The sequence below is a fragment of the Streptococcus mitis genome (genome assembly GCF_047459985.1).
Classification (GTDB): domain Bacteria; phylum Bacillota; class Bacilli; order Lactobacillales; family Streptococcaceae; genus Streptococcus; species Streptococcus mitis_DZ.
In genome coordinates this window covers 1-56,565 of record NZ_JASHHD010000005.1, presented here as the reverse complement: position 1 = coordinate 56,565, position 56,565 = coordinate 1, and the positions used below count along the sequence as shown (strand labels likewise).

Below are 56,565 nucleotides of genomic sequence, written 5' to 3'. Positions count from 1 at the left end.
ATGAAACCAAGCGTGCAGTCCTTGATGCTATCGAAGTCGGTTATCGTGCCTTTGATACCGCTCAAGCTTATGGCAATGAAGCAGGTGTGGGGGAAGCTATCAAGGAATCTGGCCTTCCGCGGGAAGAATTTTTTATCACCACCAAGATTTGGATTAGCAATGCCGGTTATGAGAAGGCTAAGGCATCCATTGAAGAATCCTTGCAAAAATTGCAAACAGATTATATCGATCTTTTGCTGATTCACCAACCTTTCGGTGATTACTATGGAACTTACAGAGCTATGGAGGAAGCCTACAGGGCTGGTAAGCTCCGTGCTATTGGGGTTTCAAACTTCTCACCAGATCGTTTTATTGATTTGCAGCATTTTGTAGAAATCAAGCCAGCTGTGAATCAGATTGAAACGCATATCTTCCAGCAACAAAAAGTAGCCAAGACTTATTTAGATAAATACAACTGCCAAATCGAATCTTGGGGACCTTTTGCAGAAGGGCGCAATGATTTCTTCAATACGCCAACTCTTAAAGAAATTGGGGAAAAATATGGGAAATCCGTTGCTCAGGTAGCATTGCGATTCCTCCTCCAAAGCGACGTTGTGGTGATTCCTAAGTCTGTTCGCAAAGAACGCATGCAGGAAAACTTCAATATCTTTGACTTTGAATTGACGGCAGAAGAGATGGCAACCATTCAAGATTTAGACCAGGGGAAATCCCTCTTCTTTGATCACCAAGCTCCAGAAATAGCAGAATTTTTCATGACATTGGTAAAAAAGTAGAACTGAATTTTAGGGAAGTTAAAATCTAAGCAACGGAGGAAAAATTATGTCAAAAATCAAACAAACAGCAGGGAGAGATGCCCTAGGTGATTTTGCACCAGAATTTGCCCATTTTAATGATGATATTCTCTTTGGAGAAAATTGGAATAACCAAGATATTGACCTGAAAACAAGATGTATTATCACGGTTGTAGCACTGATGTCGTCTGGTATCACAGATCAATCCTTGTCTTACCATCTTGCAAATGCCAAGAAGCATGGAGTGAGCAAAAAAGAAATTGCTGCCATCATTACTCATGTGGCTTTTTATGCAGGCTGGCCAAAAGCATGGGCCGTTTTCAATCTAGCTAAAACAATCTGGACGGAGGATGTCCCGTCAGACGCTAGTGCAAAAGAAGCTTATCAAGCTTCAATATTTTTTCCAATTGGACAAGACAATAGTGCTTATGAACAATACTTTGTGGGTCAATCCTATCTAGCTCCAATCTCGGATGGAGCTTTCCCAATCTTTAATGTTACTTTCGAACCAGGCTGTCGCAATCATTGGCATAACCATAGAGCTACTAAAGGTGGGGGACAAGTCCTCATCTGTGTGGGTGGTCAAGGATATTACCAAGAATGGGGAAAAGATGCTGTGAAACTCCAACCTGGCGACACCGTTACCATCCCAGCTAATACAAAGCACTGGCATGGTGCTAGCAAGGATTCTTGGTTCTCTCATTTAGCTTTTGAAATTCCTGGTGAAAATACTAGTACGGAATGGAACGAACCTGTGTCTGAAGAAGACTATTTGAAAGCACAAGAGTAATACGTTTTATAGCCTCACTCATCCTGACTTCAAACAAAAATCTAGAAAAAGTGTATAATAAAAGTGATAAACCAATATAAAGGAGAGGTCCTATGAAGAAAACAGTTTAAATTAAACTCAGTAAGGAGCCCTCTTTTGCAGAAAAGCAGGGTTCTTTTTGCTGTCTATTCCATCCTTGAAAGCGTAAATCAAACTAGTCAGGCGGGGGACTTTATGGTATAATATAGAAGACTCAAAAAGAAACAGGAGAAATATTATGGATCTTATTTTGGCAATTGTCTTGATTGTTTTAGCTTTTCTAGGGGGAGCTCTTGGAGGTATGTACTTGGTGCGTAAGCAAATCGAAAAAGAATTTGCGGACAACCCACGTTTGAATGCAGAAGCAGTTCGTACCCTTTTGAGTGCAAATGGTCAAAAACCAAGCGAAGCTAAGGTACAACAAGTTTACCACCAAATCATTCGCCAACAAAAAGCAGCCCTTGCTAACAATAAAAAGAAAAAATAAATAAGGAAAAGTCTGGGATGAAAGTTCCAGACTTCTCACTATGTTGGCTATGGTTTAGGGATAAGACTTTTTCCTTGCATTCTATTGATATTTGATTATGATTAAGAGAGATAGTTGTTGATTAGGCTGACATTCAGTTCATAAATACAAGTAATCATAATGAACTATCAATCAGAAAAAAGACTAGAAAGAAGACTGTATGGATAATCGACCAATTGGTTTTTTGGATTCGGGTGTCGGGGGCTTGACCGTTGTGCGCGAGCTCATGCGCCAGCTTCCCCATGAAGAAATCGTCTATATTGGAGATTCGGCACGGGCGCCTTACGGTCCTCGTCCTGCTGAGCAAATTCGTGAATATACTTGGCAGTTGGTCAACTTTCTCTTGACCAAGGATGTCAAAATGATTGTTATTGCTTGTAATACTGCGACTGCGGTCGTCTGGGAAGAAATCAAGTCTCAACTAGACATTCCTGTCTTGGGTGTGATTTTGCCAGGAGCTTCGGCAGCCATCAAGTCCAGTCAAGGTGGGAAAATCGGAGTCATTGGAACGCCCATGACGGTACAATCAGATATCTACCGTCAGAAAATCCATGATCTGGATCCGGACTTACAGGTAGAGAGTTTGGCCTGTCCCAAGTTTGCCCCCTTGGTGGAGTCTGGGGCCCTGTCAACCAGTGTCACCAAGAAAGTGGTCTATGAAACCCTGCGTCCCCTGGTTGGAAAGGTGGATAGTCTGATTTTGGGCTGTACCCATTATCCGCTTCTCAGCCCTATTATTCAAAATGTTATGGGGCCCAAGGTTCAGCTTATCGATAGTGGGGCAGAGTGTGTACGGGACATCTCAGTCTTACTCAATTATTTTGAAATCAATCGTGGTCGCGATGCTGGACCACTTCATCACCGTTTTTACACAACAGCCAGCAGCCAAAGTTTTGCACAAATTGGTGAAGAATGGCTGGAAAAAGAGATTCATGTGGAGCATGTAGAATTATGACAAATAAAATTTATGAATATAAGGATGACCAGGACTGGTATGTCGGGTCCTATGGTATTTTTGGTGGCGTCCGGACCTTGACGGATGATGACTTGGATTTTCCTCTATTAGAGTTTGCCCAAAGATTTCGAGATGAGGATCGAGGTTTTCCTGTTTCGGTTACTGTTTTACGCTATGGTTCTCTATACCGTTTATTGTCCTTTGTGGTAGATATCCTTAACCAAGAAATGGGACGAGATGTGGAAGTCATCCAACGTCAGGGGGCTCTGCTCTTGGTTGAAAATGGGCAACTCCTGCATGTAGAATTGCCTAAAGAAGGTGTTGATGTAGAAGCTTTCTTTGAGACAAATAAGGTCAGAGAAACCTTATTGATTGCGACTCGTAACGAGGGCAAGACTAAGGAATTTCGAGCTATCTTTGACAAACTAGGCTACGATGTGGAAAATCTCAATGACTACCCTGACCTACCTGAAGTAGCAGAAACAGGCATGACCTTTGAAGAAAATGCCCGTCTCAAGGCAGAAACTATTTCTCAATTAACGGGCAAGATGGTTTTGGCAGATGATTCTGGACTTAAAGTTGATGTTTTGGGCGGTTTGCCGGGTGTCTGGTCAGCTCGTTTCGCAGGAGTGGGAGCAACTGACCGGGAAAACAATGCCAAGCTCTTGCACGAATTGGCCATGGTCTTTGAGCTCAAGGACCGTTCGGCTCAATTCCATACAACCCTAGTCGTAGCCAGTCCAAACAAGGAAAGTTTGGTTGTTGAAGCAGACTGGCCAGGCTACATTAACTTTGAACCTAAGGGGGAAAATGGCTTTGGCTATGATCCTCTCTTCCTTGTAGGGGAGACAGGCAAGTCATCAGCTGAATTAACCCTTGAAGAAAAAAATAGTCAATCTCACCGTGCCTTAGCCGTTAAGAAACTTTTGGAGGTATTTCCATCATGGCAAAGCAAACCATCATTGTAATGAGCGATTCTCATGGCGATAGCTTGATTGTGGAAGAAATCCGTGATCGCTATGTGGGCAAAGTTGACGCCGTTTTTCATAACGGCGATTCTGAACTGCGTCCGGATTCTCCACTTTGGGAGGGCATCCGTGTCGTCAAAGGGAACATGGACTTTTACGCCGGCTACCCAGAACGTTTGGTGACTGAGCTTGGTTCGACCAAGATTATCCAAACCCATGGTCACTTGTTTGACATCAATTTCAACTTTCAAAAGTTGGACTACTGGGCTCAGGAAGAAGAGGCCGATATCTGTCTCTATGGACACTTGCATGTGCCAAATGCTTGGATGGAAGGCAAGACCCTCTTTCTAAATCCAGGTTCCATCAGTCAACCACGTGGGACCATCAGAGAATGTCTCTATGCTCGAGTGGAAATTGATGATAGTTATTTCAAAGTGGACTTTTTGACACGAGACCACGAGGTGTATCCAGGCTTGTCCAAGGAGTTTAGCCGATGATTGCCAAGGAGTTTGAGACTTTCTTGTTAGGCCAAGAGGAAACTTTTTTGACCCCTGCTGCAAATCTGGCCGTGTTGATTGATACCCATAATGCGGATCATGCGACCCTCTTGCTCAGTCAGATGACCTATACCCGTGTTCCCGTTGTGACAGATGAAAAACGGTTTGTTGGGACAATTGGGCTCAGAGATATTATGGCTTATCAGATGGAGCATGACCTGAGTCAAGAAATCATGGCGGATACGGACATTGTCCACATGACGAAAATCGACGTAGCGGTTGTTTCGCCTGATTTTACCATTACGGAGGTCTTGCACAAGCTGGTAGATGAGTCCTTCTTACCGGTTGTGGACGCGTCAGGGATTTTCCAAGGAATCATCACGCGCAAGTCTATTCTCAAGGCAGTCAATGCTCTCTTGCATGACTTTAGTAAGGAATATGAGATTCGATGCAAATGAGAGACAGGATTTCAGCCTTTTTAGAGGAAAAGCAAGGCTTATCTACTAATTCCAAGCAGTCCTATAAGTATGATCTGGAACAATTTTTAGACATTATAGGAGAGCGGATTTCTGAGACCAGTCTCAAGATTTACCAAGCCCAACTAGCCAATCTAAAAATCAGTGCCCAGAAGCGAAAGATTTCGGCCTGTAATCAATTTCTCTACTTTCTCTATCAAAAAGGAGAAGTGGATAGTTTTTACCGTTTGGAATTAGCTAAACAAGCTGAGAAGAGGACCGAAAAGCCAAAAATTCTAGACCTAGCCTCCTTTTGGCAGGAAAGTGACTATCCAGAGGGGCGCTTACTGGCGCTCTTGATCCTAGAAATGGGGCTCTTGCCGAGTGAGATTTTGGCTCTCAAGGTTGAGGATATCAATCTGGATTTTCAGGTGTTGCGAATCAAGAAGGCTTCCCAACAGAGGATTGTCACCATTCCCACGACCTTGCTTTCAGAATTGGAACCCTTGATGGGGCAGACCTATCTTTTTGAGAGAGGAGGGAAAGCCTATTCTCGTCAGTGGGCCTTTCGTCAGTTAGGAGCTTTTGTCAAGGAGAAAGGTTTTCCAGCTCTGTCAGCCCAAGCCTTGCGGGAACAGTTCATTCTAAGACAAATAGAAAACAAGGTCGATTTGTACGAAATTGCAAAAAAATTAGGATTAAAAACAGTCCTGACCTTAGAAAAATATAGATAATGGATATTAAGTTAAAAGATTTTGAAGGGCCCCTGGACTTACTCTTGCACCTGGTTTCTAAGTACCAGATGGATATCTACGATGTGCCCATTACGGAAGTCATCGAACAGTATCTAGCCTATGTCTCAACCCTGCAGGCCATGCGTCTGGAAGTGACGGGCGAGTACATGGTCATGGCCAGTCAGCTCATGCTGATTAAGAGCCGCAAGCTTCTTCCAAAGGTAGCAGAAGTGACAGACTTGGAAGATGACCTGGAGCAGGATCTTCTTTCTCAAATCGAAGAATACCGCAAATTCAAGCTTTTGGGTGAGCACTTGGAAGCCAAGCACCAAGAACGGGCCCAGTACTATTCCAAAGCGCCGACAGAGTTGATTTACGAGGATGCGGAGCTTGTGCATGACAAGACGACCATTGATCTCTTTTTGGCTTTTTCAAATATCTTAGCCAAGAAAAAAGAAGAGTTTGCACAAAATCACACGACTATCTTGCGGGATGAGTACAAGATTGAGGACATGATGGTCATCGTAAAAGAGTCCTTGACTGGACGAGATCAATTGCGCTTGCAGGATTTGTTCAAGGAAGCTCAGAATGTCCAAGAGGTCATTACACTCTTTTTAGCAACTTTAGAGTTAATCAAAACTCAGGAGTTAACTCTAGTGCAGAATGAGAGTTTTGGGGATATCTATCTCATGGAAAAGAAGGAAGAAAGTCAAGTGGCCCAAAGCTAGACTTGATAGAGAGGAAAGATGAGTACTTTAGCAAAAATAGAAGCGCTCTTGTTTGTAGCGGGTGAAGATGGGATTAGAGTCCGCCAGTTAGCTGAACTCCTCTCTTTGCCACCAACAGGCATCCAGCAGAGTTTAGAAAAATTAGCCCAGAAGTATGAAAAGGACCCAGATTCCAGTTTGGCTCTGATTGAGACAGGTGGCGCTTATAGATTGGTGACCAAGCCTCAATTTGCAGAGATTTTGAAGGAATACTCTAAGGCGCCTATCAACCAGAGTTTATCTCGGGCTGCCCTTGAAACCTTGTCCATCATTGCTTACAAACAGCCCATCACACGGATAGAAATTGATGCTATCCGTGGGGTTAACTCGAGTGGGGCTTTAGCAAAGTTGCAGGCTTTTGACCTGATAAAGGAAGACGGAAAAAAAGAAGTGTTGGGGCGTCCCAACCTCTATGTGACAACGGATTATTTCCTAGATTACATGGGAATTAACCATTTAGAAGAATTGCCAGTGATTGATGAGCTTGACATTCAAGCCCAAGAAAGCCAATTATTTGGTGAAAGGATAGAAGAAGATGAGAATCAATAAGTATATTGCCCACGCAGGTGTGGCCAGTAGGAGAAAAGCAGAAGAGTTGATCAAGCAAGGTTTGGTGACGGTCAACGGCCAAGTGGTACGTGAACTCGCAACGACCATCAAGTCAGGTGACAAGGTCGAAGTTGAAGGACAACCAATCTACAACGAAGAAAAGGTCTATTATCTGCTAAACAAACCCCGCGGTGTGATTTCCAGTGTGACAGATGACAAGGGCCGCAAGACGGTTGTCGACCTCTTGCCCAATGTGAAAGAGCGCATCTACCCTGTAGGTCGTTTGGACTGGGATACATCAGGTGTTTTGATTTTGACCAATGATGGGGATTTTACGGATGAGATGATTCACCCTCGTAATGAGATCGACAAGGTTTATGTGGCGCGTGTTAAAGGTGTGGCCAATAAGGATAATCTCCGTCCCTTGACTCGTGGTCTTGAGATTGATGGCAAGAAAACCAAGCCAGCTGTTTATGAAATTCTCAAAGTGGATCCAGTCAAAAATCGCTCAGTGGTACAGTTGACTATCCATGAAGGGCGTAACCATCAGGTTAAAAAAATGTTTGAAGCTGTCGGTCTCCAAGTAGATAAACTGTCTCGGACACGTTTTGGGCATTTAGACTTGACAGGACTTCGTCCAGGTGAATCCCGACGCCTTAATAAAAAAGAAATCAGCCAATTACACACCATGGCTGTAACCAAGAAATAATGAAACGAATTTTAATAGCGCCTGTGCGCTTTTACCAACGTTTTATCTCACCAGCCTTTCCACCCTCTTGTCGCTTTGAGCCTACTTGTTCCAACTATATGATTCAGGCTATTGAAAAGCATGGCTTTAAGGGGGTCTTGATGGGCTTGGCTAGGATATTACGTTGCCATCCTTGGTCGAAAACAGGCAAGGACCCTGTGCCAGACCACTTTACTTTGAAAAGAAATTCAAAGTAAGATTGTATTCTAATGTATAAAACACAGATAGATGATACTTGGTATTTACTAAGTGTCATCTATCTGTGTTTTTATTTATGATTGATGTTTCTGTTATTTATTCCAAAATGTTTTTGCCTTCTTTAACACGCCAACGATAATCTGATAAAATAATATCTTCGAGGGAGTAGCTGGCCTGCCAGTCAAGATATTGTTTAGCTTTTGATGCATCTGCTAGAACGCTGGCTGGATCACCTGCACGACGAGCAACAATCTCGTGTGGGATTTTTTGATCCAGTAATTCTTCGGCAGTTTTAAAGATCTCTTTAACAGTATAGCCTTTCTCAGTTCCTAAGTTAAAGATTTGAGAAGAACTGTCTTCTTGAAAGAGGTAGTTCATTCCTTTAACATGGGCTTGTGCAAGATCTAAAACATGGATGTAATCTCGAATACATGAACCATCGCGCGTATCGTAGTCATCTCCAAATATTTTCAGGCTATCATTTTGTCCCAATGCAGTCTTATTGATATTCGGAATGATGTGAGTTGGATTTTTTACACGGAGACCATTTGAAGCATCCATTTCTGCACCAGCTACATTGAAATAGCGGAAAATGACATATTTCCAATCATAGCGATTAGCCATCCAGTAAATCATTCGTTCGCCCATCAATTTTGTTTCTGCATAAGGGTTGACAGGGTCGAGCAAGGTATCTTCAGTCGCTGGCTTGTCAATACAGTTATTACCATAGAGGGAAGCAGTTGAAGAGAACATGATTTTTTGAATACCAACTTCAGATAAGACTTTAAGAACTTGGTTCATGCCAGCAACATTGGCAGTGAAGTATTTGCTTGGGTTTTCAATGCTTTCGCTAACAACAATTTCACCTGCACAATGCAGAACTGCATCAATTTTATTTTCTTCCAAGTAGGCTTTTAAGGCACTAGCATCATAAACGTCAAGTTGTTTAAAGTTTGCACGATTATCTACAGCTGAACGGTGTCCTGTAGAAAGGTTATCTAGGACATGAACCTGATAGCCAGCATTTAAAAGAGCTTTAACAGTATGGGAGCCAATGTAGCCAGCCCCACCTGTAACAAGAATTGTTTTGGTCATGATTTTTTCCTTTTCCTATTTTTGTACTATTTTAAAGAAATAAGAAGGCAGAGTCAACTATTTTCTGCGAATTTCGTGAAAAAAATGAACGAATATATTATTAAATTGTTTTTTTTGTTTGGGAATGAATGATTTAGTTAATCTTGGAAAGTTTCTTAGATTTCACCCCACATGTAAGAGAATGCTATCTTTTTCTAAGATAGAGAAAGACGAAGATCCTAACTCAGAAATCCACCTTTCCGCTGTCCTTCTCCTATAAAAAGTGGTAAAATGGATGAAAGAAAGAAGGAACTGAAATGACAACATTATTTTCAAAAATCAAAGAAGTAACAGAACTTGCTGCAATCTCAGGTCATGAAGCACCTGTTCGTGCTTATCTTCGTGAAAAGTTGACACCGCATGTGGATGAAGTGGTGACAGATGGCTTGGGTGGTATTTTCGGAATTAAACATTCAGAAGCTGCAGATGCACCGCGCGTCTTGGTCGCTTCTCACATGGATGAAGTTGGTTTTATGGTCAGCGAAATCAAGCCAGATGGTACCTTCCGTGTTGTAGAAATCGGTGGCTGGAATCCTATGGTGGTCAGTAGCCAACGTTTCAAACTCTTAACACGTGATGGTCGTGAAATTCCTGTGATTTCAGGCTCTGTCCCTCCACATTTGACTCGTGGAAAGGGTGGACCAACCATGCCTGCTGTTGCGGATATTGTCTTTGATGGTGGGTTTGTGGACAAGGCTGAGGCAGAAAGTTTTGGCATCCGTCCTGGCGATACCATCGTACCTGATAGTAGCGCAATCCTTACAGCCAATGAAAAAAATATCATCTCAAAAGCTTGGGACAACCGCTACGGGGTTCTTATGGTTAGCGAGCTAGCTGAAGCTCTGTCAGGTCAAAAACTTGGCAATGAACTCTATCTTGGTTCTAACGTCCAAGAAGAAGTTGGTCTTCGTGGTGCTCATACTTCTACAACTAAGTTTGACCCAGAGGTCTTTCTGGCAGTTGACTGTTCACCAGCTGGTGATGTTTATGGCGGTCAAGGCAAGATTGGGGATGGAACCTTGATTCGTTTCTACGATCCAGGTCATTTGCTTCTCCCAGGCATGAAGGATTTCCTTTTGACAACGGCTGAGGAAGCTGGTATCAAGTACCAATACTACTGTGGTAAAGGCGGAACAGATGCTGGCGCAGCTCATCTGAAAAATGGTGGTGTCCCATCTACAACTATCGGTGTTTGCGCTCGTTATATCCATTCTCACCAAACCCTCTACGCGATGGATGACTTCTTAGAAGCGCAAGCTTTCTTACAAGCCTTGGTGAAGAAATTGGATCGTTCAACGGTTGATTTGATTAAAAATTATTAAACATAAGGGAGGTGGTAGGGATGGTAGAACCAAACCTAGAAAGCCTTATAAAAGATCTTTATAATCATGCTCGACATGATTTGAGTGAAGATTTAGTTGCTGCTCTCCTAGAGACTGCTAAAAAACTGCCTACTACAAATGAGCAATTGCTGGCAGTTCGTCTCTCAGGCCTGGTCAATCGTGAATTGCTCCTAAACCCCAAACATCCGGCACCTGAGTTGCTCAACTTGGCTCGCTTTATCAAAAGAGAAGAAGCCAAGTACAGAGGAACTGCAGCTTCTGCGATTATGTATGGGGAGCTATTTAAAATGCTTTGATTCCATTGTGAATCAAAGCATTTTTCTATATGGTAGAAAAGCAATTCTTGGTTATACTCAATGAAAATCAAAGAGCAAACTAGGAAACTGGCCACAGACTGTACTTGAGTACGGCAAGGCGACGTTGACGTGGTTTGAAGAGATTTTCGAAGAGTATTAGGAGAAGAAAAAGCCATCCTGTTCAGGATAGCATATTGATATTAGATTTGTTCAGCGATGACCTTTTCAGCAAGGTTCATGGCATGGTCAGATACACGAGTATAGTGGGAAATAATGTCGATAAAGTTGACCCCAGCTTGTGTTGAACACTCACCCTTGTTAAGGCGTTTGATGTGGGTCTTTCTGAGAACACGTTCCATATTGTTGATTTCTTTATGGCGTTCAATCAGACTTTGAGCTTTTTCGATATCATTGTTTTCCACGCTATCAAGGGCATCCTTGATAAAGCCAGTAGTTTTTTGATAAATGTCAGCCAATTCCTGCAAAGCAGCTTCAGAGAACTCAACATTTTTACGTTGAAGATAGTCAGTCAGGTTGATTAGGGCTTCTGCATGATCCCCGATCCGTTCCAAATCACGGGATGAATCAAGGATGTTGGTCAGCACTTCACTTTCTTTCTGGCTAAGGGCTTCACTTGAAAGAGTAATAAGGTAACGAGTCAATTTTTCATCGATGGTATTGATGGCTTCTTCTGTCTTGTGACCTTTTTCAGCAACCTTTTCATTGAGGTCAATGATGTAGTTGTATGAAAGGTCAAAGGCTTTAGAAGCATAATTTCCTAAGTGAAGGAGTTCTTTCTTCGCATTTCCGAGAGCGATTGATGGAGCTTGTTTAATTAAATGCTCATCAAGGTAAAGCGGCTCGTACTTGACAACTTCGTCTTCACCAGGGATGAGTTTGGTTACAAAGAAAGCCAAGGCTCCGATGAATGGAAATTGTACAATGGTGTTACTTACGTTAAAGGCACCGTGAGAGAAGGCAATAGTCATCTCAGGTGAGAGGTGAAGGAGTGCTTGGAAGTACTCAATCATAGCAGTGAAGGGGCCTAATAAGATTAAGCAAAGGATAGTTCCTAACACGTTAAAGGTGACGTGGGTTGCAGCAACGCGTTTCGCAGAGACATTGGCTCCAGCTGCCGCGATGATAACTGTTAGGGTTGTCCCGATATTATCCCCAAATAGGACAGGTAGTGAACCTTTGAGGTCGAGGAAGCCACCCGCATAGAGACCTTGAAGAATCCCGATAGTTGCAGAAGATGCTTGAATCAAAACGGTAATTACCGCACCAGCCACAACTCCCAAGATAGGATTTTGTCCCAAGGTAACCATGTATTCCTTAAACTGAGGTAAGTCTTTAAGAGGGCTCATACCGGCACTGATGAGGTTGAGGGCGTAGAAGATTCCCCCTACACCAAACAGGATGCGCCCGATATTGTTTGCTGTTCTGTTTTTTGTAAAGAATAGGAACATGGTTCCGAGGAAAATCAAGGGTAGGGCATACTCGCCAAGTTTGAAACCGATGATGAAGGACGTTACGGTCGTTCCAATATTGGCTCCCATGATAATCCCGATGGCCTGTCTAAGGGTGAGGAGACTAGCACTAACCAGTCCAACCGTAATAACCGTTACACCTGTACTCGACTGGATGAGGGCAGTGACGACAATCCCCACTAAGACCCCTAAGAAGGGATTACTTGTGTATTTGTCAATGTAATATCGAAGGCGGTCTCCAGCAGCTTGTTGCAAACCGTCTCCCATGGTCTTGATACTATATAAGAATAGTCCCAGACCACCTAAAAAGTGAAATAAAATTTCCTGCCAATTAATGGACATTTCTTTTTCCTCCGAAAAATAATAACGGAATTTCTCCTATTCTATTTTAAAGGATAAAAGTAAATCTAACAAGTGTTAAGATGAAATTTGAGAAAGAAAATTTGTGATAAAAATCAAAAATAATAGACTCTAAAATGACATGAAGATTAAATATCGAAAAATCTTGTGAAATCTTTCCTTATATTTCAAAAGTGTGATATAATAGTTTCGAATAAAATAAATAAAGGGGTTTTTGTAACATGGCAAAACTTACTGTTAAAGACGTTGACTTGAAAGGTAAAAAAGTCCTCGTTCGTGTTGACTTCAACGTACCATTGAAAGATGGCGTAATCACTAACGACAACCGTATCACAGCAGCTCTTCCAACTATTAAGTACATCATCGAACAAGGTGGACGTGCAATTCTTTTCTCTCACCTTGGACGTGTGAAAGAAGAAGCTGATAAAGCTGGTAAATCACTTGCTCCTGTAGCAGCAGACTTGGCAGCAAAACTTGGTCAAGACGTTGTTTTCCCAGGTGTCACTCGTGGTGCTGAATTGGAAGCAGCTATCAACGCTCTTGAAGATGGACAAGTTCTCTTGGTTGAAAACACTCGTTACGAAGATGTTGACGGCAAGAAAGAATCTAAAAACGATCCTGAACTTGGTAAATACTGGGCATCACTTGGAGATGGTATCTTCGTAAACGATGCATTCGGTACAGCTCACCGTGCTCACGCATCTAACGTTGGTATCTCAGCAAACGTTGAAAAAGCAGTTGCTGGTTTCCTTCTTGAAAACGAAATTGCCTACATCCAAGAAGCAGTTGAAACTCCAGAACGTCCATTCGTAGCGATCCTTGGTGGTTCAAAAGTTTCAGACAAGATCGGTGTTATCGAAAACTTGCTTGAAAAAGCTGATAAAGTCCTTATCGGTGGTGGTATGACTTACACATTCTACAAAGCACAAGGTATCGAAATCGGTAACTCACTTGTAGAAGAAGACAAATTGGATGTTGCAAAAGCTCTTCTTGAAAAAGCAAACGGTAAATTGATCTTGCCAGTTGATTCAAAAGAAGCAAACGCATTTGCTGGCTACACTGAAGTGCGTGACACTGAAGGTGAAGCAGTTTCTGAAGGCTTCCTTGGTCTTGACATCGGTCCAAAATCTATCGCTAAATTTGACGAAGCTTTGACTGGTGCCAAAACAGTTGTATGGAACGGACCTATGGGTGTATTTGAAAACCCTGACTTCCAAGCTGGTACAATCGGTGTGATGGACGCTATCGTGAAACAACCAGGTGTGAAATCAATCATCGGTGGTGGTGACTCAGCTGCCGCAGCTATTAACCTTGGTCGCGCAGACAAATTCTCATGGATCAGTACGGGCGGAGGCGCTTCAATGGAGCTTCTTGAAGGTAAAGTATTGCCAGGTTTGGCTGCACTTACAGAAAAATAAATTCAGCCCGTTAGTCTCTACAAAATCCTGATTTTGTAGAAAAAGGAACAAAACTGAAACGTTAACAAAAAGGTGGCTATGTCACCTTTTTGTGTTAGTGTAGGTATTTGTGACGCGGTGGTGGAGCATCAATGGAACTTCTCGAAGGTAAAGTTCTTCCAGGACTTGCAGCCTTGACAGAAAAATAAGATTTCATAAATGAATCAAAGGAGAGAGGGATGACAGTTCCTCTTTTCTTTCGCTTGAAATAAAAACGTTTCCTCTCAACTATTGCTCATAAAATCAGCCAATTTATGATAAAATGGAAATAGAAAGTTGAGATTATGAGTTATTTTAAAAAATATAAATTCGATAAATCCCAGTTCAAACTTGGTATGCGAACCTTTAAAACAGGTATTGCTGTTTTTCTAGTTCTCTTGATTTTTGGCTTTTTTGGCTGGAAAGGTCTTCAAATCGGTGCTTTGACAGCTGTTTTTAGCCTGAGGGAGAGTTTTGATAAGAGTGTTCATTTTGGAACTTCGCGTATTCTAGGAAATAGTATCGGTGGCCTTTATGCCCTCCTCTTCTTCCTATTAAATACCTTTTTCCACGAGGCTTTTTGGGTGACCTTGGTAGTTGTCCCAATCTGCACCATGTTAACCATTATGACAAATGTAGCCATGAACAACAAAGCAGGTGTTATTGGTGGTGTAGCGGCCATGTTAATCATTACCCTATCGATTCCGAGTGGAGAAACAATTTTGTACGTATTTGCGCGTGTATCAGAAACTTTCATGGGAGTTTTTGTCGCAATTCTCGTAAATTACGATATTGATCGTATTCGGCTCTTTTTAGAGAAAAAAGAAAAATAATGTTACATTTTATAACATTATCAATTGACGTTTGTCTTTTTTTAGACTATAATAGACAGAAAGAAGGAAATTGTAAATGAAGGAAAAAGAATTTCGCCGAAATATGGCTGTTTTTCCTATCGGCAGTGTTATGAAGTTGACCGATTTATCGGCGCGTCAGATTCGTTATTATGAAGATCAAGAGTTAATTAAGCCTGATCGAAACGAAGGAAACCGTCGCATGTATTCTTTGAATGACATGGATCGTCTGCTTGAAATCAAAGATTATATCTCTGAAGGTTATAATATCGCTGCCATTAAGAAAAAATATGCTGAACGTGAAGCGAAATCCAAGAAAGCGGTGAGTCAGACTGAGGTGCGTCGTGCACTTCACAATGAACTCCTCCAACAGGGGCGTTTTGCTTCAGTACGGTCACCTTTTGGTCGCGGTTAGGCAACCGCAAGTAGTCATACATTAAGGAGAAAACTCATGCCAATCACAGCTGCAGATATTCGTCGTGAAGTCAAGGAAAAAAATGTTACCTTTATTCGTCTCATGTTCTCAGATATTTTGGGAACCATGAAAAACGTCGAAATTCCTGCTACAGATGAACAGTTAGATAAAGTCTTGTCAAACAAGGCTATGTTTGATGGATCTTCTATTGAAGGTTTTGTACGTATCAATGAGTCAGATATGTACTTGTACCCTGACTTAGATACATGGACAGTCTTCCCTTGGGGAGATGAAAATGGAAGTGTTGCAGGTTTGATCTGTGATGTCTATACAACAGAAGGTGAACCATTTGCAGGTGACCCTCGTGGTAATCTCAAACGTGCTCTTCGTCACATGGAAGAAGTGGGATTCAAATCTTTCAACCTTGGACCAGAGCCAGAATTCTTCCTATTTAAACTGGATGAAAATGGGGACCCAACACTTGAAGTAAATGATAAGGGTGGCTACTTTGATTTGGCACCTACTGACCTTGCGGACAATACACGTCGTGAAATCGTGAATGTCTTGACCAAAATGGGATTTGAAGTAGAAGCGAGTCATCACGAGGTTGCGGTTGGTCAACACGAGATTGACTTTAAGTATGATGAAGTTCTACGTGCCTGTGATAAGATTCAAATTTTTAAACTTGTTGTTAAAACCATTGCTCGCAAACATGGGCTTTACGCAACCTTTATGGCCAAACCAAAATTTGGTATTGCTGGATCAGGTATGCACTGTAATATGTCCTTGTTTGATGCAGAAGGAAACAATGCCTTCTTTGATCCAAATGATCCAAAAGGAATGCAGTTGTCAGAAACAGCCTATCATTTCCTTGGTGGTTTGATCAAGCATGCCTACAACTATACTGCCATCATGAACCCAACGGTTAACTCATACAAACGTTTGGTTCCAGGTTATGAAGCTCCTGTTTATATTGCTTGGGCTGGTCGTAACCGTTCGCCACTTGTGCGCGTGCCTGCTTCACGTGGTATGGGAACTCGTCTTGAGTTGCGTTCAGTGGATCCAATGGCTAATCCGTACATCGCTATGGCAGTTCTTTTGGAAGTTGGTTTGCATGGTATTGAAAACAAAATCGAAGCACCAGCTCCTATCGAAGAAAATATCTACATCATGACAGCAGAAGAGCGTAAGGAAGCTGGTATTACGGACCTTCCATCAACTCTTCACAACGCTTTGAAGGCTTTGACTGAGGATGAGGTGGTTAAGGCTGCCCTAGGAGATCACATCTACACAAGCTTCCTTGAAGCTAAACGAATCGAATGGGCAAGCTACGCAACCTTTGTTTCACAATGGGAAATTGATAATTATTTAGATCTTTACTAATATAGAAGAAAGATTGCCTGAGGGCGGTCTTTTTTATTGCATTTTATATCGAGGTGTGATATATTTTATATAACGAAGTGCGATATATCGAACTAAGATAGGAGATGGTTATAAATGGAATTAACGGATAAGATTCGTCGAGTTTATCTTCCGATGACGGAAACGGGCTTTTATATCTTGTTCTGTCTGCAAAAGGAACGTCATGGTTATAGTATTACACAAAAGGTCAAGGAAATGACAGATTCGCAAGTCTTGATTAGTCCTGGAACTATGTATGGAACCTTGTCAAAAATGGAAAAGGATGGTTTGATTTCCTTTGTCCGAGAGGAGGAAAAACGGAAAATCTATCAGATTACAGACTTGGGACGCAAAGTATTAGATATTGAATTGAAACGTATTGAACGGCTCTATAGAAACAGTCGGGAGGAAGGATGATGGAAAAGAAAATTGTTTATCGAATTTTTACAATTGCGGATTATGATAGAGAAGCTTTATATCTTAGAAAAATGCATGCCGAGGGATGGAAACTTAAGAAAGCAAGCTACTCTAGCTTAGTAATTGCGGTTAAGTATACTTTTGAAAAGTGCAAACCGGAGCAGGTGTCTTATCAGTTGGACATTTATCCCATGAAAAAATCAGAGAGGGCCTCCTATTTACAACTATTTAAAGACTGTGGCTGGGAGCATATTACAGACTTTAATGGTTTTTCCTACTTTAGAAAGCTTCATTCTGGAATTGAGTCGGATGCAGAGTTTGAAATTTATAATGATGCGACCGGCAAGTTGGATATGGTCAAACGGATTTTAACAACGCGGATGCTTCCTATTTTGCTTCTCTTTTTGCTTATCTTTTCGGCTCTGCTACCGGTTTTCTCACAGTTTGTCAGTGGAGGTAGTTCTTTCAGTTGGGAATTGTTTTTGCTTGTCTTAATAGATTTTGTTTTATTGATAATTCATGCGATTCAGATTTCTTATATTCTTTGGAGATTGTTTCAAAAGTGGAAAGAATTATCTGATAAATAAAAGCATGAATGTTTTCTAGTTTGGAGGTCAAACAATGAAAAGCAAACTACAATTTCGGATCTTCACTATTCTTGATTTGGACAAGAAAGAAGAATATTTACATGAGATGCATTTAAAAGGTTGGAAATATAGTAGAAATCGTTTTGGTTTTTTCTATTTTGACCAATGTCAACCGGACGATATCATCTACCGTATCTATGATTCTAGATTTCTTAAAAAGTATAAGCATGAACTGCAAGATTTTCGAAATAGAGGTTGGGAATTGATAGAGACAGGTTCTTGTTCAATTCTTCGTAAATTATCTTCTGATTTACTTACGGAGGATCAAGTCTATATAAGTAAGGGGTTCAGATGGGCAGTTATACAATATAGACTTCGTTTATGTACATCTACTTTCTTAGGTGGCCTTGTTGTTTGTATGAGTTTGTTTAGAGAAGATCTTTCTATGTCTTTCTTCATTATTTTTGTTTTAAATACTTTAATGTTTTCTTATCTAATCTATGGTTATTTCAGACTAAAGAGGAAATACCGAGCAGATGGATAGTAAGTTTCTAGGTCTTTAGACTGATTTTTAGCACTCTTGATAAAAGAGTGCTAATTTTTTGAGTTTTTGTCTTGACATTCTCTTTTAAGGGTGTATAATAGAATCATAAGTTAGCACTTGAGTGCATCGAGTGCTAATTGATCAGACAGAGAGGAGTGATGAGATGGTTACAGAGCGTCAGCAGGATATTTTAAATCTGATTGTTGACATCTTTACCAAAACGCACGAACCTGTCGGATCCAAAGCCTTGCAAGAGTCTATTAACTCTAGTAGTGCTACCATTCGAAATGATATGGCAGCTCTCGAAAAGCAAGGTTTGCTTGAAAAGGCTCATACTTCCAGTGGTCGGATGCCGAGTGTGGCTGGTTTTCAATACTATGTCAAACACTCCCTATCCTTTGACCGTTTAGCTGAAAATCAAGTTTATGAGATTGTAAAAGCCTTTGATCAGGAGTTCTTCAAACTTGAGGATATCTTTCAAGAGGCAACGAAAATCTTGACAGACTTGAGTGGTTGTACGGTTGTAGCACTGGATGTCGAACCAAGTAGGCAGAAGCTGACAGCTTTTGATATTGTTGTCCTCGGGCAACATACAGCTCTTGCTGTTTTTACGCTTGATGAGTCTAGAACAGTTACCAGTCAGTTTTTGATTCCAAGGAACTTTTTGCAGGAGGATTTGCTAAAACTAAAGAGCATCATTCAGGAACGTTTCCTCGGTCACACCGTTCTAGATATTCACTACAAGATTCGGACGGAGATTCCGCAGATTATCCAGCGTTACTTTACAACAACGGACAATGTCATCGATCTCTTTGAACACATCTTTAAGGAAATGTTCAACGAAAACATTGTGGTGGCGGGCAAGGTCAATCTCTTGAATTTTGCCAATCTAGCGGCCTATCAGTTCTTTGACCAACCGCAAAAGGTGGCCTTGGAGATTCGTGAGGGGCTGCATGAGGATCAGATGCAAAATGTTCGTGTTGCAGACAGTCAAGAGTCCTGTCTAGCTGATCTAGCTGTGATTAGTAGCAAGTTTCTTATTCCTTATCGGGGAGTTGGAATTCTAGCCATTATCGGTCCGGTCAATCTGGATTACCAACAGCTAATCAACCAAGTCAATGTAGTCAATCGTGTTTTAACCATGAAGTTGACAGATTTTTACCGCTATCTCAGCAGTAATCATTACGAAGTACATTAAGAGTGAAATCATTAAAGGAGGCGAAAATGGCCCAAGATATAAAAAATGAAGAAGTAGAAGAAGTTCAAGAAGAGGAAGTTGTGGAAACGGTAGAAGAAACAACTCCTGAGAAATCTGAATTGGACTTGGCAAATGAACGTGCAGATGAGTTCGAAAACAAATACCTTCGCGCTCATGCAGAAATGCAAAATATCCAGCGCCGTGCCAATGAAGAACGTCAAAATTTGCAACGTTATCGTAGCCAGGACTTGGCAAAAGCGATTCTCCCTTCATTGGATAACCTTGAGCGTGCCCTTGCAGTTGAAGGATTGACAGATGACGTGAAGAAGGGCTTGGAAATGGTGCAAGAAAGCTTGATTCATGCTTTGAAAGAAGAAGGAATCGAAGAAATCGCAGCTGACGGTGAATTTGACCATAACTACCACATGGCCATCCAAACTCTCCCAGCAGATGATGAACACCCAGCAGACACCATCGCACAAGTCTTCCAAAAAGGCTACAAACTCCATGATCGTATCTTAAGACCGGCTATGGTAGTTGTGTATAACTAGGCTAAAGACTTTAAAAATCTTGTCCGAAACGACACTAAACTATGAAAGAAAGATAAGAAACGGTTCAGCTTTACTAATAGTGAGCGAAGCGAACCAAAGGCGATACTCTTCGCGTGGCGTTATTTGCGCAAACTTTGAGACCTTAGGCTCAAAGTTTAGTCAAAGAGATTGACGAGTCAAGCTCTGACGGCGCCGCCACCTAAGAAGAGTATCAAAAAAAAGAATATAAAATTTAAGGAGAAAAACACATGTCTAAAATTATCGGTATTGACTTAGGTACAACAAACTCAGCAGTAGCAGTTCTTGAAGGGACTGAAAGCAAGATTATCGCAAACCCAGAAGGAAACCGCACAACTCCATCTGTAGTTTCATTCAAAAACGGCGAAATCATCGTTGGTGATGCAGCAAAACGTCAAGCAGTCACAAACCCTGATACAGTCATCTCTATCAAATCTAAGATGGGAACTTCTGAAAAAGTTTCTGCAAACGGTAAAGAATACACTCCACAAGAAATCTCAGCTATGATCCTTCAATACTTGAAAGGTTACGCTGAAGAATACCTTGGTGAAAAAGTAACTAAGGCTGTTATTACGGTTCCTGCATACTTCAACGATGCTCAACGTCAAGCAACAAAAGACGCTGGTAAAATTGCTGGTCTTGAAGTAGAACGTATCGTCAACGAACCAACTGCGGCAGCTCTTGCTTATGGTTTGGACAAGACTGACAAAGAAGAAAAAATCTTGGTATTCGACCTTGGTGGTGGTACATTCGACGTATCTATCCTTGAATTGGGTGATGGTGTCTTTGACGTATTGGCAACTGCAGGGGATAACAAACTCGGTGGTGACGACTTTGACCAAAAAATTATCGACCACTTGGTAGCAGAATTCAAGAAAGAAAACGGCATCGACTTGTCAGCTGACAAGATGGCTCTTCAACGTTTGAAAGACGCAGCTGAAAAAGCTAAGAAAGACCTTTCTGGTGTAACGTCAACACAAATCAGCTTGCCATTTATCACTGCTGGTGAAGCTGGACCTCTTCACTTGGAAATGACTTTGACTCGTGCTAAATTCGATGACTTAACTCGTGACCTTGTAGAACGTACAAAAGTTCCAGTTCGCCAAGCCCTTTCAGATGCAGGTTTGAGCTTGTCAGAAATCGACGAAGTGATCCTTGTCGGTGGTTCAACTCGTATCCCAGCAGTTGTTGAGGCTGTTAAAGCTGAAACTGGTAAAGAACCAAACAAATCAGTTAACCCTGATGAAGTAGTTGCTATGGGAGCTGCGATCCAAGGTGGTGTCATCACTGGTGATGTTAAAGACGTTGTCCTTCTTGACGTAACGCCATTGTCACTTGGTATCGAAACAATGGGTGGAGTCTTCACAAAACTCATCGACCGCAACACTACAATTCCAACTTCTAAATCACAAGTCTTCTCAACTGCAGCAGACAACCAACCAGCCGTTGATATCCACGTTCTTCAAGGGGAACGCCCAATGGCAGCAGATAACAAGACTCTTGGACGTTTCCAATTGACAGATATCCCAGCTGCACCTCGTGGTATTCCACAAATCGAAGTAACATTTGACATCGATAAGAACGGTATCGTATCTGTTAAAGCCAAAGATCTTGGAACTCAAAAAGAACAAACAATCGTTATCCAATCTAACTCAGGTTTGACAGACGAAGAAATCGACCGCATGATGAAAGATGCAGAAGCTAACGCTGAAGCAGATAAGAAACGTAAAGAAGAAGTAGACCTTCGTAACGAAGTAGACCAAGCTATCTTTGCGACTGAAAAGACAATCAAAGAAACTGAAGGTAAAGGCTTCGATGCAGAACGTGATGCTGCCCAAGCTGCCCTTGATGATCTTAAGAAAGCTCAAGAAGACAACAACTTGGACGACATGAAAGCAAAACTTGAAGCATTGAACGAAAAAGCTCAAGGACTTGCGGTTAAACTCTACGAACAAGCCGCAGCAGCGCAACAAGCCCAAGCAGGAGCAGAAGGCGCACAAGCAACAGGAAATGCAGGCGATGACGTCGTAGACGGAGAGTTTACGGAGAAGTAAAACAATCCAGTGGATTGTTTTAGCGGAACCTCTTGAAATAAAGAAAGGTTCCGAGATTTTAGGATTCCTTTAATCCGAAAATCAATTCAGCCTTACTAGTTCAAAAACAAAGTATAATCGACTTTGTTTTAGAACGTCGTAATGATAGGAAGAAATCCAGAGGTTGTAACCCAGCCTCTGTTTTTCGGTAAAAAGGAACGACACTAATATGTTGATTCGTTTCGCAACAATTATAGAAAGGAACAAGTGTGTTCAGGAAATTGAACACGGGCTACGGACTGTGCCAAAAGGATAGTTTTTTCTAGGACGTAAGCGTCCGTCGTCAAAACTCCTATTTTGGCTGTGTCCGTTTGACGCCCTTTGTATCTTAAATTATGAACAATACTGAATTTTATGACCGTTTGGGCGTTTCAAAGAATGCATCTCAAGATGAGATCAAGAAAGCCTATCGGAAATTATCTAAAAAATATCACCCAGATATCAACAAAGAGCCTGGTGCTGAGGAAAAGTACAAGGAAGTTCAAGAAGCTTATGAGACCTTAAGTGATGAACAGAAACGTGCTGCTTACGATCAATATGGTGCTGCTGGTGCTAATGGTGGCTTTGGTGGTGCAGGCGGTTTTGGTGGTTTCGACGGAGCAGGTGGTTTCGGTGGATTTGAGGATATCTTCTCAAGTTTCTTCGGCGGAGGCGGTGCTTCACGCAATCCAAACGCTCCTCGTCAGGGGGATGACCTCCAGTATCGTGTGAACTTGACCTTTGAAGAAGCTATTTTTGGAGCTGAAAAAGAAGTTAAGTACAATCGTGAAGCAAGCTGTCGTACATGTAATGGATCTGGTGCTAAGTCTGGAACAAGTCCAGTTACTTGTGGGCGTTGTCATGGTTCTGGTGTTATTAACGTTGATACTCAAACACCACTTGGTATGATGCGTCGTCAAGTAACCTGTGATGTCTGTCATGGACGTGGAAAAGAAATCAAAGATCCATGTACAACATGTCATGGAACAGGTCATGAAAAACAAGCCCACAGTGTCCATGTGAAAATTCCAGCAGGTGTCGAAACTGGTCAACAAATTCGTCTAGCTGGTCAAGGTGAGGCAGGCTTTAACGGCGGTCCTTATGGGGACTTGTATGTAGTCGTTTCTGTTGAAGCTAGCGATAAATTTGAACGTGAAGGGACAACTATTTTCTACAAGTTAAACCTCAATATCGTCCAAGCAACTCTTGGTGATACTGTAGATATCCCAACCGTTCACGGTGATGTTGAATTGGTAATCCCAGAGGGTACTCAAACGGGTAAACGATTCCGTTTGCGTGGTAAGGGAGCTCCTAGTCTTCGTGGTGGTGCTGTTGGTGACCAATACGTGACGGTCAATGTCGTGACTCCAACAGGCTTAAACGAACGACAAAAAGCAGCTTTGAAAGAATTCGCAGCTGCAGGGGACTTGAAAGTCAATCCAAAGAAAAAAGGCTTCTTTGACCATATTAAAGATGCCTTTGAAGGAGAATAAACAAAAAGAGCCGTCGAGCTCTTTTTGTATTATCTTTGAAAATTTAGCGTCGAAAAATCATTTTCCAGTTAGCCTATTATTTATACTTTTGCTTGAGTAAGCCAGCTGCATCCATATCTTGGATGAGTTGCTTGAACTCCGCTTCTTTGCCAGGCTTAACGGTGACGGTATCAATGCGCTTAATCGCCGAATTATCCTGAATATCCACCAAGGTCAAAGCTTTTTCATAGAAAGCAATTCCCTTTTTCAGACTTTCTTGATCTTTCCAAGAGAGAATAAAGTAATCAGGATTTGGTTTCTTTCCGATTTCTTGTAAATAATTCCTACTTTCCTCCTCTAAAAATTGGAATAAACCATGATTGAATAAGTTGTCTTCTACTGAATTGTAGGAAATATCTCCTGTGTTTAGGACATAGACTTCAAGTCGGTTTTTGGTGAGTTTTGGACTTTCTTTTAGAACAGGGTGAGTATTGATGACCTCATCTGAGAAAGTAACATAAAAATGTAAGCCTCCACCCTCGAATTGATACCTTCCATTTGAATTTACTTTCTTAGGAGGCATGTCAAGGGAGATAAAGATTTGTTTTAAGGTTTCATTCCCTTTTTGGATGTCGTTCGGTGAGGCTCTGAAGGCAAAAAACAGTACTAGAAATGCCAGGGCTGCAAGAAGGCTAAGGCAACCACAAGGGATTAGGATGATCTGCACCAGAATTTTTAAAAACTGTTTCATTTTCATTCCTCTTTTTTGTTTGGAACTGACAACCTAAAATGGATTTAAGGAAAGTTCATAGCTCTTTTTACTTATCTTCAGTTTCCTGTGCTTCTTTAATCACAGCTAGTCTAGTCTGGATATCTTTTTCTAAGACCTTAAACTTGTAAGTCAGGTCTTCTTGGTATTCCTTGATGAGTTCTTTTTGCTGGTCGATGATTTGCAGGCTGTTTTGGATAATGTCCACATCGTCTTTGATAGCTTGAACGCGGTCAGTGGTATTCAAGACTTCATCTGTGATGGTTTGGCGATTTTTTGTGACCAGATAACTTCCGGCTGCGGCTCCTGCAAATAGCAGTAGGTTGGATAATTTCATGGCAACTCCTTAGGCGTTTTTGATGGTTTCAGCGACTTGGGCAAGTTTGTCAAAGTCTGGTTCGTGGGCGATAAAATCAATCTTGAGGTCATCGTCCGCACTGTAGCGAGGTACGAGGTGAACGTGGGTATGAAAGACTGTTTGACCAGCGACTTCTTCACAGTTGGCAATGATATTCATACCAGTAGCCTTGGTAGCCTTCATGACTTTTTGAGCTACTGTTGGTACTTGGGCAAAGAGTTGGCTGGCGCTAGTAGCGTCCATTTCCAAAAGATTGCGATAGTGTTCTTTGGGCACGACCAAGGTGTGACCTGGTGTCACTTGAGAGATATCAAGAAAGGCAAGAATCTGCTCATCTTCATATACTTTTGAAGCAGGAATTTCCCCTGCAATGATTTTACAAAAAATGCAATCTGACATAAAATCTACCTCTACTGTATTGAATTTTGATATAATATAGCTACATTATACCAGATTTGGAGAAAATATGTTAGAAATAAAAAACCTGACAGGTGGCTATGTTCATGTCCCTGTCTTGAAAGATGTGTCCTTTACAGTCGAGAGTGGACAGCTGGTCGGTTTGATTGGTCTCAATGGTGCTGGAAAATCAACGACGATCAATGAGATTATCGGTCTCTTGACACCTTATAGTGGTTCCATCAATATCAATGGCCTGACCTTGCAAGAAGATGCGACTAGCTACCGCAAGCAGATCGGCTACATCCCAGAAACGCCTAGCTTATATGAGGAGTTGACCCTTAGAGAGCATATTGAAACTGTTGCTATGGCTTATGGTATTGAGCAAAAAGTGGCTTTTGAGCGAGTAGAACCTTTGTTAAAAATGTTCCGTTTGGATCAGAAATTAGACTGGTTCCCAGTTCATTTTTCAAAAGGGATGAAGCAGAAGGTCATGATTATCTGTGCCTTTGTTGTGGATCCGAGTCTCTTTATCGTCGATGAACCTTTCCTTGGTCTTGATCCCTTGGCTATTTCGGACTTGATTCAGCTTTTGGATCTTGAAAAGAAAAAAGGCAAGTCTATTCTCATGAGTACCCACGTTCTTGACTCTGCTGAAAAAATGTGTGATTCTTTTGTCATTCTCCATAAAGGCCAAGTGAGAGCTAAAGGGGATCTTGAAGAGTTGAGACAAGCTTTTGCCATGCCAGAAGCAAGTCTCAATGATATCTATTTGGCTTTGACCAAAGAGGAGGACCGATGAAAGACTTGTTTCTAAAGCGAAAGCAGGCTTTTCGTAAAGAGTGTGTCGGTTATCTGCGCTATGTGCTCAATGACCACTTTGTCTTGTTTTTACTGGTCTTAGTAGGTTTTCTAGCCTATCAGTATAGTCAACTGCTCCAGCATTTTCCTGAGAATCATTTACCGATCCTAGGTTTAATTGGGATTGTCTCTGTTTTACTCTTACTTTGGGGAGGAATAGCGACCTATGTGGAAGCACCTGATAAGCTCTTTCTCTTAGTAGCTGAAGAAGAAGTAAGAGAACATATCCAGAAGCAAAGTCTAGTTTCCTTCATCTTTTGGGTCAGTGTACAGACTCTCTTTTTGCTTCTTTTTGCCCCTTTATTTTTAGCCATGGGTTTAGGTTTAGGAGTTTTTGGGGTCTATGTTCTTCTATTGGGAGTCGGGAAATATTTCCTGTTTCAGAAAAAAGCTGGCAAGTTTTTTAGTGCAAATCATCTGGACTGGGACTATGTGATTGCCCAAGAAAGTAAACGCAAGCAGTTTTTACTTCGTTTCTTTGCCCTCTTTACCCAAGTCAAGGGAATTTCAAACAGTGTCAAGAGACGAGCTTATCTAGATGCTATCCTAAAAGTAGTTCAGAAGGTGCCGAGCAAGATTTGGCAGAACCTCTATCTTCGTTCTTATCTGCGAAATGGAGATCTTTTTGCCCTCAGTCTTCGCCTCCTCTTCCTATCCTTGCTGGCTTTGATCTTTATCGAGCAAGCTTGGATAGCCGCAGCTGTGGTAGTTTTATTTAACTATCTCCTGCTCTTTCAGTTATTGGCCCTCTATCATGCTTTTGACTACCAATATTTGACCCAACTTTTCCCGCTAGACAAGGGGCAAAAGGAAAAAGGGTTACAGGCGGTTGTCCGAGGATTGACTGGTTTTGTTTTATTGGTTCAACTGGTAGTTGGTTTGATTACCCTCCAAGAAAAATTAGCCCTTCTAGCCCTCCTTGGAGCTGGACTGGTCTTACAAATTTTGTATCTCCCTTATCAGGTGAAACGTCAGATGCAGGACTAATACTCTTCGAAAATCTCTTCAAACTAGGTCAGCATCCATCTGCAACCTCAAAACGATGCTTTGAGCAACCTGCGGCTAGCTTCCTAGTTTGCTCTTTGATTTTCATTGACTATAACATTGCTTATATGATACTAAAAAAGAAGTTGAGTTCAATCTGTCTCAGCTTCTTTTTAGTTACTACAGGATAATGGTTGGTCCGTAGAGACTCAACTTGGTTTTGACTTGGTCAAAGTGGAAGCGATCATAAGCTCTCCAAGCGGCGCGAGTAGGAGCGTCTGGATTGAGAGCACTGAGGCCTAGGAGAAGACTGGAAGTTTGGTAAAATTTTTCCAGCTCAATCAAGAATCGATTATCCACTGTCTCAGCTTTAGAGAGAAAGCGGAGGATATTGTCCAGTTGCTCCTGAAAGCGGACATCGTCAGTTGTTGCTTGTTTGCAGACTTGGTAAGCTTTGTTTAACTCAGTTATCAGTGTCTGAGCTTTTTTGATGGGGGCTGGATCCGTCATGAGAATTCCTCCTTTGTGATGGTTTTAAAGTTGTTTTAAGCCTTTGTCTTTCTAATCATAGCCTATCACTTTTTACTCTTTTTTTATCTACAAATCTTTAATTGTCATTGAAATTTCCTGAATGGTAATAGCGGGATTTTATGATAAAATAGTTGTAAGGTTATCGTGGTTATTTAGTAAAAACTTCAACACTTTAGGAATTTTTGAGGACCGTTTAGGATTTGGTGAAAAATAGTTTCTAGATTTATGCTATCCTCTTTTTAGGAGGTTTTATCCATGAACTACATTATCATCCAAAAAGAGAAAGAAATTTTCAAATTAAACATAAAGGATATCTACTATATCCAAACGCATCCAAGTAAAGCCCATACCGTGCAGATTGTTACAGAAGACGCTAGCTTTGATCTGTTTCAAAATTTAAGCAAGCTTGAGAAACAATATGGGGAAACCTTAACGAGATGTCATCGGAATTGTCTGGTCAACCTTGAACGAGTAAAATCCATGGAACTCCAATCAAAGACTCTTTTTCTTGGAGAAGAAGGTCGATATGCTGTTCAGTATTCCAGACGTCGTTATAGAGAAATTCGCCAAAAATGGTTGAAACAAGGAGAGTAAGAAGATGAGAATTTTTGTTTTAGAAGATGATTTTTCTCAACAAGCAAGAATTGAAACGACGATTGAAAAACTTTTGAAAAAACAGAGTATCATTCCCAGTTCTTTTGAAGTTTTTGGCAAGCCAAACCAACTGCTGGCAGAGGTGCATGAGAAGGGGGCGCATCAGCTTTTCTTTTTGGACATTGAGATTCGAAACGAAGAGATGAAGGGTCTGGAAGTGGCTAGAAAGATTCGGGATCGGGATCCTTATGCCCTGATTGTCTTTGTGACGACTCACTCAGAGTTTATGCCCCTGTCTTTTCGCTACCAAGTTTCAGCTTTGGACTACATTGATAAGGCCTTGTCGGCAGAGGAGTTTGAATCTCGTATCGAGACAGCCCTCCTCTATGCCAATAGTCAAGATAGTAAAAGTCTGGCGGACGATTGCTTTTACTTTAAATCAAAATTTGCTCAATTCCAGTATCCTTTTAAAGAGGTTTACTATCTCGAAACATCCCCAAGACCCCATCGTGTTATCCTCTATACCAAGACAGACAGGTTGGAATTTACGGCGAGTTTAGAGGAGGTTCTCAAGCAGGAGCCACGTCTCTTGCAGTGCCATCGCTCCTTCCTCATCAATCCAACCAATGTAGTTCGTTTGGATAAGAAAGAAAAACTCCTTTTCTTTCCTAATAGCGGAAGCTGTCTGATCGCGCGTTATAAGGTCAGGGAAGTGTCTGAGGCTATCAATAACTTACATTGAGCTAGGAGAGTTTATGAATATTGCTTGGATATTATTGCATACACTTATTACTAATGGGCTAGAAATTGTCATTTTCTTTAAGGTGGATGGAATTGGTCTCACTTTCGAGAGGATTTTTAAGGCCTTTCTTTTTAAGATACTGTTGGCCTTTGTTTTTGTAATGATTGGCTATATAGTAGGAAATATTTACCTATCTTATTTTATGGAACCCTTGTATGGCATCGGCTTATCTTTCTTATTGTTAAGAGGGCTTCCTAAAAAACTCCTTTTCTTTTATGGTCTCTTTCCAATGATATTGGTGAATCTCTTTTATAGAGGTATTTCTTATTTTGTGCTTCCATTTTTGGGACAAGGGCAAGTATATAATGACTACTCATTTACTGGGTTATGTATAATAATTTTCAATTTCTTCATTTCTCTAGCCTTTTTGAAATGGTTGGACTATGATTTCACTAGCTTGAGAAAGGAGATTCTCGATAAAGGTTTTCAAAAGTCCCTGACTACGATTAACTGGATAATGGGGGCCTACTATCTAGTCATGGAAAATCTGTCTTTCTTTGAATATGAACAAAGCATCCAATCAACGACTGTTCGCCATCTCATCCTAGTGTTTTACCTGCTCTTTTTTATGGGGATTATCAAGAAATTGGATACCTATTTGAAGGACAAACTCCATGAGAGACTGAACCAAGAGCAGGACTTGCGCTATAGAGATATGGAACGCTATAGTCGGCATATAGAGGAGCTTTATAAGGAAGTGCGGAGCTTTCGCCATGATTATGCCAACCTCTTGACCAGCTTACGTCTGGGCATTGAAGAGGGGGATATGGAGCAGATAAAAGAGGTCTACGACTCCGTCTTGAAGGATTCTAGCCAAAAATTGCAGGACAATAAATATGACCTAGGTAGGTTGGTGAATGTTCGGGATTGTGCCCTTAAAAGTCTCCTAGCAGGAAAATTTCTAAAAGCCAGAGAAAAGGATATTGTCTTTAATGTCGAAGTTCCTGAGGAGATTCAAGTCGAGAGTATGAGTCTGCTTGATTTTCTGACTATTGTGTCTATCCTTTGTGACAATGCCATTGAAGCTAGTGCAGAGGCCAGTCAACCTCGTGTCTCAATCGCCTTTATAAAAAATGGAGCACAGGAAACCTTTATCGTTGAAAACTCCATCAAAGAAGAGGGGATAGATGTTTCTGAAATCTTCTCTTTTGGAGTTAGTTCTAAAGGGGAGGACCGAGGTGTTGGTCTCTATACCGTCATGAAGATTGTGGAAAGTTATCCCAATGCCAGTCTCAATACCACCTGTCAAGATCAAGTCTTTCGTCAGGTGTTTACTATAATACATACAGAATGATAAAAAATAAGACCGAGAGTGCTTGTTTCTCGGTCTGTATGGCTGAATAGTTAATCAAAGTAGTTTTGAGTTACAGTAAATTGCTTGTATGAAATAATTTTCTCTATCATCAACTATCGGGAGGGGGTTCTAATTTTTGAAATCTAATTCTGCTATATCTACTTTTTATTTTTAGTTTTTAATAATCCTATTATAGATAGAGTTATTAAAGTTATGGACATTAAACTGCTAAAAATAAATACTTTTGATGTTAATCCAATAGAAAATAGTAATATTCCATAAAAAATATTGGATATATAATAAATCTTATTTTTCATGATTACTTGCCTCCGAATATAGATTCTTGATATGTTGCAAATGTGACAAGTTTAGTATAGTACTATTTTTAAAAAATTTTCATCCAAATCTTGAATGGTTATTGAAACATCTTGAATTGAACAAAGAACTTTCTCCTTACCAAAATAATGAATATCATTCAGAAACCAAAAATAATATATACTCTAGTTTGTGAGGTATCCTATATGAATAAGAAATCCTTTTTTATCATCTGTTCTACGTTGATTATAGCATCGAATCTTCTCATGATTTCCGTGGTGAACAAGGGAGAAGAAACAGGGAGCAACCTGTTTGTGATTGCTATAGCCTGTGTTATGTTACCATCATTTTTATATGCGGTTGAGAACCGAATGGCTTCTTTAATTAGGACAGGGTCAGTAGCTCTACTCTTATTGACAGTATTGTCTTTAATCCGTCTTATCAACAGAATAGAGAGAACGCCTGAAATTCTCAACATTATCATTACCCTCCTGGTTTTGGCAAGTGGAACAGCCTGTATTCTGGTTGCAATCATGAGAATCTATCAGAACAGACGGAAGTGAGGGTAAATAGCTTTCGATTTTAGGTCTTTACGTTGTTAAATTTCCTTAGGGCAAGTATGTTTTTCATGCTTGCTTTTTTAAATTTTTTACAATTCAAGATGTTTTGATGACCATTTATGATTTGGGTGATTCAAAATCAAAATGAGTGCTATACTAGCAGTGTAAAGGTTCTTGCTCAACTAAGATAAAGCATACATTTAGGAGGAAATCTTATGAAGAAAAAAATACTTATCATTTTTATCTTGTATCTGATCATGTCCATCTTTCTTTATCCGCTTAGGGAGAGTATTTGGTATCAGCTATTTTATACTATAGCCTATTTGATTGCAGTTATGATCTATGTTACTTTAACTAAAAAGAAAGGAGCAAAGAAATGAAAGCTTTTCTTGCTAAAAAACGGAATATCTTCCTTGCGAGATTGTTCCTAGGGCAGTTGCCCTTGCTTGTCTCTACTTATCTATTTCTATCTCGTCAGTTTTTACATTTTTCCTTAGTTTTCCAATTTCTTTTAGTGGTTATTAACTTGGCTTCTATTTTGGTCACTGTTTATCTGACTAGGGAAATGAGGATAAGAGAGTTTGAAGATGATGATTTGGTTAGTCCTAGAACCAATCAACTTATGTTCATCGGCTTGACAGGCTTTATGTCTATTATTTGTTTGTATAGAGGAATCACAGCAGGGGAATTCTATCAACAATTAATTGCCTATATCGGTGCTATTCTCTGTTTAATTATCATGCTTCTGCTCATTTGGGGTTTGAAGTATTATAAAAAGTAGGTGGCTAATGAAGTTTTTGCAATTTAAGATGTCTGGATGACTATTCAAGATTTGGATGAAAAATTTTAAAAAACAATGATATACTAAACTTGTCAAAGTTGCAACAAGACAAAAAAGAAATGTATTAATCTTATAGGTTTTATTCATAGTAAATACTTATAAGGTATATTGTATGGACCAAGTTAGAGTGTATATCAATTTTGTAAAATGGGGGTGGGGGCTTGATGAAATTTCAAAACTGTATTTCGCAATTTGGCCTATGTTTATTTGGTCTGTACGTAGTTGTAGAGCATCAGGATTTATTAAACTTTATTATTGGAGGTACGTTAATTATTACTTCCATTATATCGTGTCATGTTAATTATAAGAAATACAAAAGGAGAAAAAATGATTGATTTAGCTATTATGGATAAGAAAAAAATAGTTTCGACTATAGTATGTATAGTATTTCTTGTAGTGTCAGTGAATAATTTTTTTAGAGACTTAACCCCGTTACTGTTCATTTTAAATATTATTGGCCTGACTAGTTTTTTAGTGTTAACATACATTAACATAAAAGAGATGATCTTAAATAGAAGTAAATGATGATTTGATCGAATTAAGAACCAATCAGCTCATGTTCATCGGCTTGACAGGATTGATGTCTATTATTTGTTTGTATAGAAGTATCACAGCAGGGGAATTCTATCAACAATTAATTGCCTATATCGGTGCCATCCTCTGCTTGATTATTATGCTTTTTCTCATTTGGGGATTGAAGTATTATAAAAAGTAGGGAGGAACTTTCTTCTTAATCTGCGACTAGTCTATGGTCTGGCAAGAGGAGGTCATCCTGTCTTGTAGATAGTGGGGAGGATTTCTATGAAAAAGTATCAGCTTCTCTTCAAAATAAGTGCAGTCTTGTCTTACTTATTTTTCGTATTTGGCCTTTCTCAGCTAACGCTTATAGTCCAAAATTATTGGCAATTTTCTTCTCAGATAGGAAATTTCTTCTGGATTCGAAATATCTTGAGTTTGCTATTTAGCGGAGTCATGATTTGGATTCTGGTTAAGACAGGCCATGGCTATCTCTTTCATATTCCAAGAAAAAAATGGCTTTGGTATTCGATTTTGACAGTATTAGTGGTAGTGCTCCAGCTCTCTTTTAACGTTATCTCTTTTAACGTTCAGACAGCTAAACATGTTCAGTCAACTGCTGAAGGTTGGGCCGTATTGATTAGTTATAGTGGGACCAACTTTGCCGAGCTAGGTATCTATATAACTTTGTTCTTTCTAGTGCCACTGATGGAAGAATTGATCTATAGGGGTTTGTTGCAACATGCTTTCTTTAAACATTCGCGATTTGGCCTTGATTTGCTTCTTCCTTCCATTTTGTTTGCTCTTCCTCATTTTTCAATCCTGCCTAGTTTGTTAGATATTTTCATTTTTACAACATTTGGAATCATTTTTGCTGGTTTGACTCGCTATACCAAGAGCATTTATCCATCCTATGCGGTGCATGTGATTAATAATATTGTAGCGACTTTACCATTTTTGCTCACTTTTCTACATAGGGTCTTGGGGTAAAAAATCAAAAGGCTTGCTTTTCAGTCATAGAGGAGGTTATCATGTATAAACACTTATTTTTTCTAGATTCAAAAACTTTGGACTGGTTGACACCCTATATTCTAGTCTTGGCTTCTGACACCATTGCCTTCAATGTTTTTGTGCTAACCTTTGTATCTGTGGTGGTCTTTTATTTCCTAAATCCCATGCTAGCTTTGATGGCTATCTTCTTAGGAGCTGGCTATGTGGTTGGATTTTGGTTACTAAAATGGTTTGTTTTGGAAAGACTAGCACTAAAGGATGACTTGTAGGGAAGTCTGTTTGGTGAGGAGGATTGTTTTATGGAGTTCTTTGATAAATTTCATGCCTTTTGTTTTGGATTTTTAGTATTACTAATCGTCATTACAGTTCCTTATACGATTAACCACGGGGATTTTTTTCAAAATGAATCTGCATTGATTATTGTAAGTTTTCTAGTAACCTCGCTGAGTGTTGCTTATGCTAGAAAGTTTGAAATGATTTCTTTTGGGATGTTAAGTAAGAAAGAACTTTTGCTTTTCGTTGTAATCTTTCTTCTAAGTGTACTTGAGACGCTGGTTTATATTCATTTTTTTGCTATTTCTTCTGGCGCAGGAGTTCAACACTTGGCGGAAGTCAGCAGAGGAATTTCTCTGTCTTTGATTTTGACTTCCTCAGTTTTTGGACCTATCCAGGAGGAACTCATTTTCAGAGGACTTCTTCAAGGTGCGGTTTTTGACAATTCTTGGTTAGGGCTTGTGCTAACTTCCTCTCTCTTTTCTTTCATGCATGGACCTTCTAATGTCCCTTCGTTTATTTTTTATCTACTTGGGGGCTTGTTACTGGGCTTTGCTTATAAAAAGAGCCAAAACCTATGGGTTTCTACTCTAGTTCACATGTTTTACAATGCTTGGCCACTCTTATATTATTTATAAAAATCATGAAAAGGTAAGCAGAAGACAGTGCTTGCCTTTTCAAGCTATAATGATAGCCCGAGCTAATCCAGATGCTTTTCTTTGAGAATCGGGTGTGGAGCGGTTGACGAATAGGCCAAAAACTAGTAGAATAGTAAGGAAACTTTATACGGAGGAAAGAAATGGATTTGGGTGATAATGAGCTAACACTGACTCCCATACCTGGGAAAAGTGGCAAGGCTTATATGGGTAGCTATCCTGATGGGAAGCGTATCTTTGTAAAAATGAACACCTCTCCAATCCTACCTGGTCTAGCTAGAGAACAAATTGCTCCACAATTATTATGGAGTCGCCGTTTGGCAGATGGGCGTGATATGTGTGCTCAAGAATGGTTGACAGGCAAGATATTGACCCCCTATGATATGAATCGTAAGCAAATCGTCAATATTTTAACCCGCCTACATCGCTCACGTCCTTTGATGACACAGTTGAGTCGTTTGGGCTATGCCATGGAAACACCTGTAGACTTACTACAGTCTTGGCAAGAAACGGCTCCAGATGCTTTGCGTAAAAATCATTTTATCAGTGAAGTGATGGCTGATTTACGTCAGACTATTCCAGGATTTAGAGAGGACCATGCGACCATTGTCCATGGAGATGTACGACATAGTAATTGGATTGAGACAGATAGTGGCTTGATTTATTTGGTAGATTGGGATTCGGTTCGCTTGACCGACCGCATGTTTGATGTGGCTCATATGCTCTGCCATTATATTCCAGAACATCAGTGGAAGGAATGGTTGACCTACTACGGTTACAAGTACAATCAAACGGTATTAAATAAATTGTATTGGTACGGTCAATATTCTTATTTGAGCCAGATTTCCAAGTATTATATGAACCAAGATTTAGAAAATGTCAATCGGGAGATCCATGGCTTGCGTCACTTCCGAGACAAGTATGGAAAGAGAAGATGAGAGTTAGAAATCGTAAAGGGGCGACAGAATTACTAGAGGCAAATCCCCAGTATGTAGTCCTCAATCCCTTAGAAGCTAAGGGAAAATGGCGGGACTTGTTTGGCAATAACAATCCCATTCATGTAGAAGTTGGAAGTGGAAAGGGTGCCTTTGTTTCAGGTATGGCCAAACAAAATCCTGACATCAACTATATCGGGATTGATATTCAAAAGTCTGTTTTGAGCTACGCTTTGGACAAGGTGCTTGAAGTTGGAGTGCCTAACATCAAGCTCTTGTGGGTAGATGGTTCTGACTTGACTGACTATTTTGAAGATGGTGAGATTGATCGCTTGTATCTGAACTTTTCAGATCCATGGCCAAAAAAACGCCATGAAAAGCGTCGTTTGACCTACAAGACCTTCTTGGATACCTTCAAGCGTATCTTGCCTGAAAATGGAGAAATTCATTTCAAGACGGATAACCGTGGCTTGTTTGAGTACAGCCTAGTGAGCTTTTCTCAGTATGGCATGAAGCTCAATGGTGTCTGGTTAGACTTACATGCCAGTGATTTTGAAGGCAATGTCATGACAGAATACGAGCAAAAATTTTCCAATAAGGGGCAAGTTATCTACCGAGTTGAGGCAGAATTTTAAGAAATAGCCTGAAATCAGGCTGTATAAGTGCTTTTGCTTTACATAAGTTGGCAAACGTGCTATACTAATAGTAAGAATATGAGAAAGAGAGGCGGGGAAATATCTTCGCCTCTTGCTTATGAGGAGGTGGATATAATCGCAACAATCGTAGAATTAGTCAGAGAAGTTGTAGAACCTGTCATCCAAGCACCTTTCGAACTCGTGGATATCGAGTATGGAAAGATTGGCAGTGACATGATTCTCAGTATTTTTGTAGATAAACCTGAAGGAATTACCTTGAATGACACGGCAGACTTGACAGAAATTATCAGCCCTGTCCTAGACACTATCAAGCCAGATCCCTTCCCAGAACAATATTTCCTAGAAATCACCAGTCCAGGCTTGGAGCGTCCTTTGAAAACCAAGGATGCTGTTGCTGGGGCGGTTGGGAAATACATCCATGTCGGGCTCTACCAAGCCATCGATAAGCAAAAGGTCTTTGAAGGAACCTTGTTGTCCTTTGAAGAGGATGAGTTGACTATGGAATATATGGATAAAACTCGCAAGAAAACAGTCCAAATTCCATATAACTTGGTATCAAAAGCACGTTTAGCAGTAAAATTATAGAAAGAAAGGATAGCTTTTGAGAATTCAAAAGTAAAAAGAACATGAGTAAAGAAATGCTAGAGGCCTTCCGCATTTTGGAAGAAGACAAGGGAATCAAGAAAGAAGATATCATCGACGCAGTAGTAGAATCACTTCGTTCTGCTTACCGTAGACGCTATGGTCAATCTGATAGTGTAGCTATTGATTTCAACGAAAAGACAGGGGACTTTACTGTCTATACTGTCCGTGAAGTTGTTGATGAAGTATTTGATAGCCGTTTAGAAATCAGCTTGAAAGATGCTCTTGCCATCAATTCAGCCTATGAACTTGGTGATAAAATCAAGTTTGAAGAAGCACCTGCTGAGTTTGGTCGTGTAGCAGCCCAATCTGCCAAACAAACCATCATGGAAAAAATGCGCAAGCAAACACGTGCCATCACTTACAATACTTACAAAGAGCATGAGCAAGAAATCATGTCTGGTACAGTAGAACGCTTTGACAACCGCTTTATCTATGTCAACCTTGGTAGCATCGAAGCCCAATTGTCAAAACAAGACCAAATCCCTGGAGAAGTCTTTGCTTCTCATGATCGTATTGAAGTTTATGTCTACAAGGTTGAAGACAACCCTCGTGGTGTCAACGTCTTTGTTAGCCGTAGCCATCCAGAAATGATCAAACGTTTGATGGAACAAGAAATTCCAGAAGTTTATGATGGAACTGTTGAAATCATGAGCGTGGCTCGTGAAGCAGGTGACCGTACTAAGGTTGCCGTTCGCAGTCATAATCCAAACGTGGATGCTATCGGTACAATTGTTGGACGCGGTGGTGCTAATATCAAGAAGATTACTAGTAAATTCCACCCCGCTCGCTATGATGCAAAGAGCGACCGTATGGTGCCAATCGAAGAAAATATCGATGTTATCGAGTGGGTAGCAGATCCAGCTGAATTTATCTACAATGCCATCGCTCCTGCTGAGGTTGACCAAGTTATCTTTGACGAAAACGACAGCAAACGTGCCTTGGTTGTTGTACCTGATAACAAGCTTTCTCTTGCCATCGGTCGTCGTGGGCAAAACGTTCGTTTGGCAGCTCACTTGACTGGTTACCGTATTGATATCAAGTCTGCTAGCGAATTTGAAGCCATGGAAGAAGCTGCTTCAGTAGAGTTGGAAGCAGAAAACGATACTATCGAAGAATAAAAGTTGCTAGAGGAGGGAAAGATGAAAACAAGAAAAATCCCTTTGCGCAAGTCTGTTGTATCTAACGAAGTGATTGATAAGCGTGATTTGCTCCGCATTGTCAAAAACAAGGAAGGACAAGTCTTTATTGATCCGACAGGCAAGGCCAATGGCCGTGGCGCTTATATCAAGCTAGACAATGCAGAAGCCCTAGAGGCCAAAAAGAAGAAAGTCTTTAACCGCAGCTTTAATATGGAAGTTGAAGAAAGCTTTTATGACGAGTTGATCGCTTATGTGGATCACAAAGTGAAAAGAAGAGAGTTAGGACTTGAATAAGCAAAAGATAAGCAATCTCTTGGGACTCGCTCAGCGAGCAGGGCGGATTATATCGGGTGAAGAATTAGTGGTCAAAGCCATTCAAGATGGCAAGGCCAAGTTAGTCTTTCTAGCCCATGATGCTGGCCCCAATTTGACCAAGAAGATTCAAGATAAAAGTCAGTATTATCAAGTAGAAATTGTAACCGTGTTTTCAACACTGGAATTAAGCATAGCAGTCGGAAAATCAAGAAAGGTTTTGGCTGTAACAGATGCTGGATTTACAAAGAAAATGAGGTCTCTTATGGAATAGAAGAGGAGGACATGATTTGTCTAAGAAAAGATTGTACGAAATCGCAAAAGAACTTGGAAAAGAAAGTAAAGAAGTTGTAGCGCGTGCAAAAGAGTTGGGCTTGGATGTGAAAAGCCACTCATCAAGTGTGGAAGAAGCTGTCGCTGCAAAAATCGCTGCCAGCTTTAAGTCTGCAGCTGCTCCGAAAGCAGAAGCAAAACCTGCAGTACCAAAAGCAAGTGCAGAAAAGAAAGCCGAGAAATCTGAGCCAGCAAAACCAGCTGTGCCTAAGGAAGAGGCAAAACCAGCTGAGCCAGTTGCTCCTAAAACAGAAAAAGTAGTAGCTAAACCGCAAAGCCGTAATTTCAAGGCTGAGCGTGAAGCCCGTGCTAAAGAGCAGGCAGAACGACGCAAGCAAAATAAGGGCAATAACCGTGATCAACAACAAAACGGAAACCGTCAGAAAAACGATGGCCGTAATGGTGGAAAACAAGGTCAAGGCAACCGCGACAATCGTCGCTTTAATGACCAAGCTAAGAAACAGCAAGGTCAGCAAAATCGAGGAAACGATCGCCGTCAACAAGAGGACAAACGTCCAAATCAAGCGGCTCCACGTATTGACTTTAAAGCCCGTGCAGCAGCCCTAAAAGCAGAGCAAAATGCAGAGTACGCTCGTTCAAGTGAGGAACGCTTCAAGCAGTATCAGGCTGCTAAAGAAGCCTTGGCACAAGCTAACAAACGCAAGGAACCAGAGGAAATCTTTGAAGAAGCTGCTAAATTAGCTGAACAAGCGCAACAAGCACAGCAAGTTCAAGCAGTGGTTGAAACAGCTCCTGTGCAAAAAGAAGCTGCAGTGGATACACGTCGTAAAAAACAAGCTCGACCAGACAAAAATCGTGACGATTACGATCACGAAGAAGATGGTCCTAGAAAACAACAAAAGAATCGAAGTAGTCAAAATCAAGTGAGAAATCAAAAAAATAGTAATTGGAATAACAACAAAAAGAACAAAAAAGGCAATAACAAGAACAACCGTAATCAGGCTCCAAAACCTGTTACAGAGCGTAAATTCCATGAATTGCCAACAGAATTTGAATATACAGATGGTATGACTGTTGCGGAAATCGCAAAACGAATCAAACGTGAACCAGCTGAAATCGTTAAGAAACTTTTCATGATGGGTGTCATGGCCACACAAAACCAATCCTTGGATGGGGAAACAATCGAACTCCTCATGGTGGATTATGGTATCGAAGCCAAACAAAAGGTTGAAGTGGATAATGCGGACATTGAACGTTTCTTCGTAGAAGATGGATATCTGAATGAAGACAAGTTAGTTGAACGTCCACCAGTTGTAACTATCATGGGACACGTTGACCATGGTAAAACAACCCTTTTGGATACCCTACGTAATTCTCGTGTCGCTACAGGAGAAGCAGGTGGTATCACCCAGCATATTGGTGCCTACCAAATCGTTGAAAATGGCAAGAAGATTACCTTCCTTGATACACCAGGACACGCGGCCTTTACATCAATGCGTGCGCGTGGTGCTTCTGTTACCGATATTACTATCTTGGTCGTAGCGGCAGATGACGGGGTTATGCCTCAGACAATTGAAGCCATCAACCACTCAAAAGCAGCCAACGTTCCAATCATCGTAGCCATCAACAAGATTGATAAACCAGGTGCCAACCCAGAACGCGTTATTGGTGAATTGGCAGAGCATGGGGTTATGTCAACCGCCTGGGGTGGAGATTCTGAATTTGTTGAAATCTCGGCTAAATTCAACCAAAATATCGAAGAATTGCTGGAAACAGTCCTTCTTGTGGCTGAAATCCAAGAACTCAAGGCAGACCCAACAGTTCGTGCTATCGGTACAGTTATCGAAGCGCGCTTGGATAAAGGAAAAGGTGCGGTTGCAACCCTTCTTGTTCAACAAGGTACCTTGAATGTCCAAGACCCAATCGTTGTTGGAAATACCTTCGGTCGTGTCCGTGCTATGACTAATGACCTTGGACGTCGTGTGAAGGTAGCAGGCCCATCAACCCCAGTGTCAATCACAGGTTTGAACGAAGCACCGATGGCGGGTGACCACTTTGCCGTTTATGAAGATGAAAAATCTGCGCGTGCAGCAGGTGAAGAACGTGCCAAACGTGCCCTTATGAAACAACGTCAAGCTACCCAACGTGTCAGCCTTGAAAACCTATTTGATACGCTTAAAGCTGGTGAACTCAAATCAGTTAACGTTATCATCAAGGCCGACGTACAAGGTTCTGTTGAAGCCCTTTCTGCCTCACTTCAAAAAATCGATGTGGAAGGTGTTAAAGTTACCATCGTCCACTCAGCGGTCGGTGCCATCAACGAATCAGACGTGACACTTGCCGAAGCTTCAAATGCCTTTATCGTTGGTTTCAACGTACGCCCTACGCCACAAGCTCGTCAACAAGCAGAAGCTGACGATGTGGAAATCCGTCTCCACAGCATTATCTACAAGGTTATTGAAGAGATGGAAGAAGCCATGAAGGGTATGCTCGATCCAGAATTCGAAGAAAAAGTTATCGGTGAAGCAGTTATTCGTGAAACCTTCAAGGTGTCTAAAGTGGGAACTATCGGTGGATTCATGGTTATCAACGGTAAGGTTACCCGTGACTCTAAAGTCCGTGTAATCCGTGACGGTGTCGTTATCTATGACGGCGAACTCGCAAGCTTGAAACACTACAAAGACGACGTCAAAGAAGTTACAAACGGTCGCGAAGGTGGATTGATGATCGATGGCTACAATGATATCAAGACTGATGATGTGATTGAGGCTTACGTCATGGAAGAAATCAAGAGATAAGATTTTTTGCTCCTTTCTTAGGTGGTGAGGGACGCAAGCAAACCGATGTTTCATTGCTTATTTTTGAGCCTAGGGTCTCAAAAATCCCCTGTGATGGAACTGCTAAATCAGTTCCATCACTTTCACCACAGCGAAAGAAGCGGATGAGTTCAAATTGCACTTCGTTTCAATTTGAACTGAAAATCAATAAGTTTAAAAATAGCTAGGTCTGCTGGCCTAGCTTTTGGTTCAAATTAGAGAAAGGAATATCATGGCAAATCATTTCCGTACGGATCGTGTGGGCATGGAAATTAAGCGCGAAGTCAATGAGATTTTGCAAAAGAAAGTCCGTGATCCGCGTGTCCAAGGTGTGACCATCACAGATGTTCAGATGCTAGGTGATTTGTCTGTTGCCAAGGTTTACTACACCATTTTGAGTAGCCTTGCTTCAGATAATCAAAAAGCCCAAATCGGGCTTGAAAAAGCAACTGGTACCATCAAACGTGAACTTGGTCGCAATTTAAAATTGTACAAAATCCCAGATTTGACCTTCGTCAAAGACGAATCCATCGAGTATGGAAACAAGATTGACGAAATGCTACGCAATCTGGATAAAAACTAAAGAGAGGGGTTGCCCTCTTTTTTGGTATGTGCCAGTCCTCCTTATGGTATAATATAAGCAGTGAAATCATTTTAGAACATACAATGGAGGTCGTCATGGACAATATCATCGATGTGTCAATTCCTGTTGCAGAAGTGGTGGATAAGCATCCAGAAGTCTTGGAAATTCTAGTGGAGCTGGGGTTTAAACCTCTTGCTAATCCCTTAATGCGCAACACAGTTGGTCGTAAAGTATCGCTCAAACAGGGTTCTAAGCTTGAAGGAACTCCTATGGACAAGATTGTCCGCACGCTGGAAGCAAATGGCTACGAAGTGATTGGATTAGACTAATGGCAGATGAACGGATTCATGTCCTACGGGATATTTTGTTAGAATTGCACAACGGGGCCTCTCCCGAGTCGGTTCAGGAGCGTTTTGATGCGACCTTTACGGGCGTGTCAGCCATCGAGATTTCCCTCATGGAGCACGAGCTGATGAACTCAGACTCAGGTGTTACCTTTGAAGATGTTATGGAACTCTGTGATGTCCATGCCAATCTTTTTAAAAATGCTGTTAAGGGTGTCGAAGTAGAGGATACCGAGCACCCAGGTCACCCAGTTCGGATTTTCAAAGAAGAAAATCTGGCTCTCCGTGCGGCCTTGATTCGCATTCGGAGATTGTTAGATACCTATGAGTCTATTGAAGACGAGGAAATGCTTGCGGAGATGCGCAAGGGCTTGGTACGTCAGATGGGACTTGTGGGTCAATTTGACATCCATTACCAACGTAAAGAAGAACTCTTCTTTCCTATCATGGAGCGCTATGGACACGATTCACCTCCCAAAGTTATGTGGGGAGTGGATGATCAGATTAGGGAACTCTTTCAAATAGCTCTAATGACAGCCAAGTTACTACCAGAAGTGTCGATTAGCAGTGTAAAGGAAGCTTTTGAAGCATTTGCGACAGAGTTTGAAAGTATGATTTTTAAGGAAGAGTCCATCCTTCTCATGATTCTCCTTGAGTCCTTCACTCAGGATGACTGGCTTCAGATTGCGGAGGAGAGCGATGCCTATGGCTATGCTATCATCCGTCCGTCTGAGAAATGGGTTCCAGAACGTCAGCGATTTGTTGAGGAAAAGAGTGCAGAGGAGCCTGTACAGTTAGATACGGCAGAAGGTCAAGTTCAGCAAGTTATCGATACACCAGAAGGCCAGTTTACCATTACCTTTACCCCTAAGGAAAAGGAAGCAGTGCTGGACCGCCATAGCCAACAGGCTTTTGGCAATGGCTTTCTCTCAGTCGAGCAGGCCAACCTCATCCTCAATCACCTCCCTATGGAGATTACCTTTGTCAATAAAGACGACATTTTCCAGTATTACAATGACAATACGCCAGCTGATGAGATGATTTTCAAACGGACTCCGTCCCAAGTTGGGCGCAATGTCGAGTTATGTCATCCTCCAAAATATCTGGAGAAAGTCAAAACCATCATGCAAGGTCTTCGTGAAGGTAAAAAGGACAAGTATGAAATGTGGTTCAAGTCGGAGTCGCGAGGCAAGTTTGTCCATATCACCTATGCTGCGGTACACGATGAAAACGGGGAATTTCAAGGCGTGTTGGAGTATGTTCAGGATATTCAGCCCTACCGTGAGATTGATACGGACTATTTTCGTGGATTAGAATAAGGAGAATCAATGAGTTACGAACAAGAATTTATGAAGGAATTTGAGGCCTGGGTGAATACCCAGATCATGATCAACGACATGGCGCACAAGGAAAGTCAAAAAGTCTACGAGGAAGACCAGGACGAGCGTGCCAAAGATGCCATGATTCGCTACGAAAGCCGCTTGGATGCTTATCAGTTCTTGCTTGGTAAGTTTGAAAACTTCAAAGCAGGCAAGGGCTTCCATGACTTGCCAGAAGGCTTGTTTGGTGAGAGAAATTATTAAACGAGATAGATTCTTGATTTTTTACTAAAATCTTGATAGAATATTTATATTAAATCCTTGTCAGAACAGGGATTTTTTATTGAAAGGATTTTATCATGTCAAAGAAACTCAATCGTAAAAAACAATTACGAAATAGCCTCCGTCGTGTAGGTGCTTTTTCAAGCACTGTGACTAAGGTTGTAGAAGAGACAAAGAAAGTCGTGAAACGTGCCGAGAAGTCAGCAAGCGAAGCTGGTAAGGCTGTTTCTAAAAAAATTGAGCAAGCAGTAGAAGCTACCAAAGAGCAAGCTCAAAAAGTAGCCAATTCTGTTGAAGATTTTGCAGCAAACTTGGGTGGACTTCCACTTGACCGTGCCAAAACTTTCTATGATGAAGGAATCAAGTCTGCGTCAGATTTCAAAAATTGGACTGAAAAAGAACTCCTTGCCTTGAAAGGAATCGGCCCAGCTACCATCAAGAAATTAAAAGAAATGGCGTCAAGTTCAAGTAATCTTTCTTGAGCCTTGCATTTCCGTCAAAATCTTGCTACAATAGAGCCATTAGAGGTGTTTTGAATCCCACATTTTACAGAAAGTGGCGGTGCTGAGAAGTCCACAAATGTGTCAAAACTGGTTGCTGATGGATGAAAATGAAATAAATTTATGTCTTTTTGTTTCTGTTTAGGACTAGGTAGCGAGTTGCAGGCTGTATTCAATTACACCAAAGCGAGCTAACGACGTCATAGAGGAGAAACAAGAAGACGAGAGTTGCGGGCGTTGCCCGAATTTGGGTGGTACCGCGGATAACACATTCGTCCCTGTCATGTAGATGGCAGGGGCGATTTTTTGTAGAAAGCGAGGAAGAAGGATGACAAGAGCTGAGTTACCAGAACGATTAGAAACGGAACGGCTCATCTTGCGAGTTCGTACAGTGGCTGATGCAGAGAATATCCATGCCTACGCTAGTTTGCCGGAGGTTACCTACCCAGCAGGATTTCCACCCGTCAAGACCGTGGAAGATGAGATTTATTATCTAGAGCATATTCTTCCCGAGCGCAATCAAAAGGAAAATCTGCCAGCTGGCTATGGGATTGTCGTTAAAGGAACCGATAAAGTCATTGGTTCTGTTGACTTCAACCATCGCCATTCGGATGATGTGCTAGAGCTTGGCTACACCTTGCACCCAGACTATTGGGGTCTAGGTTATGTTCCAGAAGCAGCGTGTGCCTTGATTGACCTAGCTTTTAAAGAACTTGGTCTTCACAAGATAGAACTGGTCTGTTTTGGATACAATGTCCAAAGTCAACGCGTCGCTGAAAAACTTGGTTTCACTCTTGAAGCTCGTATAAGAGACCGTAAAGATGCTCAAGGTAACCGCTGTGACAGTCTGATATATGGTTTGCTGAAGAGTGAGTGGGAGGCGGATTGATGTATGTTTTCATTATTGGAGCACCAGCCTCAGGGAAAATGACCATTGGTCAGGAACTTTCGAAACTCACCGGTGCGACTCTCTTTTTCAACCATCAACCCATTGATTTTGCACTCGAAATCTATCAAGATTTTTCAGAGGAAATGTGGGAACTTGTTCGTAGAATTAACTTTTCTTTTCTTGAAACGAGTGCTAGATATCATCGATCGGTGATTTTAACAGGTGTAACTGATTTTTCAAATCAATACCATCTGATGTATTTGAAGGATATTCAAGATTTGTTAAATGAGTATCATCAAGAGATTCTTTTTGTCGAATTAGAAACGTCTCTTGAGGAGCGCTTACGTAGAAATCGAACGGAGAATCGGTTGAAATACAAACCCTTGAAACGGTATTTTGAAGTATCTGAAAGAGAAATTTTAGAAACTGATAAAACGAATCAACTTAATTCTCAAAAGCAACCGAGTGGTCTTTACCACTACCTTAAAATTGATAATACGAATCTGTCCGCAGAAAAAGTTGCAAAGCAGATTCAAGAAAAAATGAAAACAATAGAGAAAGGACAAACACATGTCTAAAGAACTTTCACCTAAATACAATCCAGCCGAGGTTGAGGCTGGTCGTTACCAAAAATGGCTTGATGAAGATGTTTTCAAGCCTTCAGGCGATCAAAAAGCTAAGCCATATTCTATCGTCATTCCACCACCAAACGTAACTGGTAAACTCCACCTCGGTCACGCTTGGGATACAACTTTGCAAGATATCATCATCCGTCAAAAACGCATGCAAGGTTTTGACACGCTTTGGCTTCCTGGTATGGACCACGCTGGGATTGCGACTCAGGCTAAGGTTGAGGAACGCTTGCGTGGTGAGGGCATTACGCGTTACGACCTTGGTCGTGAAAAATTCCTCGACAAGGTTTGGGAATGGAAAGACGAATATGCCACTACCATCAAGGAACAATGGGGCAAGATGGGGCTTTCTGTAGACTACTCTCGTGAGCGTTTCACTCTTGACGAAGGTTTGTCGAAAGCAGTTCGCAAGGTCTTTGTGGACCTTTACAAGAAAGGTTGGATCTACCGTGGTGAGTTTATCATCAACTGGGACCCAGCAGCTCGCACAGCCCTTTCTGATATCGAGGTAATCCACAAGGATGTTGAAGGTGCCTTCTACCACATGAACTACATGCTAGAAGACGGTTCACGCGCCCTTGAAGTTGCGACCACTCGTCCTGAGACTATGTTTGGGGACGTTGCAGTTGCGGTCAATCCAGAAGACCCACGCTACAAGGACTTGATTGGTAAAAATGTTATCCTTCCAATCGCTAATAAATTGATTCCAATCGTTGGAGACGAGCATGCAGATCCTGAGTTTGGTACTGGTGTCGTGAAAATCACGCCTGCCCACGATCCAAACGACTTCTTGGTTGGTCAACGCCATAACTTGCCACAAGTTAACGTCATGAACGATGACGGAACCATGAATGACTTGGCCTTTGAATTTGCTGGTATGGACCGCTTTGAAGCTCGTAAGGCTGTCGTTGCTAAGTTGGAAGAAATCGGTGCCCTCGTCAAAATCGAAAAACGTGTCCACAGTGTTGGTCACTCAGAACGTACAGGTGTCGTGGTTGAGCCACGCTTGTCTACGCAATGGTTCGTCAAGATGGACCAATTGGCGAAAAATGCCATTGCCAACCAAGACACAGAAGACAAGGTAGAATTCTACCCACCTCGTTTCAACGATACCTTCCTTCAATGGATGGAAAATGTCCATGACTGGGTAATCTCTCGTCAGCTCTGGTGGGGTCACCAAATCCCTGCTTGGTACAATGCTGAGGGGGAAATGTATGTCGGCGAAGAAGCTCCAGAAGGTGACGGATGGACTCAGGACGAAGACGTCTTGGATACGTGGTTCAGTTCTGCCCTCTGGCCATTCTCAACCATGGGCTGGCCTGATGTCGACTCAGAAGACTTCAAACGTTACTTCCCAACTTCAACCTTGGTAACAGGTTACGACATCATCTTCTTCTGGGTATCTCGTATGATCTTCCAATCATTGGAATTCACAGGTCGTCAGCCATTCCAAAACGTTCTTATCCACGGTCTCATTCGTGACGAGCAAGGACGCAAGATGTCGAAATCTCTCGGAAACGGAATTGACCCAATGGATGTCATCGAGAAATACGGTGCCGATGCCCTTCGTTGGTTCCTTTCAAACGGTTCTGCACCAGGTCAAGACGTGCGCTTCTCTTATGAGAAAATGGATGCGTCATGGAACTTCATTAACAAGATTTGGAACATATCTCGCTACATCCTCATGAACAATGAAAGCTTGACCCTTGAGCAAGCAACGGCTAATGTCGAAAAAGTTGTTAACAAGGAAGCTGGAAATGTCACTGACCGCTGGATCCTCCACAACCTCAATGAAACCATCGGCAAAGTTACTGAAAACTTTGACAAGTTTGAGTTTGGTGTAGCTGGACATATCCTCTACAACTTTATCTGGGACGAGTTTGCAGACTGGTACGTTGAGTTGACCAAGGAAGTCCTTTATAGCGATAACGAAGAAGAGAAAGTCATCACACGTTCGGTTCTCCTTTATACTTTGGACAAGATCCTTCGTCTCCTTCACCCAATCATGCCTTTCGTGACAGAGGAAATCTTTGGACAAATCTCAGAAGGTTCTATCGTCACAGCGGAATACCCAACTGTTAACCCAGCCTTTGAAGACCTTGCGGCTCACACTGGTGTGGAAAGCCTCAAAGACTTGATCCGTGCCGTTCGTAATGCGCGTGCAGAAGTAAACGTAGCTCCAAGCAAGCCTATCACCATCCTTGTTAAGACAAGCGATAGCGATTTGGAAACCTTCTTTAACAGCAATGTCAACTACATCAAACGCTTCACAAATCCAGAACACTTGGAAATCGCATCAACCATCCCTGCACCTGAACTCGCTATGTCAAGCGTCATCACAGGAGCAGAAATCTACTTGCCACTCGCTGACCTCCTCAATGTCGAAGAAGAACTCGCTCGTCTCGACAAGGAACTGACTAAATGGCAAAAAGAACTGGATATGGTCGGCAAGAAGCTCTCTAATGAACGCTTCGTAGCCAATGCCAAACCAGAAGTCGTCCAAAAAGAACGCGACAAACAAGCCGACTACCAAGCGAAATACGACGCGACCGTAGCACGTATTGATGAGATGAAGAAGTTGGTTAAATAAAGAAACACGGTGATGAGCCATGTTTTGATGAATGGAGATACAATGTTAAAAAACGTTACAATAAATAATCTATTTGATAAAGAGGATGTTAATATTGATTTTTCAAAGCGATCTGTAATAATTACTGGAGACAATGGTAATGGTAAAACTACGATTTTGATATAATCTATAATGTGTTGGTCGGAAATTATTATGCTCTTTATAAAATCAATTTTGAGAAAGCATTTATTAACTTTCAATCGGATTTTAAATATATGAATGAAATTAAAATTGAGCGAGAGAATAATAATAACTTTAAAAAAATGACTATTACTTATAGATCTAAAAAAGATTCATTAAAAATAAAGATAAATGCTTCAGGTATAAATAGTATTATTTCAGTCGAAAGTATAGAAAGGAATCAAGAAATACTATACAATGAGAAGTATAATGAAAATTTGCTCTATAATGATGATAGTCAAACTATATTGGAATTGTTGGAATCAATTCACGAAAATAAATTTAACACTAAGATAAGAGAAATTAATAAGTCGTTACTATATTTTCCAACATACAGGCGCATAGATTTAGATATTGAATCATACTTTACAAATCTATATGAACCTTCTATGATAAGTTTTTTTACGAGAGATCGTTCACTAACTAAAAAAAGTTCGGAACCATAGATAGAAGAGTAATTGGTATATCTAATACCGATATTGAAGATATTTTACGAGAATATACGAGAACTATAAATGAAATATCTTCCCAAAGCTTAGATAACCTACTAAAAAACTTTGCTAAGAACAGTATTTTAGGTATAAACAATGAAAAACTTGAGATCCAATTTTCTAATTTTTCAAAAAGATCAAATATATTAGATCAATTGAAAAATATTAATGATAGTTTGGATTTAAGAATATCTGATGAACAACTCACTAATATAGCAAAACAATTTGAAGAAAAACTATTATTTATGAAAAAAATAGGTGAGAATAAACCTAAATCGAAAGAAGAAATGAACGAAGTTATGAATCTGATTCTATCTTTACCGTTGATGCAAGTTTTTCAAAATTTACAAGAATTATATAAAAAATTCAGTCAAGAAATGAATTCAGAGTTAGAAAGTTTTGCCTATATTCAAGAAAACTTATTAGACTTTTCTGGTAATAGATTGAATTTAAACAGGACAGAGTTAAATGAATTCAATTTTTCAAAAGTAGGAACTGGTGTAGAAAAATTTAATGATTTTTCTACAGGAGAAAAACAATTAATAACATTTCTAGTATACTCCGCAATTGAACTCCCCAAAGATACACCCTCATTAATAATAATTGATGAACCTGAATTATCACTTCATGTAAAATGGCAACGTAAGCTCCTAAAAAATCTTTTAAAGAAAAATAATATTAAAATTTTATCAGCAACTCACTCTCCGTACATACTTAATAAGTTAGAGGTAGATTCTATGATTGTTAGAAAGCAGGAAGCAAATGAGTGTTAATACAATCAAAATCGGTAGTGCTATCCCTGAAATTATAGAAATTGATGATATTGCAGAAGATTATTTTGGTCTCCCGAAACCAAAGAAAATTTTAATTGTTGAAGGAGTTACAGATGCGATAGTCCTTGAAAACTATTTAGATTTAGAAAAAATACCTAAAAACTTCTCGATTCGTACAACGATTATGACAAATAAAAATAATCATTCGGGAAAAGATATTGCTTTGGAGTATTTTGATAAAAATAAAGACAATCAAGAAATCGTATTACTTTTAGATAGAGATTATGATTTTATATGTTCAACAGAGAGAACAGATGATGAAATAATGTATTACGATTACTATTCTCTTGAAAATTATTTTTTTGAAGAAAAAGTTCTAAAATTTGCATTAATAACAAATAACGTTCCTAAAGACCAGAGAGATAAAATATTACATTTTATAAATAGTGATAAACAAGAAATATTAAATCCTTTGATTGAATGTTCGAAATTACGTATTTTCAGAAAATATCATAAAGAGAAAAAAACACCTTTCCAATTAAATGAAGAAGAAATAATAAAATTCGCAAACTTTATAAAAAAATTGGACATAAAAGGTTGTATTCAAGGTAAAAATCCAAATTTAGCTGGTTCTAATTTTAAAGATAGATTACACACATATGTAAACCAATCTTTAGAAGATATTGACCCTAAGTTGTACCCACAAATACAGGATTTTATTTCATGTATTAAAATTTCTTATCCTACTACTCTAATAGAGTACTTTAAAACTTTTTTTAATGGTAAAGATTCTTTGAAATTTTTTGTAGAGTTACTATTTTACGAGGAGTTGATTAGTTCACACATTGGGCGTATATCTTCTCGAGATACATTGGAGAGTTATATTTTTCACTCAGACCTATATAAAAATAAAGTTCAGACGATTATAAATCGTTTTTCAGCTTAGTTTTAATTCTAACTATAAAATGATAATGTTTAGAAAGCAAGTTACTACACAACAAATCCTCTAAGTTCGAACCGCTCTGAGAAGTACAACATTGCAGCTTTCTTCTCAGGTGTTGGGGGAATTGAGTTGGGATTTGAACAGACCAACGAGTTCAGAGTGGTGTATGACAATGAGTTTGATAAGTATGCACGCTAGAATTATTCGTTTAATCAAACCATTCATCCAAAGGATATTCCAGATGAGTTCATGGGATGTTGGGTATAACTTATTGTGAATGCTTTTTATAATTTAAAATAGTTCCCAATAAATTTTACCATTTACCAATGACGCAGAAAAAGAATTGAGAGGACCTTTCTATGCAACCAACTTACAACATTGACAATCCAAACTTGTCTTATGAAGCTAAGCGTGATTTATGGCAAATCGGTTTTGGTCTACAGAAGGTTGATAATTTATTGCCATCAGCTTATATGGAATCTTTGGCTGAGAAGCAGGCCCGGGGTGAACTGACTTACGAGCAGGTTTATGAAGATGCAACGGCTTATCATCATACTATTGATGCAAGCACAGAGGAGGCAGACTTGGTTTCTCTTCGTATCGTGGAGTTATTATCTCGAAGAGGCTTTAGCTTCAGTCCTGCGACCTTACTTGCTATTCATAAGGAATTGTTTCAGGATATATTTGAACCCTCTATTCCAGTGGGGCAATTTCGTCAGACCAATATTACAAAGAATGAACCTGTTTTGAATGGTGAAAGTGTTGTGTACTCTGATTTCTCTATGATTCAAATGACCTTGGATTATGATTTTAATCAGGAAAAACAAGTCACATATGCGACACTAACCCCGGCGGATATGGTTAAACAAATTCAGAATTTTATTTCAGGAATCTGGCAGATTCATCCGTTTCGCGAAGGAAACACTCGGACGGTAACGGTATTTTTGATTCAGTATCTTCGTGAGTTTGGTTTTGATATTGATAATACACCATTTCAGCAACATGCCAAATATTTTCGTGATGCCTTGGTATTAGATAATGCAAAGATTTTACAGAGACGTCCTGAGTTTTTAACAGCTTTTTTTGAAAATCTCTTGCTTGGTGGTCAAAACGATCTGTCCTCAGAAAAGATGTATCTAGAACTCAATCTTTAAAAATTCTGATACTAAAATTTCAGGAGAAAATGAAGTAAATCTTTCTACAATAAAACGCATAGTATGAACTGCACCCTAAAAGTTAGACAGAAAAAATTTAACTTTTGGGGTGTTTTATTATGAAATTGAGTTATGAGGATAAAGTTCAGATCTATGAACTTAGAAAACAAGGATATAGCTTGGAGAAGTTTTCAAATAAATTTGGGATAAACAATTCTAATCTTAGGTACATGATTAAATTGATTGATCGTTACGGAATAGAATTCGTCAAAACAGGAGGATTTCGACTAGATTTACTTCTTTTGGTCATTTGGAAATTGAAAAGACCAAAGCGAGTAATTTTATACAGCTTAGTGATTGGATTGCTACAGACCCAGCGAGGAATCAGTTGATTCTCAAGGATATTCTAGCCCAAGTGGCAGAAGGACGGAATATCTTGGTTCTAGTCAATCGAATTCAACAGATGGATGCCTTTGAAAAGTTGTTGAAAGAGAAAAAAGTTGATAATTTTTATATTATTAGCGGACAAACCAAAATCCGAGAGAGAACAAGTTTATTGGAGGCGCTAGAACAGCTAGATAAAGGGTTTGTTTTGGTGTCTACTGGAAAATACATTGGCGAAGGTTTTGACTTACCTCAGCTAGACACGCTTATCTTGGCAGCACCCTTTTCTTGAAAAAATAATTTAATTCAGTATGCAGGCCGGATTCATCGAAACTACAAGGATAAGTCTTTGGTACGGATTTTCGATTATGTGGATATTCATGTTCCTTATTTAGAAAAGATGTTTCAGAAACGACAAGTAGCTTATCGAAAGATGGATTATCGTGCCATTGAGGATGAGGAGAAACAATTCGTTTATGTTGATAGTAGATATGAAAATGTGTTGAGGGAGGACTTATACTCTTCGAAAATCAAATTCAAACCACGTCAGCTTCACCTTGCCGTACTCAAGTACAGCCTGCGGCTAACTTCCTAGTTTGCTCTTTGATTTTCATTGAGTATTAGCTGGGGAAAAACAGGAATGTATACTTATTTTACCTTATGTGCACCAGACAAAACTGCTGAATTTTCTAAAAGAATTTAGGATTAGTCAAATTGAGATATGTATACCAGAGACTGTTGCAAACAAATTCTGGCTATCCCAGTTGAAGAGGCAGAAAATTAAAGTATCTTTTACTCAATCGAAAATAGTTACTCCTATTCTTTTGGTGAATAAGAGCATTGTTTGGTATGGTGCAATGCCATTATTAGGGAAGGTAGATGAAGTGACTGTATTACGGTTAGAATCAGCTAGTATAGTTTCTGAAATAGTCGCAGGATTACGATAGAGAAAATTTTTAAAAATTCCTATGTATGATTTTTATTTTGAAAGAACGAGAGGTCTTAACAGGTCAACGACTCAATGAGCTGGAAATCAAGGGTATTCGTTTGACTAAGTTTAAAAATGGGGAAATCGGTATTGCATTCATCTGGATTGATACCAAAAATCCACCCATCGATACCATCGGCTGGGTAGTAAAGAAATAAAAAGTTCGCTGTTTTTTTGTTTTGTGTTTTACAGTTTTTTCTTGACAAGTCTTTCTTTTTTATGGTATTCTTTTAGGTAACAAATGTTGCGCAACATATGTTGCGCGAAAGGAGTCTTATGCCACCCAAGGTTAAATTTAGTAAAGAGGCTATGATTGGGACAGCTTTACAATTGGTGAGAGAAGAGGGTCTGGCTAGTTTGACGGCTAGGGCATTAGCTGAGAAACTTGGAGCTACACCAAGAGTCATTTTTGGGCAATTTGCTAATATGTCTGAGTTACAAGCAGAAGTTATTGTTGCTGCGGAAATGGTAGTGGTGGAGTATATTCGCAAAGCCTTAGAAGATGAGAAGCCGTTTCGGTCTGTCGGGGTTGCTTATATTCTGTTCGCCTCAAAAGAGCCCCAACTTTTTCAATTGCTTTTCCAAAATCCTAGCAAAGATCCGATTCGTCGCTTTCAAGATTTTCTTCCCATGAAGGATCATAGTTACCAATTGGTTCTGGATTCGATTGTCGCAGACTATCCTTTGACGTTAGAGGAGGCTAGTCGCCTGTACCAGCATCTATTTATCTATTCACATGGCATGGCCTCTATGGTTGCTTCTGGTATTTATCAGTTCAGCATGGAAGAAGTGATTAGATTACTGACAGAAGTTTGTCAATCTCTCATTAAAGAAATGGTAGGAAAGAAATGATTCAACTAGAAAATGTTCACAAAAGCTACGGCCAAACCAAGGTTTTAAAAGGGATTGATTTGCAGATTCAAGACCAGGATGATGTGGTTATCCTAGGCCCTTCTGGATCAGGCAAGTCAACTCTCTTAAACGTATTATCCGGATTAGAAAAGGTAGATGAGGGGCATATCCTCATTAAAGGACAGGATTTATCGCAACTCACGGATGCGCAATTGACAGCCTTTAGACGTGAGAAGATAGCCTTTATTTTCCAGCAGTATTATTTATTGCCTAATCTAACTGTTAGACAAAATGTAAAGATGGGAGCCGACCTGGCAAACAATCATGATTTTTTGCAGATCATCGAGGATTTGGGACTTGGCGATAAGCTGGATAAGTACCCAAGTGAATTGTCTGGTGGGGAACAGCAGAGAGTGTCTATTGCTCGAGCCTTGGCCAAAAAGCCAGAGATTCTTTTCTTAGATGAGCCGACCGGGGCCTTGGATGAAGAAACAGGGCGCAAGATTCTCGACTATATCTGGAAGTTGAAGGAAAAGCTGGGCTTTACCCTAATTATGGTGACGCACAACCAAAATATTGCGAATATGGCAAGAACTGTTATTCGTGTCAATAGTGGCAAGATTACCGAATTTGTGACCAATGATCGACCTCAGACTGCCTATGAGATTGGATGGTAAGCCATGTTTTCAGTAAAAGATATTCGAAAATTAGTTGTCGTCAGTATTATTGGGGCTTGTGCAGTCTTTGTGGCCAATCTCTTCTTGAATTTTTATCTTGATATTGAGCAGTTGGAAATTTCTAAATCCAATCCGATGATTCAGACTTATTATGATGCCCAGGTTTCGCTATCTTGGATGGTGGCCATGGTCAGTGGGCTTGTCTTGTCCTTGACATCAATCCTTCTCATGTGTTTTTATATCAAACAATTTGTCGATGATCACAAGGAACAATTAGGAATTTTAAAGGCCTTGGGTTATAGCAATGGCCAGTTGGCTAAACGATTTTGGGCTTTTGGGCTCAGTTTTGGAGTTGGAGCGCTTCTTGGTTATTTAGCTTCCTTTCTCATGATGGGACATTTTTATGACTTCCGCAATGAGAAGGGGATTTTGCCAGAAATTACCATTCATTTTCATTGGCAACTCTTAGTTGCTTTGGTGATGCTGCCAACGACTTTCTTTATGGTTCTTGCGATTGGCTATGCTAGAAGACAACTACAAACGCCAGCCCTTCGCTTATTGAAAAAATCCCCAACACCAATCAAGGTCAAAAGGAGAAAGAGTGCTGCCACGAAAGAGAAATCCTTCCTAAAAGAGCTGTCTTCGTCGCTGATTTGGGGGAGAAAATCGATCTTGTTTTTTGTGGTCTTTGGCTCCATGTGCTTCGCGGCCATGGTTCAATTGTCCTTTGGACTAAGGGACTACACAGATGACGTCATCCAAACCATGATGATTATGATTGGCTTGATCCTTTCTTTCTCTATTCTCTTTTTGTCATTGGGGATTGTCGTCTCAGAAAGTCGCGAAACCTTGGCTTTGATGAAGGCCTTTGGCTACACCAATCGTGAATGCCAAAGTCATATTCTCGCTCCCTATCGTTTTTGGGCCTATCTAGGATTTGTTCTTGGAACGGCTTATCAATATGGTATTATGGAAATCCTGATCGGTGTGATCAAAGATACGATCCCAGAAAAGATTGAGCATCACTTTGATGGGATTGTGTGCTTTTGGACTTTGATCGGTTTTGCTGTGGTTTATGAAAGCCTCTTTTATCTATCCAACAGAAAACTCAAAAAACAAACGATTAAAGAAGTTCTCTTAGCCGAATAAATAGAGAAGGTTGGATTCTCCAGCCTTTTTCTTATGAAACTCATTAACAAGAGAAGGATTTTTCACTATTCTAGGGAAAATGAAATAAAGGAAAGAAAACGAAGTTACTGGCAGGACCTTAAATGATCTTTTTACTTGATTTGACGCAATAAATAATCCGTTATCTCTGTAGGAATCCTCTTGCAGTTTGTGGTTGGTATTGGAGTTGCAGCCTTGAGTTATAAATAAATCAATATACCTGTGGTCATGTTACACAGGCCTTTCAATTAGCTGAAATATTTGCTAAATTCCCAAACTAACTTCCATCGCCAATAAAAGTGGAAGTTAGTCTGATAAAAATCGTAAAAACCAGTGGAAATCCGTGTCAGGGTAAGTTCCACTGGTTTTACTAATGCTTGATTTCATCGTTTTTGTAGCCGAAAAGAATCGAAAAAAAGAGCGCACAAAATCCCCACATCTGAAAGCGTTTCAGATTAAGTTCCGCTATGGTGGAAGTTAGTGTGAGACGTTTGAATGGGGTTGAAGATTAATTTTTAGATCTTATGTTGGAGTAATTTAGACGACTGACAGACGTCTTCTGCAGGTATTTTAGAAATGCCGAGAAGCTTAGGAATTTCTTCTCCGTAAGTAAAAGCAAAGAGTTCATAGGCTGATTTT

Annotated in this window: 63 protein-coding genes and 6 pseudogenes (1 of these 69 only partly in view); 62 read left to right on the top strand and 7 right to left on the bottom strand. The window is 40.4% G+C overall.

Features of this window, described 5'->3' with window-relative positions; translation table 11 throughout:
• The 12 genes from QM959_RS04660 to yidD all read left to right on the top strand — a co-directional run.
• On the top strand, positions 1-773 hold the 3' portion of the coding sequence (locus QM959_RS04660; RefSeq protein WP_247934983.1) for an aldo/keto reductase. 73 nt of this gene lie to the left of the window's left edge; 773 of the gene's 846 nt are visible here — the last part of the coding sequence; the start codon falls outside the window, past its left edge; its stop codon occupies positions 771-773.
• Positions 774-819: 46 nt separating this feature from the next.
• Positions 820-1,581 (top strand): carboxymuconolactone decarboxylase family protein, encoded by a 762-nt coding sequence (locus QM959_RS04655; RefSeq protein ID WP_247934982.1) that lies wholly within the window; start codon positions 820-822, stop codon positions 1,579-1,581.
• Positions 1,582-1,837: 256 nt separating this feature from the next.
• The gene (locus QM959_RS04650) at positions 1,838-2,086 is read left to right on the top strand and encodes a YneF family protein (protein ID WP_414319888.1); all 249 of its coding nucleotides are present in this window, start codon (positions 1,838-1,840) and stop codon (positions 2,084-2,086) included.
• A 199-nt stretch (positions 2,087-2,285) separates the two neighbouring features.
• Positions 2,286-3,080, top strand: a complete 795-nt coding sequence (gene racE, locus QM959_RS04645; RefSeq protein ID WP_414371700.1) for a glutamate racemase — start codon at positions 2,286-2,288, stop codon at positions 3,078-3,080.
• On the top strand, positions 3,038-4,048 hold the full coding sequence (locus QM959_RS04640) for a nucleoside-triphosphate diphosphatase (protein ID WP_414371698.1): 1,011 nt from the start codon (positions 3,038-3,040) through the stop codon (positions 4,046-4,048). The genes racE and QM959_RS04640 overlap by 43 nt, the downstream gene beginning before the upstream one ends.
• A complete protein-coding gene (locus tag QM959_RS04635; RefSeq protein WP_020902175.1) occupies positions 4,024-4,545 on the top strand; it encodes a metallophosphoesterase in 522 nt (173 codons plus the stop codon). The genes QM959_RS04640 and QM959_RS04635 overlap by 25 nt, the downstream gene beginning before the upstream one ends.
• Positions 4,542-5,003, top strand: coding sequence for a cyclic-di-AMP-binding protein CbpB (gene cbpB / locus QM959_RS04630; RefSeq protein WP_414371696.1), 462 nt, complete (start codon positions 4,542-4,544; stop codon positions 5,001-5,003). Before QM959_RS04635 ends, cbpB begins: the two co-directional genes overlap by 4 nt.
• Positions 5,000-5,734 (top strand): site-specific tyrosine recombinase XerD, encoded by a 735-nt coding sequence (xerD, locus tag QM959_RS04625; protein ID WP_414371694.1) that lies wholly within the window; start codon positions 5,000-5,002, stop codon positions 5,732-5,734. Before cbpB ends, xerD begins: the two co-directional genes overlap by 4 nt.
• A complete protein-coding gene (locus QM959_RS04620; RefSeq protein ID WP_414371691.1) occupies positions 5,734-6,462 on the top strand; it encodes a segregation/condensation protein A in 729 nt (242 codons plus the stop codon). The genes xerD and QM959_RS04620 overlap by 1 nt, the downstream gene beginning before the upstream one ends.
• Before the next feature lie 18 nt (positions 6,463-6,480).
• The gene (gene scpB / locus QM959_RS04615; protein WP_414371690.1) at positions 6,481-7,050 is read left to right on the top strand and encodes an SMC-Scp complex subunit ScpB; all 570 of its coding nucleotides are present in this window, start codon (positions 6,481-6,483) and stop codon (positions 7,048-7,050) included.
• Entirely contained in the window at positions 7,037-7,759 is a 723-nt protein-coding gene (locus tag QM959_RS04610) for a pseudouridine synthase (RefSeq protein WP_001222228.1), read from the top strand. The genes scpB and QM959_RS04610 overlap by 14 nt, the downstream gene beginning before the upstream one ends.
• A complete protein-coding gene (gene yidD / locus QM959_RS04605) occupies positions 7,759-7,995 on the top strand; it encodes a membrane protein insertion efficiency factor YidD (RefSeq protein ID WP_004245573.1) in 237 nt (78 codons plus the stop codon). The genes QM959_RS04610 and yidD overlap by 1 nt, the downstream gene beginning before the upstream one ends.
• Positions 7,996-8,092: 97 nt before the next feature.
• On the opposite strand, the gene galE is transcribed toward yidD, so the two are convergent.
• On the bottom strand, positions 8,093-9,091 hold the full coding sequence (galE, locus tag QM959_RS04600; RefSeq protein ID WP_414371687.1) for a UDP-glucose 4-epimerase GalE: 999 nt from the start codon (positions 9,089-9,091) through the stop codon (positions 8,093-8,095).
• Positions 9,092-9,387: 296 nt separating this feature from the next.
• On the opposite strand from galE, the gene pepA reads away from it, so the two are divergent.
• Both pepA and QM959_RS04590 read left to right on the top strand, forming a co-directional pair.
• Entirely contained in the window at positions 9,388-10,452 is a 1,065-nt protein-coding gene (gene pepA / locus QM959_RS04595; protein WP_414371685.1) for a glutamyl aminopeptidase, read from the top strand.
• A gap of 20 nt (positions 10,453-10,472) precedes the next feature.
• Positions 10,473-10,769, top strand: a complete 297-nt coding sequence (locus QM959_RS04590) for a bacteriocin immunity protein (RefSeq protein ID WP_084954033.1) — start codon at positions 10,473-10,475, stop codon at positions 10,767-10,769.
• Between the two features lie 200 nt (positions 10,770-10,969).
• Here QM959_RS04590 and QM959_RS04585 read toward each other — a convergent pair whose 3' ends face one another.
• The gene (locus tag QM959_RS04585; protein ID WP_414371683.1) at positions 10,970-12,601 is read right to left on the bottom strand and encodes a Na/Pi cotransporter family protein; all 1,632 of its coding nucleotides are present in this window, start codon (positions 12,599-12,601) and stop codon (positions 10,970-10,972) included.
• Positions 12,602-12,840: 239 nt separating this feature from the next.
• Here QM959_RS04585 and QM959_RS04580 point away from each other — a divergent pair, with 239 nt between their 5' ends.
• From QM959_RS04580 to dnaJ, 11 genes are all read left to right on the top strand, one after another.
• Positions 12,841-14,037 carry a phosphoglycerate kinase gene (locus QM959_RS04580; protein WP_001096743.1) on the top strand — a complete coding sequence of 399 codons (1,197 nt, stop codon included), beginning with the start codon at positions 12,841-12,843 and terminating at the stop codon, positions 14,035-14,037.
• Positions 14,038-14,360: 323 nt separating this feature from the next.
• Entirely contained in the window at positions 14,361-14,888 is a 528-nt protein-coding gene (locus QM959_RS04575) for an FUSC family protein (RefSeq protein WP_084947380.1), read from the top strand.
• A gap of 76 nt (positions 14,889-14,964) precedes the next feature.
• Positions 14,965-15,321 (top strand): transcriptional repressor GlnR, encoded by a 357-nt coding sequence (gene glnR / locus QM959_RS04570; RefSeq protein ID WP_000659548.1) that lies wholly within the window; start codon positions 14,965-14,967, stop codon positions 15,319-15,321.
• Positions 15,322-15,357: 36 nt separating this feature from the next.
• The gene (glnA, locus tag QM959_RS04565; protein ID WP_261076125.1) at positions 15,358-16,704 is read left to right on the top strand and encodes a type I glutamate--ammonia ligase; all 1,347 of its coding nucleotides are present in this window, start codon (positions 15,358-15,360) and stop codon (positions 16,702-16,704) included.
• Positions 16,705-16,818: 114 nt separating this feature from the next.
• Entirely contained in the window at positions 16,819-17,139 is a 321-nt protein-coding gene (locus QM959_RS04560) for a PadR family transcriptional regulator (RefSeq protein ID WP_247934968.1), read from the top strand.
• Positions 17,139-17,726 (top strand): DUF2812 domain-containing protein, encoded by a 588-nt coding sequence (locus QM959_RS04555; RefSeq protein ID WP_348771860.1) that lies wholly within the window; start codon positions 17,139-17,141, stop codon positions 17,724-17,726. Before QM959_RS04560 ends, QM959_RS04555 begins: the two co-directional genes overlap by 1 nt.
• Before the next feature lie 34 nt (positions 17,727-17,760).
• On the top strand, positions 17,761-18,270 hold the full coding sequence (locus tag QM959_RS04550; protein WP_414371681.1) for a DUF2812 domain-containing protein: 510 nt from the start codon (positions 17,761-17,763) through the stop codon (positions 18,268-18,270).
• Between the two features lie 163 nt (positions 18,271-18,433).
• Positions 18,434-19,468, top strand: a complete 1,035-nt coding sequence (gene hrcA, locus QM959_RS04545) for a heat-inducible transcriptional repressor HrcA (protein ID WP_414371679.1) — start codon at positions 18,434-18,436, stop codon at positions 19,466-19,468.
• A gap of 2 nt (positions 19,469-19,470) precedes the next feature.
• Positions 19,471-20,019, top strand: a complete 549-nt coding sequence (grpE, locus tag QM959_RS04540; RefSeq protein WP_414371677.1) for a nucleotide exchange factor GrpE — start codon at positions 19,471-19,473, stop codon at positions 20,017-20,019.
• Positions 20,020-20,267: 248 nt separating this feature from the next.
• Positions 20,268-22,091 (top strand): molecular chaperone DnaK, encoded by a 1,824-nt coding sequence (gene dnaK, locus QM959_RS04535; RefSeq protein ID WP_414320991.1) that lies wholly within the window; start codon positions 20,268-20,270, stop codon positions 22,089-22,091.
• Positions 22,092-22,465: 374 nt separating this feature from the next.
• Positions 22,466-23,602: a molecular chaperone DnaJ gene (gene dnaJ / locus QM959_RS04530; protein WP_414371675.1), complete on the top strand. Its 1,137-nt coding sequence runs from the start codon at positions 22,466-22,468 to the stop codon at positions 23,600-23,602.
• Positions 23,603-23,678: 76 nt separating this feature from the next.
• Here dnaJ and QM959_RS04525 read toward each other — a convergent pair whose 3' ends face one another.
• The 3 genes from QM959_RS04525 to QM959_RS04515 form a co-directional block, all read right to left on the bottom strand.
• Positions 23,679-24,332, bottom strand: coding sequence for a hypothetical protein (locus QM959_RS04525; RefSeq protein ID WP_414371673.1), 654 nt, complete (start codon positions 24,330-24,332; stop codon positions 23,679-23,681).
• Between the two features lie 67 nt (positions 24,333-24,399).
• Positions 24,400-24,687: a hypothetical protein gene (locus QM959_RS04520; RefSeq protein WP_261074114.1), complete on the bottom strand. Its 288-nt coding sequence runs from the start codon at positions 24,685-24,687 to the stop codon at positions 24,400-24,402.
• Between the two features lie 9 nt (positions 24,688-24,696).
• A complete protein-coding gene (locus QM959_RS04515) occupies positions 24,697-25,107 on the bottom strand; it encodes an HIT family protein (RefSeq protein ID WP_414371671.1) in 411 nt (136 codons plus the stop codon).
• A gap of 67 nt (positions 25,108-25,174) precedes the next feature.
• Here QM959_RS04515 and QM959_RS04510 point away from each other — a divergent pair, with 67 nt between their 5' ends.
• Together QM959_RS04510 and QM959_RS04505 are read left to right on the top strand one after the other, a co-directional pair.
• Entirely contained in the window at positions 25,175-25,906 is a 732-nt protein-coding gene (locus QM959_RS04510) for an ABC transporter ATP-binding protein (protein ID WP_414371669.1), read from the top strand.
• Positions 25,903-26,952: an ABC transporter permease gene (locus QM959_RS04505; RefSeq protein WP_414371668.1), complete on the top strand. Its 1,050-nt coding sequence runs from the start codon at positions 25,903-25,905 to the stop codon at positions 26,950-26,952. The genes QM959_RS04510 and QM959_RS04505 overlap by 4 nt, the downstream gene beginning before the upstream one ends.
• Before the next feature lie 177 nt (positions 26,953-27,129).
• Here QM959_RS04505 and QM959_RS04500 read toward each other — a convergent pair whose 3' ends face one another.
• Entirely contained in the window at positions 27,130-27,459 is a 330-nt protein-coding gene (locus QM959_RS04500) for a helicase BlpT (RefSeq protein ID WP_414371666.1), read from the bottom strand.
• A 276-nt stretch (positions 27,460-27,735) separates the two neighbouring features.
• Between QM959_RS04500 and QM959_RS04495 the strand changes: the two genes are divergently transcribed.
• The 35 genes and pseudogenes from QM959_RS04495 (at position 27,736) to QM959_RS04325 (ending at position 55,908) form a co-directional block, all read left to right on the top strand.
• Complete coding sequence (locus QM959_RS04495; protein ID WP_414269641.1) at positions 27,736-28,074, top strand: LytTR family DNA-binding domain-containing protein; 339 nt, start codon at positions 27,736-27,738, stop codon at positions 28,072-28,074.
• Positions 28,075-28,078: 4 nt separating this feature from the next.
• Positions 28,079-28,816: a response regulator transcription factor gene (locus QM959_RS04490; RefSeq protein ID WP_061862664.1), complete on the top strand. Its 738-nt coding sequence runs from the start codon at positions 28,079-28,081 to the stop codon at positions 28,814-28,816.
• 13 nt (positions 28,817-28,829) lie between these two features.
• Positions 28,830-30,170: a sensor histidine kinase gene (locus QM959_RS04485; RefSeq protein WP_414371663.1), complete on the top strand. Its 1,341-nt coding sequence runs from the start codon at positions 28,830-28,832 to the stop codon at positions 30,168-30,170.
• A gap of 1,251 nt (positions 30,171-31,421) precedes the next feature.
• The gene (locus tag QM959_RS04480) at positions 31,422-31,826 is read left to right on the top strand and encodes an immunity protein (RefSeq protein ID WP_285306546.1); all 405 of its coding nucleotides are present in this window, start codon (positions 31,422-31,424) and stop codon (positions 31,824-31,826) included.
• 402 nt (positions 31,827-32,228) lie between these two features.
• Positions 32,229-32,601, top strand: a pseudogene (locus QM959_RS04475) (hypothetical protein).
• Between the two features lie 86 nt (positions 32,602-32,687).
• Complete coding sequence (locus QM959_RS04470) at positions 32,688-33,392, top strand: lysostaphin resistance A-like protein (RefSeq protein WP_414371661.1); 705 nt, start codon at positions 32,688-32,690, stop codon at positions 33,390-33,392.
• A 41-nt stretch (positions 33,393-33,433) separates the two neighbouring features.
• Complete coding sequence (gene blpZ, locus QM959_RS04465) at positions 33,434-33,682, top strand: immunity protein BlpZ (RefSeq protein ID WP_414371659.1); 249 nt, start codon at positions 33,434-33,436, stop codon at positions 33,680-33,682.
• A gap of 30 nt (positions 33,683-33,712) precedes the next feature.
• The gene (locus tag QM959_RS04460; protein ID WP_414371657.1) at positions 33,713-34,324 is read left to right on the top strand and encodes a lysostaphin resistance A-like protein; all 612 of its coding nucleotides are present in this window, start codon (positions 33,713-33,715) and stop codon (positions 34,322-34,324) included.
• A 161-nt stretch (positions 34,325-34,485) separates the two neighbouring features.
• Positions 34,486-35,280, top strand: coding sequence for a cell cycle regulator CcrZ (gene ccrZ, locus QM959_RS04455; protein WP_414371655.1), 795 nt, complete (start codon positions 34,486-34,488; stop codon positions 35,278-35,280).
• Complete coding sequence (gene trmB, locus QM959_RS04450; RefSeq protein WP_001266102.1) at positions 35,277-35,912, top strand: tRNA (guanosine(46)-N7)-methyltransferase TrmB; 636 nt, start codon at positions 35,277-35,279, stop codon at positions 35,910-35,912. The genes ccrZ and trmB overlap by 4 nt, the downstream gene beginning before the upstream one ends.
• Before the next feature lie 126 nt (positions 35,913-36,038).
• Positions 36,039-36,518, top strand: a complete 480-nt coding sequence (rimP, locus tag QM959_RS04445; RefSeq protein ID WP_414371773.1) for a ribosome maturation factor RimP — start codon at positions 36,039-36,041, stop codon at positions 36,516-36,518.
• A 41-nt stretch (positions 36,519-36,559) separates the two neighbouring features.
• Positions 36,560-37,696, top strand: a complete 1,137-nt coding sequence (gene nusA, locus QM959_RS04440; protein WP_247934950.1) for a transcription termination factor NusA — start codon at positions 36,560-36,562, stop codon at positions 37,694-37,696.
• Positions 37,697-37,717: 21 nt separating this feature from the next.
• On the top strand, positions 37,718-38,011 hold the full coding sequence (gene rnpM / locus QM959_RS04435) for an RNase P modulator RnpM (protein WP_000857560.1): 294 nt from the start codon (positions 37,718-37,720) through the stop codon (positions 38,009-38,011).
• Positions 38,004-38,303: a YlxQ-related RNA-binding protein gene (locus tag QM959_RS04430; protein ID WP_033684789.1), complete on the top strand. Its 300-nt coding sequence runs from the start codon at positions 38,004-38,006 to the stop codon at positions 38,301-38,303. Before rnpM ends, QM959_RS04430 begins: the two co-directional genes overlap by 8 nt.
• A 16-nt stretch (positions 38,304-38,319) precedes the next feature.
• Positions 38,320-41,121 (top strand): translation initiation factor IF-2, encoded by a 2,802-nt coding sequence (gene infB / locus QM959_RS04425; RefSeq protein WP_414371652.1) that lies wholly within the window; start codon positions 38,320-38,322, stop codon positions 41,119-41,121.
• A 250-nt stretch (positions 41,122-41,371) separates the two neighbouring features.
• Positions 41,372-41,722 carry a 30S ribosome-binding factor RbfA gene (gene rbfA, locus QM959_RS04420; RefSeq protein ID WP_414371650.1) on the top strand — a complete coding sequence of 117 codons (351 nt, stop codon included), beginning with the start codon at positions 41,372-41,374 and terminating at the stop codon, positions 41,720-41,722.
• A gap of 95 nt (positions 41,723-41,817) precedes the next feature.
• Positions 41,818-42,051, top strand: a complete 234-nt coding sequence (locus QM959_RS04415; RefSeq protein WP_000368739.1) for a DUF1858 domain-containing protein — start codon at positions 41,818-41,820, stop codon at positions 42,049-42,051.
• Positions 42,051-43,385, top strand: a complete 1,335-nt coding sequence (locus tag QM959_RS04410) for a DUF438 domain-containing protein (RefSeq protein ID WP_414371648.1) — start codon at positions 42,051-42,053, stop codon at positions 43,383-43,385. Before QM959_RS04415 ends, QM959_RS04410 begins: the two co-directional genes overlap by 1 nt.
• 9 nt (positions 43,386-43,394) lie before the next feature.
• Positions 43,395-43,649: a DUF1912 family protein gene (locus tag QM959_RS04405; RefSeq protein ID WP_000119707.1), complete on the top strand. Its 255-nt coding sequence runs from the start codon at positions 43,395-43,397 to the stop codon at positions 43,647-43,649.
• Positions 43,650-43,744: 95 nt separating this feature from the next.
• A pseudogene (locus tag QM959_RS04400) lies at positions 43,745-44,139 on the top strand (helicase).
• 356 nt (positions 44,140-44,495) lie between these two features.
• Positions 44,496-45,056: a GNAT family N-acetyltransferase gene (locus QM959_RS04395; protein WP_414371646.1), complete on the top strand. Its 561-nt coding sequence runs from the start codon at positions 44,496-44,498 to the stop codon at positions 45,054-45,056.
• Entirely contained in the window at positions 45,056-45,634 is a 579-nt protein-coding gene (locus QM959_RS04390; protein ID WP_414371771.1) for an AAA family ATPase, read from the top strand. The genes QM959_RS04395 and QM959_RS04390 overlap by 1 nt, the downstream gene beginning before the upstream one ends.
• Positions 45,627-48,278 (top strand): valine--tRNA ligase, encoded by a 2,652-nt coding sequence (locus QM959_RS04385; RefSeq protein WP_414371644.1) that lies wholly within the window; start codon positions 45,627-45,629, stop codon positions 48,276-48,278. The genes QM959_RS04390 and QM959_RS04385 overlap by 8 nt, the downstream gene beginning before the upstream one ends.
• 12 nt (positions 48,279-48,290) lie before the next feature.
• Complete coding sequence (locus tag QM959_RS04380) at positions 48,291-48,443, top strand: AAA family ATPase (RefSeq protein ID WP_414371642.1); 153 nt, start codon at positions 48,291-48,293, stop codon at positions 48,441-48,443.
• Between the two features lie 89 nt (positions 48,444-48,532).
• Positions 48,533-48,943, top strand: coding sequence for a hypothetical protein (locus tag QM959_RS04375; protein WP_414371640.1), 411 nt, complete (start codon positions 48,533-48,535; stop codon positions 48,941-48,943).
• The gene (locus QM959_RS04370; protein WP_414371769.1) at positions 48,940-49,761 is read left to right on the top strand and encodes an AAA family ATPase; all 822 of its coding nucleotides are present in this window, start codon (positions 48,940-48,942) and stop codon (positions 49,759-49,761) included. Before QM959_RS04375 ends, QM959_RS04370 begins: the two co-directional genes overlap by 4 nt.
• Entirely contained in the window at positions 49,751-50,707 is a 957-nt protein-coding gene (locus QM959_RS04365; protein WP_414371638.1) for a hypothetical protein, read from the top strand. Before QM959_RS04370 ends, QM959_RS04365 begins: the two co-directional genes overlap by 11 nt.
• A gap of 51 nt (positions 50,708-50,758) precedes the next feature.
• Positions 50,759-50,899, top strand: a pseudogene (locus QM959_RS04360) (DNA cytosine methyltransferase); the annotation flags it as partial.
• A gap of 164 nt (positions 50,900-51,063) precedes the next feature.
• Positions 51,064-51,858: a Fic family protein gene (locus QM959_RS04355; RefSeq protein WP_414371637.1), complete on the top strand. Its 795-nt coding sequence runs from the start codon at positions 51,064-51,066 to the stop codon at positions 51,856-51,858.
• Between the two features lie 119 nt (positions 51,859-51,977).
• Positions 51,978-52,136: pseudogene (locus tag QM959_RS04350) on the top strand (IS3 family transposase); the annotation flags it as partial.
• A pseudogene (locus QM959_RS04345) lies at positions 52,133-52,837 on the top strand (DEAD/DEAH box helicase); the annotation flags it as partial. The pseudogenes QM959_RS04350 and QM959_RS04345, both read left to right, overlap by 4 nt.
• 377 nt (positions 52,838-53,214) lie before the next feature.
• A complete protein-coding gene (locus QM959_RS04340) occupies positions 53,215-53,388 on the top strand; it encodes a hypothetical protein (RefSeq protein WP_414371776.1) in 174 nt (57 codons plus the stop codon).
• Between the two features lie 118 nt (positions 53,389-53,506).
• Positions 53,507-54,082, top strand: coding sequence for a TetR/AcrR family transcriptional regulator (locus QM959_RS04335; protein WP_414371635.1), 576 nt, complete (start codon positions 53,507-53,509; stop codon positions 54,080-54,082).
• Complete coding sequence (locus tag QM959_RS04330; protein WP_414371634.1) at positions 54,079-54,759, top strand: ABC transporter ATP-binding protein; 681 nt, start codon at positions 54,079-54,081, stop codon at positions 54,757-54,759. Before QM959_RS04335 ends, QM959_RS04330 begins: the two co-directional genes overlap by 4 nt.
• Positions 54,760-54,762: 3 nt before the next feature.
• Positions 54,763-55,908: an FtsX-like permease family protein gene (locus QM959_RS04325; RefSeq protein WP_414371633.1), complete on the top strand. Its 1,146-nt coding sequence runs from the start codon at positions 54,763-54,765 to the stop codon at positions 55,906-55,908.
• A gap of 533 nt (positions 55,909-56,441) precedes the next feature.
• Here the strand turns inward: QM959_RS04325 and QM959_RS04320 are convergent.
• Positions 56,442-56,565 (bottom strand): annotated as a pseudogene (locus QM959_RS04320) (IS30 family transposase); the annotation flags it as partial.

Coding starts and splice junctions, on each gene's coding strand:
- QM959_RS04330 (WP_414371634.1), top strand. CDS start 54,079: ATGATTCAACTAGAAAATGTTCACAAAAGCTACGGCCAAACCAAGGTT.
- QM959_RS04340 (WP_414371776.1), top strand. CDS start 53,215: ATGATTTTTATTTTGAAAGAACGAGAGGTCTTAACAGGTCAACGACTC.
- QM959_RS04515 (WP_414371671.1), bottom strand. CDS start 25,107: ATGTCAGATTGCATTTTTTGTAAAATCATTGCAGGGGAAATTCCTGCT.
- QM959_RS04585 (WP_414371683.1), bottom strand. CDS start 12,601: ATGTCCATTAATTGGCAGGAAATTTTATTTCACTTTTTAGGTGGTCTG.
- dnaJ (WP_414371675.1), top strand. CDS start 22,466: ATGAACAATACTGAATTTTATGACCGTTTGGGCGTTTCAAAGAATGCA.
- QM959_RS04520 (WP_261074114.1), bottom strand. CDS start 24,687: ATGAAATTATCCAACCTACTGCTATTTGCAGGAGCCGCAGCCGGAAGT.
- QM959_RS04580 (WP_001096743.1), top strand. CDS start 12,841: ATGGCAAAACTTACTGTTAAAGACGTTGACTTGAAAGGTAAAAAAGTC.
- QM959_RS04490 (WP_061862664.1), top strand. CDS start 28,079: ATGAGAATTTTTGTTTTAGAAGATGATTTTTCTCAACAAGCAAGAATT.
- QM959_RS04635 (WP_020902175.1), top strand. CDS start 4,024: ATGGCAAAGCAAACCATCATTGTAATGAGCGATTCTCATGGCGATAGC.
- QM959_RS04380 (WP_414371642.1), top strand. CDS start 48,291: ATGAGCCATGTTTTGATGAATGGAGATACAATGTTAAAAAACGTTACA.
- QM959_RS04325 (WP_414371633.1), top strand. CDS start 54,763: ATGTTTTCAGTAAAAGATATTCGAAAATTAGTTGTCGTCAGTATTATT.
- QM959_RS04460 (WP_414371657.1), top strand. CDS start 33,713: ATGGAGTTCTTTGATAAATTTCATGCCTTTTGTTTTGGATTTTTAGTA.
- QM959_RS04525 (WP_414371673.1), bottom strand. CDS start 24,332: ATGAAACAGTTTTTAAAAATTCTGGTGCAGATCATCCTAATCCCTTGT.
- QM959_RS04510 (WP_414371669.1), top strand. CDS start 25,175: ATGTTAGAAATAAAAAACCTGACAGGTGGCTATGTTCATGTCCCTGTC.
- glnA (WP_261076125.1), top strand. CDS start 15,358: ATGCCAATCACAGCTGCAGATATTCGTCGTGAAGTCAAGGAAAAAAAT.
- racE (WP_414371700.1), top strand. CDS start 2,286: ATGGATAATCGACCAATTGGTTTTTTGGATTCGGGTGTCGGGGGCTTG.
- QM959_RS04505 (WP_414371668.1), top strand. CDS start 25,903: ATGAAAGACTTGTTTCTAAAGCGAAAGCAGGCTTTTCGTAAAGAGTGT.
- QM959_RS04650 (WP_414319888.1), top strand. CDS start 1,838: ATGGATCTTATTTTGGCAATTGTCTTGATTGTTTTAGCTTTTCTAGGG.
- xerD (WP_414371694.1), top strand. CDS start 5,000: ATGAGAGACAGGATTTCAGCCTTTTTAGAGGAAAAGCAAGGCTTATCT.
- nusA (WP_247934950.1), top strand. CDS start 36,560: ATGAGTAAAGAAATGCTAGAGGCCTTCCGCATTTTGGAAGAAGACAAG.
- QM959_RS04375 (WP_414371640.1), top strand. CDS start 48,533: ATGAATGAAATTAAAATTGAGCGAGAGAATAATAATAACTTTAAAAAA.
- QM959_RS04395 (WP_414371646.1), top strand. CDS start 44,496: ATGACAAGAGCTGAGTTACCAGAACGATTAGAAACGGAACGGCTCATC.
- QM959_RS04390 (WP_414371771.1), top strand. CDS start 45,056: ATGTATGTTTTCATTATTGGAGCACCAGCCTCAGGGAAAATGACCATT.
- QM959_RS04560 (WP_247934968.1), top strand. CDS start 16,819: ATGGAATTAACGGATAAGATTCGTCGAGTTTATCTTCCGATGACGGAA.
- QM959_RS04470 (WP_414371661.1), top strand. CDS start 32,688: ATGAAAAAGTATCAGCTTCTCTTCAAAATAAGTGCAGTCTTGTCTTAC.
- QM959_RS04405 (WP_000119707.1), top strand. CDS start 43,395: ATGAGTTACGAACAAGAATTTATGAAGGAATTTGAGGCCTGGGTGAAT.
- QM959_RS04355 (WP_414371637.1), top strand. CDS start 51,064: ATGCAACCAACTTACAACATTGACAATCCAAACTTGTCTTATGAAGCT.
- QM959_RS04335 (WP_414371635.1), top strand. CDS start 53,507: ATGCCACCCAAGGTTAAATTTAGTAAAGAGGCTATGATTGGGACAGCT.
- rbfA (WP_414371650.1), top strand. CDS start 41,372: ATGGCAAATCATTTCCGTACGGATCGTGTGGGCATGGAAATTAAGCGC.
- QM959_RS04495 (WP_414269641.1), top strand. CDS start 27,736: ATGAACTACATTATCATCCAAAAAGAGAAAGAAATTTTCAAATTAAAC.
- pepA (WP_414371685.1), top strand. CDS start 9,388: ATGACAACATTATTTTCAAAAATCAAAGAAGTAACAGAACTTGCTGCA.
- QM959_RS04620 (WP_414371691.1), top strand. CDS start 5,734: ATGGATATTAAGTTAAAAGATTTTGAAGGGCCCCTGGACTTACTCTTG.
- QM959_RS04500 (WP_414371666.1), bottom strand. CDS start 27,459: ATGACGGATCCAGCCCCCATCAAAAAAGCTCAGACACTGATAACTGAG.
- QM959_RS04575 (WP_084947380.1), top strand. CDS start 14,361: ATGAGTTATTTTAAAAAATATAAATTCGATAAATCCCAGTTCAAACTT.
- galE (WP_414371687.1), bottom strand. CDS start 9,091: ATGACCAAAACAATTCTTGTTACAGGTGGGGCTGGCTACATTGGCTCC.
- QM959_RS04640 (WP_414371698.1), top strand. CDS start 3,038: ATGGCTGGAAAAAGAGATTCATGTGGAGCATGTAGAATTATGACAAAT.
- QM959_RS04365 (WP_414371638.1), top strand. CDS start 49,751: ATGAGTGTTAATACAATCAAAATCGGTAGTGCTATCCCTGAAATTATA.
- ccrZ (WP_414371655.1), top strand. CDS start 34,486: ATGGATTTGGGTGATAATGAGCTAACACTGACTCCCATACCTGGGAAA.
- yidD (WP_004245573.1), top strand. CDS start 7,759: ATGAAACGAATTTTAATAGCGCCTGTGCGCTTTTACCAACGTTTTATC.
- QM959_RS04415 (WP_000368739.1), top strand. CDS start 41,818: ATGGACAATATCATCGATGTGTCAATTCCTGTTGCAGAAGTGGTGGAT.
- QM959_RS04480 (WP_285306546.1), top strand. CDS start 31,422: ATGAAAGCTTTTCTTGCTAAAAAACGGAATATCTTCCTTGCGAGATTG.
- QM959_RS04555 (WP_348771860.1), top strand. CDS start 17,139: ATGGAAAAGAAAATTGTTTATCGAATTTTTACAATTGCGGATTATGAT.
- blpZ (WP_414371659.1), top strand. CDS start 33,434: ATGTATAAACACTTATTTTTTCTAGATTCAAAAACTTTGGACTGGTTG.
- dnaK (WP_414320991.1), top strand. CDS start 20,268: ATGTCTAAAATTATCGGTATTGACTTAGGTACAACAAACTCAGCAGTA.
- QM959_RS04550 (WP_414371681.1), top strand. CDS start 17,761: ATGAAAAGCAAACTACAATTTCGGATCTTCACTATTCTTGATTTGGAC.
- trmB (WP_001266102.1), top strand. CDS start 35,277: ATGAGAGTTAGAAATCGTAAAGGGGCGACAGAATTACTAGAGGCAAAT.
- glnR (WP_000659548.1), top strand. CDS start 14,965: ATGAAGGAAAAAGAATTTCGCCGAAATATGGCTGTTTTTCCTATCGGC.
- scpB (WP_414371690.1), top strand. CDS start 6,481: ATGAGTACTTTAGCAAAAATAGAAGCGCTCTTGTTTGTAGCGGGTGAA.
- QM959_RS04385 (WP_414371644.1), top strand. CDS start 45,627: ATGTCTAAAGAACTTTCACCTAAATACAATCCAGCCGAGGTTGAGGCT.
- rnpM (WP_000857560.1), top strand. CDS start 37,718: ATGAAAACAAGAAAAATCCCTTTGCGCAAGTCTGTTGTATCTAACGAA.
- QM959_RS04485 (WP_414371663.1), top strand. CDS start 28,830: ATGAATATTGCTTGGATATTATTGCATACACTTATTACTAATGGGCTA.
- QM959_RS04590 (WP_084954033.1), top strand. CDS start 10,473: ATGGTAGAACCAAACCTAGAAAGCCTTATAAAAGATCTTTATAATCAT.
- QM959_RS04610 (WP_001222228.1), top strand. CDS start 7,037: ATGAGAATCAATAAGTATATTGCCCACGCAGGTGTGGCCAGTAGGAGA.
- cbpB (WP_414371696.1), top strand. CDS start 4,542: ATGATTGCCAAGGAGTTTGAGACTTTCTTGTTAGGCCAAGAGGAAACT.
- QM959_RS04410 (WP_414371648.1), top strand. CDS start 42,051: ATGGCAGATGAACGGATTCATGTCCTACGGGATATTTTGTTAGAATTG.
- hrcA (WP_414371679.1), top strand. CDS start 18,434: ATGGTTACAGAGCGTCAGCAGGATATTTTAAATCTGATTGTTGACATC.
- QM959_RS04655 (WP_247934982.1), top strand. CDS start 820: ATGTCAAAAATCAAACAAACAGCAGGGAGAGATGCCCTAGGTGATTTT.